This window comes from Peribacillus sp. P4_D6 (assembly GCF_056401795.1).
In genome coordinates this window covers 1-56,849 of record NZ_JBFUIQ010000018.1, presented here as the reverse complement: position 1 = coordinate 56,849, position 56,849 = coordinate 1, and the positions used below count along the sequence as shown (strand labels likewise).

Sequence of the window (56,849 nt, the reverse complement as noted above, 5' to 3'; positions counted from 1 at the left end):
TCGTTTCACTTTATATCTGTCCAGCCCTTTTCTTTAATCGGCCAGCTAGAGGCACGACAATTATTCCGGCTATTACGACCTGCATTACGTTTCCGGGGATGGAGCCGAATGGCTGGATCCAGTTACCGTAAAGGATAACTTCAGTAAAATAATAGCCCACGATTTTTATGATCAATGCAACGGCAACGGCCAAAGTGTATACAAGTTCTCTTTTGCCCGGTACCTTTTCGGATATAAGGCCGGCTAGAAAGCCCATTGCTCCGACGATGACGAATGTAAACGGTGCCCATGCTGCCCAACCAGAGAATAAATCGAAGAAGGCCATACCGAAGGCGCCTGCTATCGCCCCTGTTTTTTTGCCATATACCAAGGCTGCTATAAAAAGGGGAACGTTGCCCAAATGGACCAGGCCGCCGTTACCCATTATTGGGAGCTTGATGTTGATGAACATTGTCGCTACAAGGGTTAACGCAATGAATAGTGCATTGATGACCAAGGCTTTTGTTTTAGTTGTTTCAATCGGTGAGTATGTTGAATTCATATGAAGTCCTCTTTCTTTTTTTAAGTATTATCATACTCCTAAACAGAGACTTAATAAATATCGATTTTACAAATAATTCTGTATTCCACAAATAAACTCATGTGTAAACAAATGGGACCTAACATCCCCAACATCCGAAGCACTCTCCCCACGGCGTTAAGTCGCATTGTGACTGGAGGCCGGGAAGGATTTATATCATGACGCAGAAGGGTTCATGGAGCGTGATGTGGGTCATATTATATCCGATCATTAAAATGACTTAATGAAATTCAAATTCATTCTAACGGATTAAGAATCATTGCACTCTGTATATTAAATAAATTTGATTGGCAATATAATCCGAACTAAAATGAAGCCCCTTTCTTAACCACCATATTATAATGCCTACCAATGAGGCCGTTTTAATGTCAATATCAACATAATCAGCAGGTAAATCCTTCTTGGTATTCTTCCTTCTTATTTCTACTAATTGCTTTAATAATGAAAACAATTGTTCTTCAAACTGATTCGTTTTAAATAAAATAAGTAAATAATTTCGATGGATATATAAATAATCAAGCAATTGTGTTAGCTGTTGTTTTTCCGATAAGTCTTTTGCATGTATTAAAGCAAAAATTTTCTCAGATAGCTCATTTAGAATCTCATCGGTGATTTGCGTTAATAAATCTTGAATATCCTGATAATGCAGGTAAAATGTTGTCCGATTCAGCCCTGCTTTGGCTGCGATTTCCCGGACCGTTAAATTCGAAATAATGGGGTCCTCGCATAAGAGAGCAATGACAGCGTCTTTAAACATTTCCCTTGAGCGAATTGTACGAGGATCTTCTTTTTTAGGTATGGACATTTTAATCTCCTTTATAGATTTTCTATAACTTTCTCAACAGCATATATTTCTATGTCGATTAGTGAACATTTTCAAGAAAACTGTTCATGGTAAGTAACATATATTTTTGTTACCATCGATTTTATCGACACGGTGTTGAGAATGCAAGTCAAAAATGAAGGGGTTTACGATGGACATTACTGAAAGAAATAAAAAAGTTTTAGTAATTGTACTGATTGCCGGTTGTTTTTTATCAACATTAAATCAGACTTTATTAAATGTTGCATTGAGTGGATTAATGGAAGTATTTGATGTAACGGCTGCAACTGTACAATGGTTATCTACAGGGTTTATGCTAGTGAACGGTGTTTTAGTGCCAATCACTGCCTTTTTAATGCAACGGTTTACAACAAGGCAGCTTTTTATTAGCTCGATGTTCTTTTTGTTCATCGGTTCTGTACTTTGCGCATGTGCGGGGAATTTTGGCGTGCTGTTAACGGGCAGAATGATTCAAGCAATCGGTGCCGGGATTATTATACCTCTAATGATGACGGTTATTTTATATTTATACCCTAGCGAAAAGCGCGGAAGCATCATGGGGACAATCGGCTTTGCGATAATTTTTGCCCCGGCCATAGCCCCGACCTTATCTGGTTTTACCATGGAGTATGTTTCATGGAGATGGCTATTCATTGGGTTAATCCCATTCTTACTAATCGTCATCGTTCTAGCGTTCAAATATTTAATGAATGTTACAGAGACAACAAAAGCAAGATTGGATATCACAAGTGTCATTTTATCAACGATTGGTTTCGGCTGTATATTATTTGGATTTAGTAGCGCAGGAAGCAAGGGATGGGATGATCCCGTTGTCATCACTGCAATAGTCGTCGGAATGATCGTGTCGACTCTATTCTGTTTACGACAAATGAAATCGAGCGATCCACTATTAAATTTAACCGTATTCAAGTATAAAGTTTTCACGCTTACATCCTTCATCAATGTACTAATTACGATGATCATGTATGCGGATTTAATCCTTTTACCAATCTACTTGCAAAATGGACGAGGTTTTACAGCATTTGAAGCAGGTTTACTGCTATTACCCGGAGCTGTGATTAATGCCTTCTTATCCCCTGTCACAGGTAAAATGTTTGATAAATACGATGCTAAACCACTCTTTATTACAGGTTTGGTATTCATCATTGTTTCGATGTGGGGAGTCATAGATATAAGCGAATCAACGACGTATATCTATATCATGATTCGTACCATAATATTACGAATTGGTTTGAGCTTCATTACCATGCCATTAAATACAGCAGGGTTGAATGCTTTACCAAGAGAATTGGGTTCCCATGGTTCAGCTGTAAATAATACCATTCGCCAATTGTCAGGTGCCATCGGAACAGCAGTTGTCATCACGGTATATACAATGCAGGCAACATCACATGCCTCTGAGCTATCAATGGAAAATGAAAACATTACAGCTATACAACTAGAGGCATTAGCTTCCATCCTTGGCTCAAGTGATGCCTATGTTTTCATGCTAGCCTTATCTTTTGTGGCGTTAATAATAGCATGCTTCATGCCGAAAAAGGCCGCAAACAAAAAAAGTGAAGATGAATCTCAAAACTAAGATTGTTAACTGAAGTATTTAAAATAAAGCATATCCGGGAGATCACGGATATGCTTTATTAATATTTCCGGTCAAAAAAAAGACCCCCAACCAATATGGTTGAGAGCCTTTCGAAACGGTAATAGGATTAACGTTTTGAGAACTGAGGTGCACGACGTGCGCCTTTAAGACCGTATTTTTTACGTTCTTTCATACGTGGGTCACGAGTTAGTAAACCAGCAGTTTTAAGAGATGGACGGTATTCTGGATCAACTTGTAGCAATGCACGAGCGATACCGTGACGGATTGCTCCAGCTTGACCAGTATATCCACCACCGCTAACGTTTACTAGAATGTCGTAATTTCCAGTAGTTTCTGTTGCAACTAGTGGTTGGTTAACAACTTCACGTAATGCTGCAAAAGGAATATATTCATTGATGTCACGACCGTTAATAACGATGCGACCTTCGCCTGGTACTAAACGTACACGAGCTACTGAGCTCTTACGGCGACCAGTACCATAATATTGAACTTGTGCCAAGATAGTAACCTCCTTAGTAATTATCCGCGTAATTCGTATACTTCTGGTTGTTGAGCAGCGTGTGGGTGCTCAGCTCCAGCGTATACGTGTAATTTTTTGTAGATTTGACGACCAAGAGAATTCTTTGGAAGCATACCTTTGATAGCAAGTTCAAGCATTCTCTCAGGGTAGTTTGTACGCATTTCAAGAGCAGTTCTAGTTTTTAGACCGCCTGGATGCATAGTGTGACGGTAATAAATTTTGTCAGTCAATTTTTTACCAGTCAAGTGGATTTTTTCAACATTGATTAGAATTACATGATCACCAGTGTCAATGTTCGGTGTAAAAGTTGGTTTATGTTTACCACGTAAGATGGATGCTACTTCAGTAGAAAGGCGACCCAAAGTTTTGCCTTCAGCGTCAATCACATACCATTTACGTTCTACTTCATTAGCTTTCGCCATAAATGTCGTACGCATGGTTAACCTCCTAAAAAACTTTTTAATTTTTTATATTTATTTTCAATCACAATAAACTTCCGGGGCTTATCGTGGGATTAAAATACATACCATATTATATTAACTTCTCCCATATTCATTGTCAAGGGAATGTTACACTAGGATAAGTTGTCTATAAAACACTTTCTGCAACTCCATGAAAAGGTCAGTGTAGCGTCAAACCGCTCCATTACTAAGTTCATCTCGTTTTCCAGTTGTAAAAAAACTGGTATCACTTCGAAAATAATTTTATTTGTAAAATACTTTCCATAAATATAGGCCTTGGGCTGGTGCTGTTTTCCCTGCAAAGCTGCGGTCCTTCTTGTCCAAAATCCCGCTCATATCACGGGGTGACATCTTGCCGCTGCCGACTTCCAGGAGCGTCCCAACCAAGATACGCACCATATTATACAAAAAACCTTCGCCAACGAAGCGGAAAACCATGAAACCATCGCTCTCTTCAAAATCCATCTCTTGTATCGTTCGAACTTTATCGACCACTTCCGTTTTAGCCGAACAAAAACTTGTAAAGTCATGTGTCCCGATCAAGTAGGAGATTGCTTCCCTCATCGCCTCCCCATCTAATGGATAGGGATAATGATAAGCGTAATTTCGCTGGAACGGATCCCGCAGTTTCGAGCGGGCTATGATATAACGGTACTCTTTCCCGGTCGTATGGAACCTTGCATGAAAATCGTCAGGCACGATGTCGACTTCCAGAACGATGATATCGGTCGGAAGAAGGGCGCTGAACGCCTTTACCCAATTTTCCGTAGGGAATGTAAGGGGCGATTCAAAGTGAAGTACCTGCCCCTTTGCATGGACCCCTGAGTCTGTCCTGCCTGAAGCAGTCACTTTTATAATTGTGCCTTTATGCATTTGGGCCAAGACTGCCTCGAATTCACTTTGTATGGTGCGCTTCTCAGGCTGCACCTGATAACCAGCAAAATCCGTGCCGTCATAAGCGATCACACATTTATATTTTGGCATAGTTCTCTTCCTTATTATGAACGTAATAAAAATAACATGAACGTTAGAACACCGATTGAGACCATCAAAAGACTATCACTCGTCTTCCAGTTCAATTGGCGATATTTCGTGCGGCCTTCCCCGCCACGGTATCCTCTTGATTCCATGGCAGTTGCCAATTCCTCGGCCCGTTTGAACGAACTGACAAATAAAGGAACAAGCAGCGGTACAATCGATTTAACCCTGTCCTTTATCGGGCCAGATGAAAAGTCAACGCCCCTTGCAGTTTGGGCCTTCATGATTTTTTCCGTTTCCTCCATTAGCGTCGGGATGAATCGAAGGGCAATGGACATCATCAATGCCAGTTCATGTACAGGCATCTTCCACTTTTTCAAAGGTCCCAACAGCTCTTCCATCCCATCTGTAATGGATATCGGGGATGTCGTCAAAGTTAAAAGTGACGTAACAAGGATTAGTAAAGTAAATCTAATGGATATGAAAAAACCTTGAATCAAACCGCCTTCATAGATTTCAAACCAACCGTATTCAAAAAGCAGTTCCCCTTCCTTCGTAAACAATATATGGAGAAGGAATGTAAATACGATCAAGAAAAAGATTGGCTTCAACCCATTATAAAGATAGCGAAGCGGTATTTTGGAAAGACTGATCAAAAGGATGGTGAATACAGCAAGCAAACCGTAAGAAACGACATTATTCGCCAAAAAGACGACACAAACAAACAGGAACACGAGGAGCAGTTTAGCCCTTGGGTCCATCTTGTGCATCAATGAATTTGCAGGGACATAACGCCCGATAATCATTTTATCCAGCATCAGCGGTTCCCCCGTTTCATGGCTTTATCTATTTCTATCGCTAAATCACCGATATTAAGACATGGATGATCAAATCGAACACCAAGTTCCTTCTGGAGCTTTAACTGAAAGCGGACCGTATCAGGAACATCCAGGCCTAGCTCCATTAATTGTTCCGGCTCTGAGAAAATTTCCTGGGGGGTTCCTTTTTTGAACACCGTACCCTTATGCATGATGATGATGTCATCCGCGTACTTGGCTGCATCCTCCATGCTATGGGTCACCAGAATCGTTGAAATGCCCCTTGCTTTATGCAGATCATAAAACATATCCATGATTTCTTTGCGTCCTCGCGGATCCAGTCCCGCTGTGGGCTCATCAAGCACCAATACTTCCGGCTCCATGGCAAGTACCCCAGCGATGGCCACCCGTCGCATCTGCCCGCCGGATAAGTCGAATGGAGACTTTTCAAGAACTTCCTCATTCAATCCGACTTGCGCGATGGCTTTCCTGGCCAGTTTCTTTGCATCGATTTCAGAAACGCCAAAATTCATAGGACCGAAACATATATCCTTTTCAACCGTTTCATCAAATAACTGATGTTCCGGAAACTGAAAAACAATTCCGACCTTTTGTCTTATGGGCCGCAAAGCCTTTTCTTTTCTTCCTGCTTCAATCGTCCGATCCCCAATGAAAACCCGACCCTTCGTCGGTTTTAAAAGAGCATTCAAATGCTGCAGTAGCGTGGATTTCCCGGACCCTGTATGCCCGATGATTGCGGTATAGGTTCCCGGCTCCATTGAAATATTGACATCATGAAGGGCTAGATGTTCAAAAGGAGTATTCACCTGATAGCGGTATTCTACATCATCGAGTGTAATTCGCATAAATCCTTCACCAACTCTTCCTCTGTCAAATGCCCATCAACTACACGAACACCATTTTTTTGTAACTCCTTGGTTAGTTTCACTGAAAAGGGAATATCCAGACCAAGAGCAATCAATTCTTCCTCTAACTCAAAAATATCCTGAGGCGAACCTTCACGATATAACCGACCTTGGTTCATGACTATCATTCGATCAGCTTTCGCAGCTTCCTCAAGATCATGGGTGATTGATATGACAGTGATCTCGTTTTCCTGTTTTAATTCCCTAACTGTTTCAAGCACTTCTTCACGGCCTCTTGGGTCAAGCATGGAGGTTGCTTCATCTAAGATGATTATGTCTGGCTGCAAGGCTATTACACCTGCAATGGCCACTCTTTGCTTTTGACCGCCGGATAGATGGTGCGGCTCTTGATTAAGAAAGGCATTCATCTTAACCTTATTTAACGCACCATGAACACGCTCCACCATAACCTGCTGAGAAACACCGGCGTTTTCTAAACCAAAAGCCACATCATCCTGAACTGTAGTGCCTACAAATTGATTATCTGGGTTTTGAAAAACCATGCCAATTTTCTGGCGTACATCCCAAACGGATTCTTCTGTCAAAAGTTGATCATTAATCGTAATGGTACCTGAGTTAGCGAACTGAAGGCCATTCAATAACTTCGCTAATGTCGACTTGCCAGAACCATTATGTCCGACAATCGCTAGCCACTCCCCTTGATGAATATCAAAAGAAACATCATCCAAGGCGTTTCGAGACTGACCCTCATATTTAAAAACAATATTATTTAAAGAAACCAGCTTCTTCACCATGTGGCCCTCCTCATCCTCGACTGCACTCGCCTAAACTAAGCTCTGCTCACTCAATATAAATATAGTAGTTTTTCCTTCTGAAAATATAAAAAAACGCTGCACCCCTTCCACCGAAAGAATTTTCGGTAAATTAAGAGCAGCTAACAGCGGACCTGTTACGAAAAACAGGTTATCTTATAATCGCTTATCAAAAGCGGGAAGGGATGCTTGAGCTAGACGTGAAGGCTCCCCGTATGTACAGGTTCCGCCAGCCATCGTAACACTCAATGCGAATTTCTAAAGTACAGAATTTCTATTTAAAAAAAGAAAAAGGGCATAGAACAAGTGAGTATATTCATTTGTCCCGCCCTTTTTCATCGTTGTTATTAAACTAATTCAATAACCACGACTGGTGCACCGTCACCGCGGCGTGGACCAACTTTCATGATACGAGTGTATCCACCTTGACGTTCTTCATAACGTGGAGCCACGTCACTGAATAGTTTTTGAAGGGCATCTGTGCCATTCTCAGCGTCAGCGATTTCGTTACGGATGAAAGATGCAGCTTGACGGCGTGCATGCAAGTCACCACGTTTACCAAGAGTGATCATTTTATCTACTACAGAACGTAATTCTTTTGCACGTGCTTCAGTAGTTTCAATGCGCTCATGGATAATAAGATCCGTAGCTAAATCACGAAGTAATGCTTTACGTTGTGCGCTAGTGCGTCCTAACTTTCTGTAACCCATTAGAGATTCCCTCCTTTGTTGAAGTTCTATATTGTGTGTCAATAACAAGGCTCACAACATAATGGATTGATTCCGCCATGTTATCAGTCGTCTTTACGAAGACCTAAGCCTAATTCTTCTAGTTTCGCTTTCACTTCTTCAAGTGATTTACGACCTAGATTACGTACTTTCATCATATCTTCTTCCGTTTTATGAGCTAGCTCTTGAACGGTATTGATTCCAGCACGTTTCAAGCAGTTGTAAGAACGAACAGAAAGGTCTAATTCTTCGATCGTCATCTCAAGAACTTTTTCTTTTTGATCTTCTTCTTTTTCAACCATGATTTCAGCATTTTGAGCTTCATCGGTTAAACCAACAAAGATATTTAAATGCTCTGTTAAAATCTTAGCTCCAAGTGCTACCGCTTCTTGCGGACCAGTACTGCCATCAGTCCAAACATCAAACGTTAACTTGTCAAAGTTAGACAACTGTCCAACACGTGTATTTTCAACTTGGAAAGATACGCGTGAAACCGGAGTGTAAAGAGCATCGATTGGAATTACACCAATTGGCTGGTCTTCTCTCTTGTTTTGAACAGCAGGAGTGTAGCCGCGGCCGCGACGTGCAGATAAACGCATACGCATATGACCGTTTTTACCAATTGTAGCAATATATAAATCCGGATTAAGAATTTCTACATCACTATCATGAGTGATATCAGCAGCCGTGATGACTCCGTCACCCTGAACGTCAATTTCCAGCGTCTTCTCTTCATCAGAGTAAATCTTAAGAGCTAGTTTTTTCACATTAAGAATGATAGATGTTACATCTTCCACGACGCCTTCAATTGTTGAGAACTCATGTAGCACTCCATCAATTTGTATAGCTGTGACAGCAGCACCTGGGAGTGAGGATAAAAGAATACGACGTAAGGAGTTACCCAATGTAGTACCATACCCACGCTCTAGTGGCTCTACGACGAATTTACCGTACTTGGTATCGTCGTTGATTTCAACCGTTTCGATTTTTGGTTTTTCTATTTCGATCATCAATAAACCCTCCTTCAAAACGTCAAAACCCCGGCAAGTAAACGAAGTCACTTAAACCGAAATTCCCCATGTATACGTTCCCGCTGTGCGCAACAACTGAAAATTAATCCTCTGTAAGAACGCAAACTCAGTATTATATCCCATTATTGACAGGAATACAAAATCTATACAGAAAAATTAAACACGGCGACGTTTTGGTGGACGGCATCCGTTATGTGGAACTGGAGTTACATCTTTAATTGCAGTTACTTCTAGGCCAGCAGCTTGAAGTGCACGAATGGCAGCCTCACGTCCAGCACCAGGTCCTTTAACTGTAACTTCAAGAGTTTTCATACCATGTTCAATTGATGTTTTAGCAGCTGTTTCAGCAGCCATTTGTGCAGCAAATGGAGTGGATTTACGAGATCCACGGAATCCTAGAGCTCCAGCACTTGACCAAGAAATAGCATTACCATGAGAGTCAGTGATCGTAACGATAGTGTTATTGAATGTTGAACGAATATGTGCAATACCAGTTTCTATATTCTTTTTCACACGACGTTTACGTGTATTAGTTTTACGTGCCATGAAAAGTAACCTCCTTTACTAATTATTTTTTCTTGTTAGCTACAGTACGACGAGGTCCTTTACGCGTACGAGCATTGTTTTTTGTATTTTGACCGCGAACAGGAAGACCACGACGGTGACGTAAACCACGGTAAGAACCGATTTCCATTAAACGTTTGATGTTTAGGGAGATTTCACGACGAAGGTCGCCTTCTACTTTAAGCTTGTCAATGATATCACGAATTTTGTTCAATTCGTCTTCCGTTAAGTCACGAACGCGAGTTTCTTCAGAAACGCCTGCTTCTGCAAGAATCTTGATCGCTGTTTGTTTTCCAATACCATATATATATGTTAATGAGATAACAATACGTTTGTCACGGGGAATATCTACTCCAGCAATACGTGCCATGCTTGAGTGCACCTCCTTCTATTTAGCCTTGTTTTTGTTTATGTTTAGGGTTTTCGCAAATAACCATTACTTTACCTTTTCTGCGGATAACTTTACACTTTTCGCAGATTGGTTTGACTGATGGTCTGACTTTCATTGCTATCTAACCTCCTTATACAGATCGGAGCGTAACCGGATTATTTGAACCGGTATGTGATTCTGCCGCGAGTTAGATCATACGGGGAAAGCTCAACCGTAACTTTATCTCCAGGCAAAATGCGAATAAAGTGCATACGAATTTTACCGGATACATGAGCTAAAACAGTATGACCATTTTCTAATTCTACCTTAAACATTGCATTTGGCAAAGTCTCTTGTACTGTGCCTTCTACTTCAATTACATCATCTTTCGCCATTAAAGTGATTCTCCCTTCTCTATGCGTGAACCTATTAAAGGTGCACATCTTTCCGTCAACATTACTACAGTCCAATTATCCTCATAAGTCTTACAATTCTGCATCAAGTATTCACCATTTTGTAGAACCAGGCTTTAACTGAGGACCTTTATCAGTTGGACCGAAATGAGGATTTTATGGGTCCTCATGTAAGTCTTGACCGATTCCGTGACCGACATACTCTCGAAATAGAGAAGCAATTAGTCTCGACATAGGTTTGAATAGCATGGGAGATGTTTGAAAGGCGCACGCCTGACATAGCTTCTTTCAACCCTCTATATCACGACTCTTTAGGAATCCCAATAGAGTCACTGCATTTCTTCATCAATTTTGCCGACCGGATATGTCCATGAAGATCACTTAAAAAGTAATCGCCCAATTCAGGGAATACCAAGTACAAGAACCTGATTAATAAATGTGCGAATGCTCTCGCGAAATCCATTATACCCTTTGTATTATAGGAATGCACCAAGTTTAACTAGTAAGTTATAAAAATGGTATGAATTTCATAAATCAATACATATGATTAATTTTGTAAAGCACCAAGCAACACATCGATATCTTCAAATACCTTATTAATATCTTGCTGTCCGTTAATGTTGACCAAGTAACCTTTGTCTCCGTAGAAATCAAGAAGTGGCTTGGTTTGTTTCAAATTCACATCTAAGCGATTTTGAACCGTTTCAGCATTATCGTCGGCACGTTGATATAATTCTCCGCCGCAGCGGTCGCATACATCATCTTTAGCAGGGGGATTGAATACAAGATGGTATGTCGCACCACATGATTTGCAAATACGACGTCCTGTCAATCTTTCCATTAAGATGCTTTTATCAACATCGATATTAATGACAAAATTCATATTGCGATCTAAATCAGTTAGAATGCTTTCAAGTGCCTCTGCCTGTGCCACAGTACGTGGAAATCCATCAAGCAAAAATCCTCTTAGGCAGTCTTCCTTGCTTAAACGCTCACGTACGATGCCAATGGTAACTTCATCAGGTACCAATTCGCCTTTGTCCATGAATGATTTCGCCTTTAGACCTAGGTCTGTTCCATCTTTGATAGCTGTTCGGAACATATCTCCAGTAGAGATATGAGGGATATTATATTTTTCTACGATTTGTTCAGCTTGAGTGCCTTTACCAGCACCCGGCAGACCCATTAACACTAGATTCAATTTTCTTCCCCCTCAAACTCTATAATGGGTAAAGGGAACAAGCCGTTCCCAAAACTCATTACTTTATAAAGCCTTTATAGTGTCTCTTCACAAGTTGTGATTCCAGCTGCTTCATCGTATCAAGGGCAACCCCGACTACGATCAGCAAACTGGTACCACCAATCTGTGCAGATTGAGGTAGATCAGCAAGCTTAATGAAAAATACCGGTAAAACGGCAATGATGGCCAAGAATATCGAGCCTACAAACGTCAAACGGTATAAAACACGTGTTAAATATTCTTGTGTACTCTTACCTGGACGAATCCCCGGCACATAGCCACCTTGCTTTTTCAAATTCTCAGCCATTTGTTCAGGATTAACCTGAATGAAAGCATAAAAATACGCAAAAGCAATGATAAGAGCAACATATATGATCATACCAATTGGTTTGGTGTAATCAAGATTTGTTGATATCCAGCTAGTCACGCTGTTCTTTCCAAAGAAAGAAGCGATTGTAGTGGGAGTAATAATAAATGCCATTGCAAAGATTACCGGAATAACCCCCGCAGCATTTACTTTCAATGGTAAATGAGTAGACTGGCCACCCATTTGCGTACGACCTACCGCAGCACGTTTCGCATACTGAATAGGAATTTTACGTAATGCCTGCTGAATGAAGATAACAGCAACCACGATTGCTAATACTGCTAAAACTATGAGGATAATCGTTATGATTCGTAAGAATAATTGATCACCGGCATTTTCAAATTGCTGTGCGTAAATCTGATTTGCCGTATTTGGCAAACTAGCTACGATACCAGCAAAGATAATGATGGAAATCCCATTACCCACACCCTTAGCAGTGATCAGCTCCCCTAACCACAAAAGAAAAGCTGTTCCTGCCGTTAAGACAGTCGCAATAAGCAAGTATGTTGCAATTCCAGGATTTTCAATCAACTGTCCACCTGACATATTATTGAACCCATAGGACATTCCAACTGCTTGGATAAATCCTAGGATAATAGTGAAGTAACGAGTAAATTGCGCTAATTTACGGCGCCCTGCTTCCCCTTGTTTAGACCATTCAGTGAACTTAGGAACTACATCCATCTGTAGCAGCTGAACGATGATGGATGCCGTGATGTACGGCATGATACCCATCGCTAAAATGGAAAAGTTTTGCAGTGCCCCGCCGCCAAAGGTATTTAAAAGCCCGATGACGCTCAGCTGGTCCTGTTCAGCGAGAAAATCGGCATTCACATGCGGTACAGGTATAAATGTACCGATGCGATAGACGATTAACATTAGAAGGGTAAAAATAATCTTATTCCTTATTTCACCCACGCGCATAAAATTGGAGATCGTGCGAAACATTAGATCACCTCTGTATTACCGCCAGCAGCTTCGATAGCTTCTTTAGCAGTAGACGAGAATTTGTGAGCTTTAACAGTAAGCTTTTTCTCAATGCTTCCTTTGGCAAGAATCTTGATTCCTGCTTTTTCTTTACTTACAACGCCAGTCTCAAGTAGAAGAGCTGGTGTTACTTCAGTACCGTCTTCGAAAAGATTTAACGTATCAAGGTTCACGATAGCATAGTCTTTACGGTTGATGTTGGTAAATCCACGTTTAGGTAAACGTCTGAATAGAGGAGTTTGACCCCCTTCAAATCCAAGACGCACACCGCCGCCGGAGCGAGCGTTTTGTCCTTTGTGTCCTTTACCTGCTGTTTTACCGTTACCAGATCCAATACCGCGACCTTTACGTTTACGTTCTTTACGAGAACCTTCTGCAGCTTTTAACTCATGAAGTTTCATGTTGGCACCTCCTTGTTAAGTTAAAAATTATTTTATTGTTCTTTTACAGTAACAAGATGAGCAACTTTGGTAATCATACCGCGAATCGCAGGGTTATCTTCTTGAACAACCGTTTGATGCATTTTGCGTAAACCCAAAGTGTTAACTGTAACACGTTGATCTTCAGGACGACCAATCAAGCTGCGAGTGAGGGTGATTTCTAATTTATTAGCCATAATTCGATTTCCCTCCTTATCCTAACAGTTCTTGTACTGATTTTCCACGTAACTTAGCTACGTCTTCAGCACGTTTCAATTGCTTCAATCCTTCAATTGTTGCGCGAACCATATTAATAGGTGTATTAGTACCTAGTGATTTAGACAAGATATCGCTAACTCCGCCTAATTCAAGTACCGCACGAACAGGACCACCAGCAATTACTCCTGTACCTTCAGAAGCTGGTTTCAATAGAATGTGACCTGCGCCATAGCGACCGTTCACAAGGTGAGGAATAGTAGTACCAACCATTGGTACAGTAATTAGATTTTTCTTAGCATCCTCAATAGCTTTACGGATAGCATCCGGAACTTCTTGAGCTTTACCAGTACCAAATCCAACATGACCATTTTTATCACCAACAACAACTAGTGCAGTGAAACGGAAACGACGTCCGCCTTTAACAACTTTAGCTACACGATTTACTGTAACTACGCGTTCTTCAAGTTCTAATTTATTAGGATCAATGCTACGCATCTGTTATGTCCCTCCTTATCCATTAAAATTCTAAGCCGTTTTCACGAGCAGCGTCAGCCAATGCTTTAACACGACCATGGAAGAGGTAACCACCGCGGTCAAAAACCACAGCTTTGAAACCTTTTTCAACAGCACGTTTCGCAATAAGTTCGCCAACTTTTTGAGCTGCTTCAGCATTGCTACCTGCTTCGATACCGATCTCTTTATCAAGAGTTGAAGCACTTGCCAATGTTACGCCTTTTGCATCGTCAATTAATTGTGCGTAAATGTGTTTGTTTGAACGAAACACATTTAAACGAGGACGAGCTTCTGTTCCAGAAAGCTTAGCACGTACACGCGCATGTCTTTTCTGACGAGTAGCATTTTTATCAAGCTTCGTAATCATTTACGTCACTCCTTTCGTTTACTTATGCGGCATTACTTACCTGTTTTACCTTCTTTACGACGAACGAATTCGCCTTCGTAACGGATACCTTTACCTTTATACGGTTCAGGCGGGCGAACATCACGGATATTAGCTGCTAGAGCTCCTACACGTTCTTTGCTTGCACCTTTTACGATTACTTTTGTATTAGAAGGAACTTCGACTTCAACGCCAGCTTCTGGCTCTATTTCTACAGGGTGGGAATATCCTACGTTAAGGATAAGCTTGTTACCTTGCTTTTGTGCACGGTACCCAACCCCAATAAGTTCAAGTGATTTTACGAAACCTGTTGATACACCTTCAATCATGTTAGAGATAAGCGCGCGAGTAGTACCGTGTAAAGAACGGTGAGTCTTCTCGTCAGACGGGCGTGTTACAGTTAACACGTTCTCTTCAACAACGATTGAAAGGTCAGGACTGAATGATCTAGATAATTCACCTTTAGGTCCTTTAACAGTTACTTCACTTCCAGTAACAGTAACTGTTACGCCTGCAGGGATTTCAATAGGTTTTTTACCTATACGAGACATAATGTGCACCTCCATTCTTGTGAAAATGTATTACCAAACGTATGCTAAAACTTCTCCGCCAACTTGTTTAGAGCGAGCTTCTTTGTCTGTTAAAACTCCGTGAGAAGTAGAAACAATTGCGATACCTAAACCGTTAAGAACGCGTGGTACCTCTCCAGTTTTTGCATATACACGCAAACCAGGTTTGCTGATACGTTTTAGACCAGTGATAACACGTTCGTTGTTTGCACCGTATTTTAAGAAGATACGGATGATACCTTGTTTGTTGTCTTCGATTAATTCAAAGTCACGTACGAAGCCTTCACTTTTTAAGATCTCAGCAATTTCCTTTTTGATCTTTGAAGCAGGAACTTCCAGTTTTTCGTGACGAACCATATTCGCATTACGGATGCGAGTAAGCATATCTGCAATAGGATCTGTCATGACCATTATATTTTACCTCCTTCCCAAACTCGGGTTTTACCAGCTAGCTTTTTTAACGCCAGGAATTTGTCCTTTATATGCAAGTTCGCGGAAACAAATACGACAAAGTTTAAATTTACGTAATACAGAATGTGGACGTCCGCAACGTTCGCAACGTGTATATTCTTGTACTTTAAACTTCTGTTCGCGTTTTTGCTTTACGATCATAGACTTTTTAGCCACGATTTCGCCTCCCTTTATTTAGAGATTACTTTTGGAACGGCATTCCAACTTGAGTAAGTAGTTCACGAGCTTCTTCGTCAGTGTTGGCAGTCGTTACGATAACGATGTCCATACCACGAACTTTGCTCACTTTATCGTAATCAATCTCAGGGAAGATAAGTTGTTCTTTAACGCCTAATGTATAGTTCCCACGTCCGTCAAAGGATTTCTTTGAAACGCCGCGGAAATCACGTACACGCGGTAAAGATACAGATACTAGCTTATCAAGGAATTGATACATACGCTCACCACGTAATGTAACTTTCGCTCCGATAGGCATACCTTCACGCAAACGGAAGCCTGCGATTGATTTTTTTGCTTTTGTTATAACTGGTTTTTGACCAGTGATCAATGTAAGTTCTTCAACAGCTGTATCTAAAGCTTTCGAGTTAGAAACTGCGTCACCCACACCCATGTTAATAACGATTTTCTCAATGTTTGGTACTTGCATTACTGATTGATAGTTGAATTTACCCATCAATGACGGTGTAATTTCACTTTTGAATTTTTCTTTAAGGCGGCTCATTGCTTAGTGTACCTCCCTTCATTTATGACTTATTTATCTAAAGTTTCACCTGATATTTTAGCTACGCGTACTTTTTTACCATTTTCGATCTTATATCCAACACGAGTCGGTTTACCTGATTTAGGATCAAGTGGCATTACATTGGATACGTGAATAGCAGCTTCTTTACTGATAATTCCACCTTGTGGATTAAGTTGAGATGGCTTTGAATGCTTTTTCACGATGTTAATTCCTTCAACAAGTACACGATTTTGTTTCGGATATGCAGAAAGAATTGTTCCTTGTTTGCCTTTGTCCTTACCAGAGATGACTACGACTTTGTCACCTTTTTTAACATGCATTAGCTTGGCACCTCCTTGAAAGGCTTTATACAAATTTTACATATTATAGAACTTCTGGAGCAAGAGAAACGATCTTCATGAAACTATTGTCACGTAATTCACGAGCAACAGGTCCAAAAATACGTGTTCCACGTGGGCTCTTATCGTCACGGATAATTACACATGCGTTTTCATCGAAACGAATGTAAGAACCGTCAGGACGACGCATACCACGTTTTGTACGGACAACAACAGCCTTAACGACTTCACCTTTTTTAACAACGCCTCCTGGTGTTGCCTGTTTAACTGTACAAACGATGATATCACCGATGTTTGCAGTCTTACGGCCTGAACCACCTAGGACTTTAATTGTTAGCACTTCACGAGCACCTGAATTGTCAGCGACTTTTAAACGAGATTCTTGTTGAATCATGTACGGTACCTCCCTTCGGAATTAGCTTAATCCGAACTAGATTAAATGATTACTGCTTTTTCTACTACTTCTACAAGACGGAAGCGTTTTGTAGCTGAAAGTGGACGAGTTTCCATGATACGTACTACGTCGCCTGCTTTAGCTTCGTTTAGCTCGTCATGAGCTTTTAACTTTTTAGAATATTTCACGCGTTTACCGTATAAAGAATGCTTTTTATAGGTCTCTACAACAACTGTAACTGTTTTATCCATTTTGTCGGATACTACGCGTCCAGTGTAGATTTTGCGTTGGTTGCGTTCGCTCATTCTGCAAACCTCCATTCATTATCGATTAGTGACACCGATTTCTCTTTGACGAACAACTGTTTTCATACGAGCAATCGATTTGCGAACTTCACGGATGCGAGCTGTATTTTCAAGTTGTCCAGTAGCTAACTGGAAACGAAGATTAAATAGTTCTTCTTTAAGAGATTTTAGTTTTTGTTCAATTTCAGCAGTGGTTAGATCTTTGATTTCATTAGCTTTCATTTGTTTCACCACCAATTTCCTCTCTTTTTACAAACTTGCATTTGATTGGAAGTTTGTGTGCTGCAAGGCGCAATGCTTCTCTTGCCACCTCTTCAGATACACCAGAGATTTCAAACATAACTTTGCCCGGTTTAACAACTGCTACCCATCCTTCAGGAGCACCTTTACCGGAACCCATCCGTACTTCAAGCGGCTTAGCTGTGTAAGGTTTGCTTGGGAAGATTTTGATCCAAACTTTCCCTCCACGTTTCATATAACGAGTCATCGCAATACGAGCTGCTTCGATTTGACGGTTCGTGATCCAGGAAGCTTCTTGAGCTTGAAGTCCAAATTCTCCGAAGTGAACTTCAGTGCCGCCCTTAGCCATCCCTCTCATCTTACCGCGGTGTTCACGACGGTATTTTACGCGTTTTGGCAATAACATATTATTTTCCTCCTTCCTCAGATTTCTTCTTAGTAGGAAGAACTTCTCCACGGTAGATCCAAACTTTCACGCCTAGCTTACCGTAAGTAGTATCTGCTTCAGCATGAGCATAGTCTATGTCTGCACGAAGTGTGTGAAGTGGAACTGTTCCTTCGCTGTAATGTTCAGCACGAGCAATATCAGCACCGCCAAGACGACCAGAAACTTGAGTTTTGATTCCTTTTGCTCCAGAACGCATAGTACGTTGGATAGCTTGCTTTTGAGCACGACGGAATGAAACACGGTTTTCTAATTGACGAGCGATGTTTTCTGCAACCAATTTTGCGTCAAGATCTGCTCTTTTAATTTCGATGATATTGATATGAACTCTTTTGCCAGTCAACTGGTTCAAAGCTTTACGAAGTGCTTCGACCTCAGTACCGCCTTTACCGATAACCATTCCTGGTTTAGCAGTGTGGACAGATACATTGATACGGTTAGCTGCACGCTCGATTTCAACTTTTGAAACAGAAGCATCATTTAGACGTTTCGCGATATATTCACGAACTTTGATGTCTTCATGCAAAAGAACTGCGTAGTCTTTATCAGCGTACCATTTGGATTCCCAGTCACGGATTATCCCGATACGCATACCGATTGGATTTACCTTTTGACCCACAGATTACCCCTCCTTCTTTTCTGATACAACGATTGTAATATGACTAGTACGTTTGTTAATTGCACTCGCACGACCTTGAGCGCGAGGACGGAAACGTTTTAATGTTGGTCCTTCATTAACGTATGCTTCTGAAACGACTAGGTTATTAATATCCATTTCGTAGTTATGTTCTGCATTTGCGATAGCAGATTTCAGAATTTTTTCTACGACTGGAGAAGCAGATTTTGGTGTTAAGCGAAGAATCGCTACTGCTTCACCTACTTGTTTTCCTCGAATTAAATCTGCGACTAAACGCACTTTACGAGGAGCAATACGAACTGTTTTAGCGACAGCTTTAGCTTGCATGAGATGCCCTCCTCTCATTAACGTCTTGTTTTCTTGTCATCACTTGCGTGACCTTTATAAGTGCGTGTAGGCGCGAATTCGCCTAGTTTGTGACCTACCATATCTTCTGTTACATAAACCGGCACGTGCTTACGACCGTCATAAACGGCGATTGTGTGTCCGATGAATTGCGGGAAGATTGTTGAGCGACGAGACCAAGTTTTTACTACCTGTTTCTTGTCAGCTTCATTTAATTTTTCAACTTTTACCAATAAATGATCATCAACAAAAGGCCCTTTTTTTAAGCTACGACCCATGCGAGTACCTCCCTTCGTGACTGTTCTACGGTTCTATTTATGAACCGTAGCTCAATCCCGTTATTTTTTACGACGACGTACGATAAATTTATCGGATTTATTTTTCTTCTTACGAGTTTTGAATCCAAGAGTAGGTTTACCCCATGGAGACATTGGTGATTTACGTCCGATTGGCGCTTTACCTTCACCACCACCGTGTGGGTGATCATTCGGGTTCATTACAGATCCACGAACTGTTGGGCGTTTACCTAACCAACGGTTACGGCCAGCTTTACCAATGTTGATAAGTTCATGTTGTTCATTACCGACTTGACCGATTGAAGCACGGCAAGTAGCAAGAATCATACGAACCTCACCTGAGTTTAAACGTACAAGTACATAACGGCCTTCTTTACCAAGTACTTGAGCAGATGTACCTGCTGAACGGACTAATTGTCCACCTTTTCCTGGTTTAAGCTCGATGTTATGAATTACTGTACCAACTGGGATGTTAATTAGAGGTAGTGCGTTACCCACTTTGATGTCAGCTTCTGGACCTGACATAACTTCCAAACCTACTTCTAGGTTTTTCGGAGCTAGGATATAACGTTTTTCTCCATCAACGTAATTAATTAATGCAATGTTTGCAGAACGATTTGGATCGTACTCAATAGTAGCAACGCGTCCTGGTATACCATCTTTATTCCGTTTGAAATCGATGATACGGTATTGACGCTTGTGGCCGCCACCTTGATGACGAACTGTTAACTTACCTTGGTTATTACGGCCGCCTTTGCTGTGTAAAGGAGCAAGTAATGATTTTTCCGGTTTGTCTGTAGTGATCTCAGCAAAATCGGAAGTTGTCATATTACGTCGACCGTTAGAGGTAGGTTTATACTTCTTAATCGCCATTTGTATTTCCCTCCTTCTCTAATGAATTAAGCCTCGAATAGCTCGATTTCTTTGCTGTCAGCAGTTAATTTAACAATAGCTTTACGGCGCTTGTTAGTATAGCCTGCATGTTTGCCCATGCGTTTGAATTTACCTTTGTAGTTCATGATGTTTACTTTCTCAACTTTAACGCCGAAAATTTCTTGAACAGCATCTTTAACTTGAGTTTTATTAGCTCTAACATCAACTTCAAAAGTATATTTCTTTTCAGCCATTATGTCTGAAGAGCGTTCAGTGATTACGGGGCGCTTAATGATATCGCGTGCATCCATTATGCAAGCACCTCCTCTACTTTTTCGACAGCTGATTTAGTCAAGATCAATTTGTTGTGTGAAACAACATCAAGAACATTAAGACCATCAGCTTCAACTACAGTAACACCAGGGATGTTACGTGCAGAAAGAGCAACTTTCTCATCTAAACCGTCAGTAACCACTAACGTTTTAGTATCTACAGAAAGGTTTTTAAGTACCGCTACAAACTCTTTTGTTTTTGGAGCTTCGAAAGACAAGCTTTCAAGTACCAAAATGTTCTCTTCCAATGCCTTTGCAGACAATGCAGATTTAATAGCTAAACGACGTACCTTTTTAGGTAGCTTGTAAGCGTAAGATCTTGGAGTTGGTCCAAAAACAACGCCACCGCCACGCCATTGTGGAGAACGGATAGAACCTTGACGCGCACGTCCAGTTCCTTTTTGTTTCCAAGGTTTACGTCCACCGCCTGCAACTTCAGAACGGTTTTTAACTTTATGAGTTCCTTGACGTAAGGAAGCTCGTTGCATGATGATTGCTTCAAATAATACGTGATTATTAGGTTCGATACCAAAGATGGATTCATTTAGCTCGATGTCGCCAACTTGTGAACCTGTTTGGTTGAACAATGTAACTTTTGGCATTCTATTGCTCCTCCTTTCTCAGAAATTACTTTGCTTTAACAGCAGATTTAACTTTGATCAATGCTTTTCTAGCACCAGGTACATTACCTTTGATCAATAGTAGGTTACGTTCAACATCAACTTTAACGATAGCTAAGTTTTGAACAGTGATTTGATCTCCACCCATACGTCCTGGTAAAAGTTTACCTTTGAATACGCGGTTTGGAGCTACAGGACCCATTGAACCTGGGCGACGGTGGTAACGAGAACCATGAGACATAGGTCCGCGAGATTGTCCATGACGCTTGATAGAGCCTTGGAAACCTTTACCTTTTGAAATTCCTGATACATCTACTAAATCGCCTTCAGCGAAAATACTAACATTGACTTCTTGACCGATCTCATATTCAGTAAGATCCGTTCCGCGGAATTCGCGAATGAAGCGCTTAGGAGTAGTATTTGCTTTTTCAACATGGCCCTTTTCAGGTTTGTTAGAAAGCTTTTCACGTTTGTTTTCAAAACCAACTTGAACTGCTTCATAGCCATCAGTTTCAACAGTTTTCTTTTGAAGAACCACGTTATTAGCAGCTTCGATAACTGTTACCGGAATAAGTTCACCGTTTTCAGCAAAAACTTGAGTCATACCGATTTTTCTTCCTAAGATTCCTTTGGTCATAAGTCACACCTCCTAGAGTAATTGTTCATATTTATATGAATTATAATTTGATTTCAATGTCAACGCCTGATGGTAAATCTAAACGCATCAATGAGTCAACTGTTTGTGGAGTTGGGTTAACGATGTCGATTAGACGTTTATGCGTACGCATTTCGAATTGTTCACGAGAATCTTTGTATTTATGAACCGCACGTAGGATCGTGTATACCGATCTTTCAGTAGGTAATGGAATCGGACCAGATACAGCCGCACCAGAACGTTTTGCAGTTTCAACAATTTTCTCAGCAGATTGATCAAGGATTCTGTGATCATATGCTTTTAAACGGATACGAATTTTTTGTTTTGCCATAATTTTCCCTCCTTTTCGCCTATTTTAAAATAGACCTTCTCAATGGAAATTTCCCACACACTCGCCATGGCAAAGCGGCCGGGTGTGTCAGCAACCTTCCATATCATCGCAGTCAAAGACCAACATTGTCTATTATACATATAACACAAGTGAAATGCAAGTCAAACTTATATTTTTTCTTGTGCAACACACTTTTATTATTATACATACTATCACAAGTATTTACAAGTACATTCTATGAGGTCTTTCGTATCCATTTTCTTCATTTGTAATTATCAAGAAACCCATTAAATAAACTCCAGTTATTATAGAAGAAAGAATGAATATTCTTTACAAATAAAAAAGAAGCAGATGGCGTCCCATCTGCTTCTTCCGGAAGGCGTCCCTTCCAATATTGTTTTATCAATCAATTATTCTTGGATTGTAGCAACTACGCCAGCGCCTACAGTACGTCCACCCTCACGGATAGAGAATTTAGTACCTTCTTCGATAGCGATTGGAGCGATAAGTTCTACAGTCATTTCGATGTTATCTCCAGGCATAACCATTTCTACGCCTTCAGGAAGGTTACAAATACCAGTTACGTCAGTTGTACGGAAGTAGAACTGAGGACGGTAGTTTGTAAAGAATGGAGTGTGACGTCCACCTTCTTCTTTAGAAAGAACATAAACTTCAGCTTTGAACTTTGTGTGTGGAGTGATAGTGCTTGGTTTAGCAAGAACTTGTCCACGTTGGATATCTTCACGGGATACACCACGAAGAAGTGCACCGATGTTGTCACCAGCTTCAGCATAGTCAAGAAGTTTACGGAACATTTCAACACCAGTTACAGTTGTTGGTTTAGACTCTTCGTTGAAACCGATGATGTCAACAACGTCACCGACTTTAACTTGTCCACGCTCAACACGACCAGTTGCAACAGTTCCACGACCAGTGATTGAGAATACATCCTCAACTGGCATCATGAATGGCTTGTCAGTGTCACGAGTTGGTTCTGGGATGTACTCGTCAACAGCTGTCATTAATTCATGAATTTTTTCTTCCCAAGCAGCGTCTCCTTGAAGAGCTTTTAGGGCAGATCCTTTGATAACTGGAATGTCATCGCCAGGGAATTCGTATTCAGATAGTAGATCACGGATTTCCATTTCTACTAATTCAAGAAGTTCTTCGTCATCTACCATGTCGCATTTGTTCATGAATACTACTAGGTATGGTACACCTACTTGACGAGAAAGAAGGATGTGCTCACGAGTTTGTGGCATTGGGCCATCAGCAGCAGATACTACTAGGATTCCGCCGTCCATTTGTGCAGCACCTGTGATCATGTTTTTAACATAGTCAGCATGTCCTGGGCAGTCAACGTGTGCATAGTGACGAGTAGCTGTTTCGTACTCAACGTGTGCAGTAGAGATTGTGATACCACGTTCTCTTTCTTCTGGAGCACCATCGATTTGGTCATAAGCGCGAGCTTCAGCTCCACCAGATTTAGCAAGTACAGTTGTGATTGCAGCAGTTAGAGTTGTTTTACCATGGTCAACGTGACCAATTGTTCCAACGTTAACGTGCGGTTTTGAACGATCAAATTTAGCTTTTCCCATTAGGAATTCCTCCTTAAAATTATAAATAAAAAATTAAGTATATAGGGGCTGTGAAAGAAGACTAATTCTTCCATCACAGCTTACATAAGATAGTTATACTTTAATAAGAGATGAAAATCAATTATTCACCTTTATTTTTTTTGATGATTTCTTCAGAAATGCTCTTAGGTACTTCTTCATAATGATCGAAGTGCATAGAGAATGTTCCGCGTCCTTGAGTGTTAGAACGTAAAGATGTAGCATATCCGAACATTTCAGATAGTGGAACCATCGCTTTAACCATTTGCGTGTTACCGCGAGCTTCCATACCTTCTACACGACCACGACGAGATGTGATATCTCCCATGATGTCGCCTAGGTAATCTTCTGGAATAACTACTTCCACTTTCATGATTGGTTCAAGGATAACCGGCTTACATTTAGATGCAGCATTTTTAAGTGCCATAGATGCAGCAATTTTAAATGCCATTTCGTTGGAGTCAACGTCATGGTAAGAACCGTCGAATAATTTTGCTTTGATGTCGACTAGCGGGTAACCAGCAAGTACACCACGGTCAAGTGAATCAACTAATCCAGCTTGTACAGCAGGGATATATTCACGTGGTACTACACCACCGACGATAGCATTTTCAAATTCGAATCCTTTACCTTCTTCGTTTGGACCAAATTCGATCCATACGTGTCCGAATTGTCCACGACCACCTGATTGGCGAACGAATTTACCTTCAACTTTAGCTGAACCACGGAAAGTTTCACGGTATGCTACTTGAGGAGCACCAACGTTAGCTTCCACTTTAAATTCGCGACGCATACGGTCAACAAGGATGTCCAAGTGAAGTTCACCCATACCAGCGATGATTGTTTGACCAGTTTCTTGGTCAGTGTGCGCACGGAATGTTGGATCTTCATCTTGTAGCTTTTGTAAAGCTTGACCCATTTTGTCTTGGTCTGCTTTGGATTTCGGTTCAACTGACAGTGAGATAACTGGTTCTGGGAATACCATGGATTCAAGAATTACTTGGTTCTTGTCGTCACATAGAGTATCACCAGTTGTAGTATCTTTCAAACCAACAGCAGCAGCGATATCCCCTGCATATACAGTTGAGATTTCTTCACGGCTGTTTGCATGCATTTGAAGGATACGTCCAATACGTTCACGCTTACCTTTTGTTGAGTTGATTACATAAGATCCTGATTCTAATGTACCTGAGTACACGCGGAAGAATGTAAGTTTACCAACGTAAGGGTCAGTCATAACTTTAAACGCTAAAGCGGAGAACGGTTCAGAATCATCTGAATGGCGTTCCACTTCATCTTCTGTATCCGGTAGAGTACCTTTAATAGCCGGCACGTCTAATGGAGATGGAAGGAAGTCGATAACGTTATCAAGCATTAATTGAACACCTTTGTTTTTGAAAGCTGATCCACAGATAACTGGGAAGAATTCAACGTTAACAGTTGCTTTACGAATAGCTGCTTTTAATTCAGCAATGCTGATTTCTTCGCCGCCAAGGTATTTTTCCATTAAGTCTTCATTAACTTCTGCTACTGCTTCAATTAACTTTTCACGGTATTCTTCAGCTAATTCCCTATGTTCTTCAGGAATTTCACCAACAGTGATATCAGTTCCTAGATCATTGGCATAGAAATGAGCTTTCATTTCAATAAGGTCAATGATTGCAGAGAATTGATCTTCAGCACCGATTGGTAACTGAACCGGGTGAGCATTAGCTTGTAGACGATCGTGGATTGTTCCAACTGAATATAGGAAATCCGCACCGATTTTGTCCATTTTATTTACGAATACGACACGTGGTACACCATAAGTTGTAGCTTGGCGCCAAACTGTTTCAGTTTGAGGCTCAACACCTGATTGGGCATCAAGTACAGCTACAGCTCCATCAAGTACACGCAATGAACGTTCAACTTCAACTGTGAAGTCTACGTGTCCTGGCGTATCGATGATGTTTACACGGTGACCTTTCCACTGTGCAGTTGTTGCAGCGGATGTGATCGTGATTCCACGTTCTTGTTCCTGTTCCATCCAGTCCATTTGTGAAGCACCTTCGTGTGTTTCACCAATTTTATGAATTTTACCAGTATAGTATAGAACGCGTTCTGTTGTTGTCGTTTTACCAGCATCGATGTGAGCCATGATACCGATATTACGAGTATTTGCTAAGGAGAACTCTCTTGCCATTTGTCTTTCTCCTTCCTTTTATAAGGATTTTATAGTGATATATCTTACCAGCGATAATGAGCGAATGCTTTATTAGCTTCAGCCATTTTGTGTGTATCTTCACGTTTCTTAACTGCTGCTCCAGTATTGTTGGCAGCATCCATGATTTCATAAGCTAAACGCTCTTCCATCGTTTTTTCTCCACGAAGGCGAGAGTATTTCACTAACCAACGAAGTCCTAGAGTTGATTTGCGGTCTGGACGCACCTCAACTGGTACTTGGTAGTTAGCTCCACCTACACGGCGTGCTTTTACTTCTAATACAGGCATGATGTTTTTAAGTGCTTGATCAAAAACTTCGATTGATTCATTGCCAGTACGTTCTTTGATTAAATCAAATGCAGAGTAAAGAATTTTTTGTGATTTACCTCTTTGTCCATCAACCATTAATTTGTTGATTAAGCGAGTCACAAGTTTTGAATTATATATTGGATCTGGTAATACGTCTCTTTTCGTTACAGGTCCTTTACGAGGCATTATATTTCCTCCTTTCAAGAAAGTTCAATTTTGGTTTTAGTTTATTTTTTTGCTGCTTTCGGACGCTTAGTACCGTATTTAGAACGGCCTTGCATACGATTGTTAACTCCAGCTGTATCAAGAGCACCACGTACGATATGGTAACGTACCCCTGGTAAATCTTTTACACGTCCGCCACGGATAAGAACCACGCTGTGTTCTTGTAGGTTGTGACCGATACCTGGGATATAAGCTGTTACCTCGATACCGTTTGTTAGACGTACACGCGCATATTTACGTAACGCGGAGTTTGGTTTTTTCGGTGTCATAGTACCCACACGAGTGCAAACACCACGTTTTTGCGGAGATGATACGTTAGTTTGTGCTTTTTTAAAGCTGTTGTAGCCTTTGTTAAGTGCTGGAGATTTTGAATTAACCTCTTTAGACTCGCGTCCTTTACGCACTAATTGATTAATAGTAGGCATTACATTTTTCCTCCCTTCACGTTTTCATTTCTAGTACCACACATCCAGGTGGTTCATAAATGGGTAAAAACAAAGTCTTTGCAAATATTATTGCAAAAACATTTTTACTTTTTAATGGCAACAGTTGCTGCTCCGACATCAATACCACATGCTTTGCCAAGCATTCTCATCGAATCAACATATGTGATAGGAACATCCAATTCTTTGGCGGTCTCAACGACACGCCCAGTCAAGTATATATCTGCATCATCAGCGATGATAACTTCTTGAATTAAATTGTTTTTAAGAGCTCTAACTGCTTGCTTCGTCCCTATAATCACTGACTTTGCCTGTATTACTTTTTCATAAGACATGGTCCATATCCTCCAAAGTTACAGGGTAACATAGGAGCACCTTTGCTATAGTATCATTATAAGTCGGATACTGTCAACTTCTTTCAAAAAAATAATTCAAGCAAAAGGTTTTCCTTACATAATTCTATTAAGATTTTCAATTTGCCCAAACGGAAATTATCAAATTCTCATAGGCTTTTCAGCCGGCCATGAGTAATAAGAGAGACCAGCTCAATAAATTCTGATCCTTCATCTCCTCCAATAGGAAACGGGAGTGTGGTTTTCAGTTTAAATTATTGAGCTGGTCCTTTTTCCATTAATCCACTGTTACTGTATCGGCACTTTCGTCAACAACGACAGGGTTTGCTTTTCTGTATCTTAGCATTCCCGTTCCTGCAGGGACAAGTTTACCGATGATGACATTTTCTTTAAGCCCAAGCAATTCATCACGTTTTCCTTTTATTGCTGCATCAGTCAAGACCCTAGTTGTTTCTTGGAATGACGCGGCGGACAAGAAGGAATCCGTTTCAAGAGATGCTTTTGTGATACCTAGCAATACAGGACGGCCTGTAGCCGGTAATTTGTTGGTCAGCAATGCGTCAGTGTTTGCAGTAGTGAACTGGTTGACATCCAATAATGTTCCTGGAAGCACTTCAGTTTCACCTGCATCAAGCACACGGACTTTACGCATCATTTGTCTAACCATTACCTCGATGTGCTTATCACCGATTTCAACACCTTGCATCCGGTATACCTTTTGAACTTCATGAAGCAGGTATTCCTGAACAGTAAGCACGTCTGTAACCTTCAGCAATTCTTTCGGATCGATGGAACCCTCTGTCAACTCTTCACCACGACGGACAGGAGTATCAACAGTTACTCTTAAACGGGCAGTGTATGGCGCAGTATATGTGCGTGATTCAACTGCACCTTGAACAACGATTTCCTGTTGTTTATCCCGAATTTCATTAATCGAAACAATCGTTCCTTCGATTTCGGAAATGACAGCTTGACCTTTAGGATTTCTCGCTTCAAATATTTCTTGGATACGAGGAAGACCTTGAGTGATATCATCCCCAGCAACCCCACCTGTGTGGAATGTACGCATCGTTAACTGTGTACCAGGTTCTCCGATTGATTGAGCGGCAATAATACCGACTGCTTCGCCCACTTCAACTTCTTGACCTGTAGCCAAGTTGCGTCCATAACATTTTTTACATACACCATGGCTGGTGTTACATGTAAAGGCAGAACGGATCCATGCTGTTTCAATTCCAAGTGATTCAATATAGTTCGCAAGATCTTCAGTAATAAGATCATTTTCAGCCACGATTACATCATTTGTTTCTGGGTGTCTAATCGCTTTTCTTGCATAACGGCCAATTAGGCGCTCTTCAAGATGCTCAATTATTTCAGTACCTTCTCTCAAGGCTGAAATTTTCAAGCCGCGGTCGGTTCCACAATCGTCATCACGGATGATAACATCTTGGGCAACGTCAACAAGTCGACGAGTAAGGTAACCGGAATCGGCTGTTTTAAGTGCTGTATCGGCAAGACCTTTACGCGCACCATGTGTAGAGATGAAGTACTCCAACACGGTTAAACCTTCACGGAAACTTGATTTGATCGGTAATTCAATGATACGTCCAGCCGGGTTGGCCATCAAACCACGCATACCCGCAAGCTGCGTAAAGTTGGAAGCATTACCACGGGCACCGGAGTCACTCATCATGAAGATTGGGTTGCGTCGGTCCAGTGAGTCCATAAGTTTGGACTGAATGGTATCCTTGGCAGCACTCCAAATTGAAATGACGCGATCATAACGCTCATCCTCAGTAATAAGACCACGTCTGAATTGTTTCAAGACATTATCCACTTTGGTTTGAGCCTCAGTAATGATTCCTTGTTTTTCTTTTAAAACGACAATATCAGCCACACCAACGGTAATACCAGCTTTTGTCGAATATTTGAATCCAAGATCTTTCATCCGGTCAAGCATTTTGGATGTTTCGGTAATTTTAAAGCGTTTAAAGACTTCCGCAATGATATTTCCAAGAATTTTTTTCTTGAAAGGATCAATAGCAGGTTGAGCCTCAATCAATTCAGGGATATTAGCGCCTTTTTCCACAAAATATTTCTCTGGAGTTTTCGTTTCCAAATTATATCGTGTCGGTTCGTTAATATACGGGAATGATTTTGGTAAAATTTCATTGAAGATCAATTTTCCGACAGTGGTAATTAGAAGTTGGCCGTTTTGTTCTTCAGTGAATGTTTCATTATTTAGTGACGATGCATGTACGGCACAACGGGAATGCAAGTGTACATATCCGTTTTGGTATGCAAGTAATGCTTCACTTGTATCTTTAAAGATCATACCTTCACCGATAGCGCCTTCTCTTTCCAATGTTAAGTAATAGTTACCTAATACCATATCTTGAGAAGGTGTAACGACAGGTTTACCATCTTTAGGGTTCAAAATGTTCTGTGCTGCAAGCATAAGCATGCGTGCTTCGGCTTGGGCTTCAGAAGATAGAGGAACGTGGACCGCCATTTGGTCACCGTCAAAGTCAGCGTTGTAAGCTGTACATACGAGCGGATGCAACCGAATTGCGCGACCTTCAACCAACGTTGGTTCAAATGCTTGGATACCAAGTCTATGAAGTGTCGGTGCACGGTTCAATAGTACTGGGTGTTCTCTAATAACTTCTTCTAGTACATCCCATATTTCAGGAGATAAACGTTCAATTTTACGCTTAGCGGATTTGATGTTATGCGCTAAACCTCTTTGAACAAGCTCCTTCATAACGAATGGTTTGAATAATTCAATCGCCATTTCTTTCGGAAGACCACATTGGTACATCTTTAAGTTTGGTCCGACTACGATAACGGAACGGCCAGAATAATCAACACGTTTACCAAGAAGGTTTTGACGGAAACGGCCTTGTTTACCTTTTAACATGTGAGATAATGATTTTAACGGACGGTTACCAGGTCCAGTTACCGGACGGCCGCGACGGCCATTATCGATAAGAGCATCGACGGCTTCTTGCAGCATACGCTTCTCATTTTGAACGATAATGCTTGGTGCTCCAAGATCCAGTAATCTTTTCAATCGATTATTACGGTTGATAACACGGCGATATAAATCATTTAGATCAGATGTGGCAAAACGACCTCCATCAAGTTGAACCATAGGACGAAGTTCCGGTGGAATGACCGGAAGCACGTCAAGGATCATCCATGAAGGCTCATTTCCGGAGTTACGGAATGCTTCAAGCACTTCCAAGCGTTTGATTGCACGGGTTCTGCGTTGACCTTGAGCTGTTTTAAGCTCCTCTTTCAACGACTCTACTTCCTTTTCCGTATCAATATCTTGTAAAAGTTTTTTAATAGCTTCCGCACCCATGGCAGCTTGGAACTTCTTACCGTATTTTTCACGGTATGTACGATATTCTTTTTCAGAAAGAAGCTGTTTCTTTTCTAAAGTTGTATCGCCCGTTTCAGTTACTACGTAAGATGCAAAGTAAATAACTTCTTCCAAAGCCCGTGGAGACATATCAAGCACAAGTCCCATACGGCTAGGAATTCCTTTAAAATACCATATGTGTGAAACTGGAGCAGCAAGCTCAATATGACCCATACGCTCACGACGCACCTTAGCACGAGTGACTTCAACGCCACAACGGTCACAGACTACGCCTTTATAACGAACACGTTTATATTTTCCGCAATGACATTCCCAGTCCTTTTGAGGTCCAAAAATTCTCTCACAGAATAAACCGTCTTTTTCTGGCTTTAACGTACGATAGTTGATTGTTTCTGGTTTTTTAACTTCTCCATGGGACCAAGAACGAATCTTGTCTGGTGAAGCAAGACCAATTTTCATATACTCAAAATTATTAACGTCTAACAAGGGGCCTACCTCCCTTTTAATCTCCAGGTTTAACCCTTGATTGCCGTCAAATATCAGGCAACCTTACACCGGATGATGGTTGATTGAATCAATAAGGCTCTAACAAGGCAGCATGATCTTCAAACGAACATCTCGCTGCCAGTCAGAGCAGGTAATATATAACTAGATATGTTTATATATAATTTTATTCTTTGACAGGTGCCCCTACTTCGGAAGCAACCATATCTTTAGTTTCTGAATCAAGGCTTAATTTGTCTGCTTGGTTGGCTTCATCTTCATCTTCCAAATCACGCATTTCGATTTCACGATCTTCGGCATTAAGAATTTTAACATCCAATCCTAAACTTTGAAGCTCCTTAATCAATACTTTGAAGGACTCAGGAACGCCTGGTTCAGGGACATTTTCACCTTTGACGATCGCTTCGTACGTTTTAACACGACCCACGACATCATCTGATTTAACGGTTAGGATTTCTTGTAATGTATAAGCAGCACCATAAGCTTCAAGTGCCCATACTTCCATCTCACCGAAACGCTGTCCGCCAAATTGGGCTTTACCACCAAGTGGTTGCTGCGTAACAAGGGAGTAAGGTCCAGTTGAACGTGCATGAAGTTTATCATCGACCATATGTGCCAGTTTGATCATATACATGACACCAACTGATACACGGTTATCGAATGCTTCACCTGAACGGCCGTCATAAAGGACAGTTTTTGCATCACGGGACATCCCGGCTTCTTCAATCGTACCCCAAACATCTTCCTCAGTGGCACCATCGAATACAGGAGATGCTACATGAATGCCAAGTGCGCGTGCAGCCATACCTAAGTGAAGCTCCAACACCTGACCGATATTCATACGTGAAGGTACACCCAATGGGTTTAACATGATGTCGACTGGAGTTCCGTCTGGTAAATAAGGCATATCTTCTTCAGGAAGAATCCTGGAGATTACCCCTTTGTTACCATGTCGTCCAGCCATTTTATCGCCTTCATGGATTTTACGTTTTTGAACGATATATACGCGTGCGAGTTGGTTTACACCTGGAGGCAATTCATCGCCGTCTTCTCTGTTGAATACTTTAACATCAAGAACGATTCCGCCGCCGCCGTGAGGTACACGAAGTGATGTATCCCTTACTTCACGTGCTTTTTCACCGAAGATTGCATGTAATAGACGTTCCTCAGCAGTCAGTTCCGTTACACCTTTAGGGGTGACTTTACCAACGAGAAGGTCTCCGTCTTTCACTTCAGCACCCACACGGATTATTCCGCGCTCATCAAGGTTACGAAGCGCATCTTCCCCTACGTTAGGGATATCACGTGTGATTTCTTCAGGTCCTAATTTTGTATCGCGTGATTCAGATTCATATTCTTCAATATGAATGGAAGTGTACACATCATCTTTAACCAATCGTTCACTCATGATGATGGCATCTTCATAGTTATATCCATCCCATGTCATGAAGGCAACCAATACGTTACGTCCAAGTGCCAACTCACCTTTTTCCATTGAAGGACCATCAGCAAGAATTTCACCTTTTACAACGTTGTCGCCAACACTTACGATAGGGCGTTGATTATAGCACGTTCCTTGGTTGGAACGAATGAATTTTAATAGACGGTATTTATCAAGGTTTCCTTTTACTTGCTGTCCGTCAACCTCACTTACCCTACGTACCCATACTTCACGTGATTCAACGTGCTCTACGATACCAGGGTGTTTACAGATTACAGCAGCACCGGAGTCTTTCGCTGAAACATACTCCATACCCGTTCCTACTCGAGGGGCTTCCGGTTGCAGCAAAGGAACTGCTTGACGTTGCATGTTCGCTCCCATAAGGGCACGGTTGGAGTCATCATTTTCCAAGAAAGGAATACATGCTGTCGCAGCAGATACAACCTGTTTAGGAGATACATCCATGTAATCTACGCGGTCACGCGGAACAACGGTATTTTCACCGCGGAAACGTGCAACAACATCATTATCAAGGAATGAGCCGTCATCTGACAGTCGTACATTCGCTTGGGCAACTACATAATTATCTTCCTCATCAGCTGTTAAGTAGTCAATTTGGCTTGTGATTTTACCTGTCTCAGGGTCCACACGGCGGTATGGTGTTTCAATGAAGCCATATGGGTTAACCTTTGCAAAACTGGATAACGAGTTAATCAAACCAATATTCGGTCCCTCAGGTGTTTCAATCGGACACATGCGGCCATAGTGGGAATAATGAACGTCACGTACTTCAAAGCCAGCACGCTCACGTGTCAGACCACCAGGTCCCAATGCTGATAGACGACGTTTATGTGTCAATTCAGCCAATGGGTTCGTTTGATCCATGAATTGGGAAAGCTGTGAGCTTCCAAAGAACTCTTTAATGGATGCAATGACCGGGCGAATGTTGATTAGTTGCTGTGGAGTGATTGTATTCGTATCCTGAATGGACATTCTTTCACGCACAACACGCTCCATACGGGATAAACCAATTCTGAATTGGTTTTGCAGCAATTCACCAACGGAACGCAGACGACGGTTACCTAAATGGTCAATGTCATCCGTGATTCCCACACCATGCAATAAATTAAAGAAATAACTGATGGAAGAAATGATATCAGCCGGTGTAATGTTTTTGACCTGGTCGGTCACATAAGCATTACCGATGATATTGATCACTTTTTCGCCTTCAGCATCGTTTGGTGCAAACACTTTAATAGGTTGAAGAAGAGTTTCTTCCTCTACTACACCACCTGATGGATGGAATGTTTTGAATCCGATTCCACCTTCGATATGAGGCAGAATCCTATCAAGAGTCCGGCGATCAAGCATTGTACCTTTTTCAACAATGATTTCTCCCGTTTCAGGATCAATCAAAGTCTCTGCAATACGTTGTCCGAATAAACGGTTCTTAATATGCAGTTTTTTGTTTATTTTATAACGGCCTACATTAGCTAAATCATAACGTTTCGGATCAAAAAAGCGGGATACTAAAAGACTTTTCGCGTTTTCGACAGTAGGCGGTTCACCTGGGCGTAGACGCTCATAGATTTCTAGTAATGCTTTTTCCACACTCTCGGTGTTATCCTTTTCAAGAGTGTTGCGAAGGTATTCGTTGTCACCGATCAAATCGATGATTTCTTGATCTGTTCCGAATCCAAGGGCACGCATCAATACCGTGATCGGTAATTTCCTGGTGCGATCGATTCGAACATACACAACATCCTTGGCGTCTGTTTCGTATTCGAGCCATGCGCCACGGTTAGGAATAACGGTCGCAGAGAACCCAAGCTTACCGTTTTTATCCATTTTCCCATTGTAGTAAACACTCGGTGAGCGCACTAATTGGGATACAATTACCCGTTCAGCACCATTGATGACAAATGTACCTGTTTCAGTCATCAGCGGGAAGTCGCCCATAAATACATCTTGGTCTTTTACTTCCCCTGTTTCTTTGTTAACAAGGCGCACTTTCACACGAAGTGGTGCAGAATACGTAACATCGCGTTCTTTTGTTTCTTCCACAGAATACTTCGGCTCAGCTAAGCTGTAATCGATGAATTCTAACGATAAATTACCTGTAAAATCCTCAATAGGAGAAATATCCTGGAACATTTCCTTTAAACCTACATCTAGAAACCATTGATAAGAAGCTGTTTGAATTTCAATCAGATTCGGAAGGTCCAAAACCTCACTGATTCTTGCATAACTTCTACGTTGGCGGTGTCGTCCATACTGAACAAGTTGACCTGTCAACTGATTCACCCCTTAAATCAAGCGTTATAAGGATCCATTTGCCTCGGAAAAGGAATCATTTCCATAGACAAAAAGAAAATGGTTTTTATTTTAAAAACCACTATTTCTCATAAAACGAACTATTATTTATATATTTTTCCCATATTATCCATTGATTATACACCAATGGTATAAAAATTGCATAGTTACGGAATTATATATATGCATTTTATAATACTAACATAGCGAAAATTTAGAGTCAAACCTTTTTGGATAATAGTATATAGTAACCTTTTTTCTTAACAGGCACTTCAACATTTCCAAATAATTGCCCCATTTTATCCATTGCGGATGGAGCCCCTTGTTTTTTTTGAATGACAACCCATAATTCTCCACCAGCTACCAAACTGCGATAGCTTTCTTCTAAAATTTCGTGGACTACACTTTTACCTGCGCGAATGGGAGGGTTCGTAAGAATCGCCGCGAATTGATTGGAGGCAACTTTGTCAAAACGATCGCTTTCGTAAATCTTCACATTTGCGGCCCCATTAGAAGCAGCATTCTCTTTTGACAATTCAACTGCCCGGCTATTTATATCAATCATTTCTATCGTTCTATCGGGATAAGCTGCCGCAATCGATATTCCGATCGGTCCATACCCGCAACCAACATCGAGAATATCTCCTTCCACAGCTTCATTAAGGTTAAAACTCTCAACCAAAAGACGCGATCCGAAATCAACTTCCTTTTTCGAAAAAACACCATTATCACTTTTGAAGCGAAATGTACGTCCCTTTAATGTGAAATCCCAAAATTTCGGATTGCTTACGACATCCGGTTTATGTGAGTAGTAATGCTCTGTCAGAGTCATCTCCCCCTATCAGAAAGGAATATTGAAGATTTAATGAGAGAAGAGAGTTGAAGAATGGATGCTTGCACGCCGGAATGTTCCAGTAACGATATCCCCGTTACCAAACCATTAACGGCCAGTTCCCGTCATTTCTTTAAAATGAAGAAAAAAGCCCGCCAGTGATAGCGAGCTTTTTTTTATGCAAGATTACTTAACTTCAACGCCAGCTCCAACTTCTTCAAGTTTAGCTTTAACTTCTTCAGCTTCTTCTTTAGAAGCGCCTTCTTTGATTGCTTTTGGAGTGTTGTCAACAAGTTCTTTTGCTTCTTTAAGTCCAAGACCTGTTACTTCACGTACAGCTTTGATAACTTTGATTTTTTGATCTCCAGCAGATGTAAGGATTACATCAAACTCAGTTTGCTCTTCAGCAGCAGCGCCACCAGCAGCAGCTACAGCTACAGGTGCAGCAGCAGTTACGCCAAATTCTTCTTCGATTGCTTTTACAAGGTCGTTTAATTCTAAAACAGTCATGTTTTTAACTGCTTCTAAGATTTGATCTTTAGTCATTGTTATTTCCTCCTCGAAATGGTTGGTTTTTTTTGAATCATTAGGCTAAATAAGCGATTAGCTTACGCGCCTTGTTCTTCTTTTTGCTCTGCAACTGCTTTTGTAGCAAGAGCAAGTCCGCGCATAGGTGCTTGTAGCACGCTGAGTAGCATTGAAAGTAGGCCTTCGCGTGAAGGTAGTTCTGCAAGAGCTTTAATTTCTTCAGCAGTTGCAACATTTCCTTCGATAACTCCAGCTTTGATTTCTAACGCTTCATGTTTTTTCGCAAAATCGTTAAGGATTTTTGCTGGCGCAATAACATCTTCAGTTGAGAATGCAATTGCGTTTGGTCCTGTTAATGATTCGTTCAAAGCACTAAGTTCAGCACTTTCCGCAGCACGGCGAGTCATAGAGTTTTTGTAAACTTTAAACTCAACGCCAGCTTCACGAAGTTGCTTACGAAGTTCTGTTAATTCAGCAACAGTCAATCCACGGTAGTCAACAACTACTGTTGATTGGCTTGCAGTTAATTTATCAGTAATCTCAGCAACGATTTTTTGCTTTTGTTCAATAATTGCGTTCATCCTTACACCTCCTGTAGATTTGCTTGAAAACATTTATACCGTTTCAAAGAAAAAGCCTTCATCTCTATTGCAGACATGAAGGCAGTAATTTCAAAAGTCATAGTCAAGGACTATTATTATCGAATTACCTCGGCAGGGAATTAAGCTCGTAACGAGCACCTACTGTCTACGGTACAAATGATATTCATTTATTCACAACAAAACTTATTATAACAATAATAGTTTTGGAATGTCAATTATTTATTGAAAGTAGAAGGATCAACTTTCACGCCAGGGCCCATTGTAGTTGTTACAGAAACGTTTTTCATGTAAGTTCCTTTAGCAGCCGCAGGTTTAACTTTCATTAATGTATCATAGATAGTAGTGAAGTTTTCCACTAGTTTAGCATCCTCGAAAGATACTTTACCGATTGGAGCATGGATGTTTCCAGCTTTATCTACGCGGTATTCAACTTTACCAGCTTTGATTTCATTAACAGCTTTTGTTACGTCGAATGTTACTGTGCCAGTTTTAGGGTTAGGCATTAATCCTTTAGGTCCTAATACACGGCCAAGTTTACCAACTTCACCCATCATGTCTGGAGTCGCAACGATTACATCGAATTCGAACCATCCTTGTTGGATTTTGTTGATGTAGTCAGATTCGCCAACGTAGTCAGCACCAGCAGCTTCCGCTTCTTTTGCTTTTTCGCCTTTAGCGAATACTAATACGCGTTGAGTTTTACCAGTACCATTCGGCAGAACAACTGCTCCACGAATTTGTTGGTCAGCTTTCTTAGGGTCTACGCCTAAACGGAAAGCAACTTCAACAGTCGCATCGAATTTTGCGAAGTTTGCTTTTTTAGCAACTTCGATTGCTTCAGTTACAGCATAAGCCTTAGAAACTTCTACAAGCTTAGCTGCTTCAAGATACTTTTTACCTTTTTTCGCCATGATATAAATCCTCCTAAATTGTGGTTTTAACGGAATGACCTCCCACGAATAAAGGTTGCGAGTATCAATCGCAACCCCGTAGAAACAAATAGCAATTACATGGATTAGTCTTCGATGACAATACCCATGCTGCGAGCAGTACCTTCAACCATACGCATTGCAGCTTCAACGCTTGCAGCGTTTAGGTCAGGCATTTTAGTTTCAGCAATCTCGCGCACTTGATCACGCTTGACTGTAGCAACTTTATTACGGTTAGGTTCACCAGAACCAGACTCGATACCAGCTACTTTCTTAAGCAATACTGCAGCCGGTGGAGTTTTTGTAATGAATGTAAATGAACGGTCTTCAAATACCGTGATTTCAACAGGAATAATTAGACCAGCTTGATCTGCTGTACGAGCGTTGAACTCCTTACAGAATCCCATGATGTTTACACCAGCTTGACCTAATGCAGGACCGACTGGCGGTGCCGGATTCGCTTTACCAGCAGGAATTTGCAATTTAACCATTTTAATTACTTTTTTAGCCACGAGACACACCTCCTTATAAGTCCGTGATGTGGTAATAGGGTAATACCCTCCCACTCATCTTGAATTCTTTATATATTAATAAAGAATGCTTGTATCGTTGAGGCCTAAAAATTGAAACATACTGACCTTTGAAATTTTACCACTTTCAAAAGGTAATTTCAAGTTTTTTTCCGTTTATAATTTTTCCACTTGATTAAAATCAAGTTCTACCGGTGTATCACGGCCGAACATATTGACTAGGACCCTTACTTTCCCTTTGTCTTTATCAAGTTCTTCAATCGGTCCTGCAAAAGTTGCAAATGGTCCTTCTTTAACTTGAACCGTATCACCGATTTCAAAATCAACTTCGATTTTGCTTTCATCTACGCCCATACGTTTAAGAACGACTTCAATTTCCTCCGGAAGCAATGCAGTCGGTTTTGACCCAGCTCCAGATGAACCCACGAAACCTGTTACCCCAGGCGTATTACGGACAACATACCATGAATCATCCGTCATGATGATCTCAACCAACACATAACCTGGAAACACTTTCTTTTTGGTCACTTTCTTTTTGCCATCTTTCACTTCTGTTTCTTCTTCTTCTGGAACTACAACGCGAAAGATCTTGTCTTCCATCCCCATAGTTTCAACACGTTTTTCCAAGTTAGCTTTAACCTTGTTCTCATAACCTGAATAGGTGTGAACTACATACCAATTCTTTTCCATGTGTTAGGACTTTAACGTCCTTCCCTCCCTGCAATCAATCATTTTCTTTATTAATCTTTATCTTTGAACGTTTTAGCCAAAAAACCATACAGGCGTCATCCCGAACTTAACTAGAATATATTGTGATGATTCGTATTACAGCAGCACTCGTTTTTGAACTTCTTCACTTATTAAAAAAGACAAATTAAAAAACCCGTTTCCGGGCTTTTCTGCTGACACATATTATTCTATCACTATTATACCTTATTTTCGAATCTCTTATTCAATAACTAAGCGAATTAATTCGGAAATACCCAAATCGACCACTGTAAAGAATAAAGCCATAAATACTACAGTCGTTACCACCACGATTGTATATTTGGTAAGCTCCTTGCGTTTCGGCCAGCTTACCTTTTGCATTTCGCGAGCGACTCCGCTGAAAAATTCGGTAAAACGTTTCATGAATGTACCTCCAAGCATTAGAAGCTTCTGTCAATCTATTTATAAAACGGTTATTTCGTTTCTTTGTGAATCGAGTGTGAGTTGCACGTACTGCAAAATTTCTTGATTTCCAGCCGTTCGCCGCTTGTCGATTGTTTGCTCTCATAACTATAATTTCTTGAACCGCAATCGTTGCAGGCAAGAACTATTTTTTTTCGCATTAGATACACCTATCCTATCTACTATATCCATAAAACCTTATCACGACTGTTTTTTATTGTCAATATCAAAGCGGGTTTCACCCATTATGGACAACGTAAATCAAAACATCGGCTTGCATCTAAAAATCTTAGTGAATAAAAAACTTCCATGTGGAGAAGGGACAGATGAAATTAAGCGGAAAAAGCGGAGGGATTATAAACTGATTTCCCTTACTTCCAGATAGCGCTCGAGCTTTCTTTTCACCCGCTGAAGGGCGTTGTCGATTGACTTAACATGCCGGTTCAACTCTTCCGAAATTTCTTGGTAGGTTTGTCCATCCAGGTAAAGAGCTAACACTTTTCTCTCAAGATCACTCAGGAGCTCGGCCATCTTTAATTCGATATCGTCAAACTCTTCCTGGTTGATGATCAGTTCTTCCGGGTCCAAAACCTTCGTACCCGATATGATATCCATTAGAGTTCGGTCCGATTCCTCATCATAAATTGGCTTGTCCAGGGAAACATAGGAATTGAGCGGAATATGTTTTTGACGTGTTGCTGTTTTGATAGCTGTAATGATCTGCCTCGTAATGCATAGTTCTGCAAATGCTTTAAAAGAAGATAACTTATCCCCTTTAAAATCACGGACGGCTTTATATAAACCAATCATACCTTCTTGCACGATGTCTTCCTTATCGGCACCAATCAAGAAATAAGTCCTTGCCTTCGCTCTTACAAAATTACGATACTTTTGGATCAAATAATCAAGCGCTTCACTGTCTCCAGTGTGCACCAACCCTATCAATTCATCATCCTCAAACTGAAGATACTTTTCGTTCAGCTTCATTCCGAATTTGAGACCCACATTATATCCCCCTGACCTGACTCAGATAGAAATATTATACAGCAGGTAAATTTTACCCGTCAATGGTTCAAATTTTCCCCCGGCGCCATTTTTCGAAAATTTCTGCCACTTCTTCACTTAAAGGAATTTTAGCAACGGGTCTTATCGTTGTTGTTTTTCTTACATCTTTCTTGATTTCGCCTTGAATTTCTTCCATTTCAATTAGCAGTTCACGAGCGGATTTCCTTAGGGCCCCTTGGCCAAAGATCACCCACTGTTCCGTGAAGTCAGAGGTTGCCACTTGAATTTGCGTTTTGACATTATTCAGTTCGATGGCCATCTTTTCTATTCTTTCATCCGCAGTTTCATTTTCTTTTGTAAAAATTACGTCAACTTTGTGATTTTTGAATATGCGGGCAATTCCCTGAACATATTGAGCATCAAATACGACAATTACACGGTATCCGGTAAATGCTTGATATTCCGCCATCATTTCTATCAATCGGTCCCTTGCAGCAGCAAGATCCCGTTCTTTTAATTCTCTCAGTTCCGGCCAAGCTCCAATAATGTTATAACCGTCCACCAACAGAATATTCATTTCGTCATTGCCCTAGGGGATTTCTTTTTCTATAAACCTCATACATCAATAAACCGGCTGCTACCGATGCATTTAACGAAGTTACTTTTCCTGCCATTGGAAGACGGATGAGAAAATCACATTTCTCCTTCATTAACCGGGCCATGCCTTTTCCTTCGCTGCCGATAACAAGTCCGATAGGCATCTTTCCGTCCATGTTACGGTAATCATCGCTGCCTTTCGCATCGGTACCGACTATCCATACCCCTCGCTCTTTCAATTCTTCCACCGCTCTTGCCAGATTTGTTACGCGAGCTACAGGAATATATTCGATTGCACCCGTCGAGGCTTTAGCCACTGTTGCCGTCAAGCCCACCGCTCTTCTTTTTGGAATGATGATTCCATGTGCCCCGACTGCATCGGCCGTCCTCATGATCGAACCTAAATTATGCGGATCTTCAACCTCATCAAGGATCATGAAAAAAGGTGCTTCGTCCCGTTCAGCCGCTTTAGCGAATAAGTCATCCAGCTCCACATATTCATATGCAGCCACTTGTGCGATAACGCCTTGATGGATGCCTTCTACCATTTGGTCAATTTTTTTCTTCGGTACGATTTGCACGAGAACCTTCTTTTCCTTCGCGAGACCGATAAGTGGTTGCATCGAGCCTTTTTGCGAGCCCTCGGCTATCCAAATTTTATTAACTTCCCGTTCGGAGCGAAGTGCTTCCAATACGGGGTTTCTGCCAATGATATATTCTTCGCTCATGGGTTACTCCCCTTTTCTTCTTCAATGTATTCAATGGATTTTTTGATGAGTTCTTCCATTCTTTCTATTCGACCGGATAAATACAAAAATCCCATAAGAGCCTCGAAGGCTGTACTGTAGCGATACGTTTGCACATCTGTATTCTTCGGTACCGTACCGGATTTCGCATTTCGGCCGCGCCGAACGACAGCGGATTCCTCTTCCGATAGCCAATCTGACTCCAGAAAGAAGTGGATGATTTTATTTTGCGCTTTAGCAGCTACAAAAGATGTAGCTTTTTTGTGAAGTAGATTGGGCTTGACCGCCCCTTTTTGAATGAGGTGATGCCGTATATACGTTTCGTATACAGCATCACCTATATATGCTAAAGCAAGACTGTTCAGCATTTTTGCATCTACCTTACTATCGTAATGAAGCATTAATTACCCTCTTTTCCATCTTGTACCTTGAGGGGTATCCTCTAATATGATATTCATGTTTTTCAAGCGATCGCGAATTTCATCAGATAATCCAAAATTGCGGTCTTTCCGCGCTTGAATCCTTTGCTGTATCAACCCTTCAATTTCCTCATCCAAAAGCCCCTCTTCTTCAAGGGACAAACCGAGGACAGAAAATAAGGTGTTGAATTTATCAAGGAAAGCATCAATTACTTCCTTGTCTGTGTTTTTCTCCATCAAGTAATAATTTGCCTGTTTGGAAAGTTCAAAAAGCATGGATATTGCATTGGCTGTGTTGAAATCATCGTCCATTTCCTTAATGAATTGTTCATGTAAATCATTCAGCTTCTCCAACCAAACATCATTATTCTCAGTCAATCCGTCACTTACTTGAAGGCGATGCTTTAAATTTTGATATGATGTCCTTAAGCGTTCAAGGGACGCTTTTACATTTTCAAGCACTTCTTCACTATAATTGATCGGATGACGGTAATGTACTGATAACATGAAGAAGCGTAACACTTGTGGATCATGCTTCTGAATGATGTCATGCACAAGGACGAAATTGCCTAAGGACTTAGACATTTTTTCATTCTCAATATTTATATACCCATTATGCATCCAATAATTCGCAAAGGTTTTACCCGTCAATGCTTCGGATTGTGCAATTTCATTTTCATGATGCGGGAATGCCAGATCTTGACCTCCTGCATGAATATCGATGGTATCCCCCAAATACTTTTTGACCATTGCGGAGCATTCGATATGCCAGCCAGGACGCCCCTTACCCCATGGGCTCTCCCATGATATTTCATCATCCTTGGCCGCTTTCCAAAGGGCAAAATCAAGGGCATCTTGTTTTTTCTCCCCTATTTCAATACGTGCCCCCACTCGAAGCTCATCGATGGACTGATGTGAAAGCTTGCCATATCCCTCAAACTTACGAGTGCGGTAGTACACATCCCCTTCCGATTCATAAGCGAATCCTTTCTCGATTAGCGCCGAGATGAATTCAATGATTGCATCCATGTTCTCCATTACGGTCGGGTGAGCATCCGCTTTTTTGCAGCCCAATGCCGACACGTCTTCAAAATACGCCTTGATGAAACGCTCAGATATGGTCGGAACATCTTCCCCCAATTCTTTTGCCGCGCGAATCAGCTTATCATCCACATCCGTGAAGTTCGAAACGAATTGCACATCATATCCACGGTAATCCAAATACCTACGAACGGTATCGAATACGATTGCCGGTCTTGCATTGCCAATATGAATGTAATTATAGACAGTGGGTCCGCATACATACATCTTCACCTTTCCCTCTTCAATCGGGACGAAGGTTTCCTTTTTTCTTGTTGCTGTGTTATATATTTTAATCGCCATATTATAAACTCCTTTCTTCCTGCTTCTGTTCGGCCAACCTTGCTCTTAAGGCTCTGATTTCACTATCCAATTCCTTAAAGCGATCAGCGATTGGATCAGGAAGATCACAATGATTTAGGTCTTTATTGATTTTGATGCCATCTTGAATGACCACTTTACCTGGAATGCCCACCACTGTAGAATTAGGTGGCACTTCCTTTAGAACGACCGATCCCGCACCGATTTTCGAGTTTTCCCCAACAGTGATGGAACCCAGCACCTTTGCTCCTGTAGCTATCAAAACATTATCCTTTATCGTAGGATGACGTTTTCCCTTTTCTTTTCCGGTCCCCCCAAGAGTTACACCTTGAAAGACGGATACATTGTCGCCAATTTCACAAGTTTCGCCAATGACGATCCCCATTCCATGGTCAATGAAGAAACGACGGCCAATCGTAGCCCCTGGATGAATTTCGATTCCGGTAAAAAACCGGCTGATTTGAGATATGCTTCTCGCTAGGAAAAAGAATTTCCTCTTAAATAGTGCGTGAGCCATCCTATGACTCCAAATCGCATGTAAACCCGCGTACGTCAATATGACTTCCAAATAGCTGCGCGCAGCAGGATCTTGATCAAAAACCACTTCGATATCTTCTTTAAACATCTTTAACAAAATGATTCCCCCCTATGTTCCGTCCTTTTCCAACATCCCCTTTTGAAGCTTTTAAAGCATATAAAAAAGCGTCTCTGTCCAAATAGACAGAGACGCTTGAAGCGCGGTTCCACTCTGTTTGGAATGTACGAACCAGGTAAAGCTTTTTCCTGTTTCTTCATCCCCAACTTTAATCCCTGTAACGGAGGACATTCCGCCTGTGCCTACTATAGGTTAGTTCAGCAAAGGACTCAAGGGTGCATTTCAGAAAACGAGAGGCCTGAACCACTTTCAGCAGGTTATGGTTCTCTCTAAAAAGCTTCGTTTACTTACTTCTCCCCATCTACGCGTTCTTTTGTAAGATTATTAAATACTATATTACATTTTCGACAAATTGTTAATATAAAATACTCTGAATACGCTGTTTAATTTTTTCTTTGCCCAGTAATGAAATTGCCTTAGGCAAGTCAGGACCATGTGTTTGACCCGTGACGGCAGCCCTTATCGGCATGAATAATTTTTTCCCTTTATGCCCTGTGCTTTTTTGTACGGCTTTAATCGACTTCTTGATTTCATCCGCATTAAATTCTTCAAGCCCTTCGATCTCCTGAAGGAAAGCTTTCATGACTTCAGGTACCTGTTCTTCAGCCAGCACTTCCTTAGCTTCTTGCTCGAACTCGACCTCATCCTTGAAAAACAGTTCAGAAAGCTCGACTATTTCCGCTCCATAGCTCATCTGCTCTTGAAAAAGTGAAACAAGCCCATGTACCCACTCTTCTTCTTCGGCGGTCAGTGTCTCTGAAACCTTCCCGGCTTTAATTAAGTGAGGCAATGACAATTCCACTGCACGATTGACGTCCAATTGCTTCACATATTGGTTATTCATCCATGTAAGCTTTTGCTTATCGAAAAGTGCAGGTGATTTAGACAGACGGTCAGCATCGAAAAGATTAATGAATTCTTCCTTCGTGAAAATCTCTTCCTCCCCGACCGGAGACCATCCTAGTAATGTAATGAAATTGAATAAAGCTTCAGGTACATAGCCAAGCTCTTCATATTGCTCAATGAATTGGATGATCGACTCATCACGTTTACTCAGTTTCTTCCTGCTTTCGTTTACAATCAGCGTCATATGTCCGAATACCGGCGGTTCCCAGCCGAAAGCTTCATAAATCATCAATTGTTTTGGAGTATTGGAGATATGATCATCACCGCGAAGGACATGGGAAATCTTCATCAAGTGATCATCGACGGCCACTGCAAAGTTATACGTTGGAATGCCATCCTTTTTAACGATGACAAAATCACCGAAGCCATCCGTTTCAAATGAAACCTCATCCTTGACCATATCTTTGAAAGTAAGGACCTTCCCAGCTGGAACGGCAAAGCGAATGCTCGGTTTTCTTCCTTGTGCCACTAGTTCCGCTTGCTCTTCCTCAGTTAAATGCTTGCACTTCCCGGAATATTTTGGCGTTTCATTGCGTTCGACCTTTCCTTCACGCTCTGCTTCAAGCTCTTCTTCCGTACAATAGCATTTATATGCTAAACCCTTATCCAAAAGCTCTTGATACAATTCCTGATAAAGGTCGTTCCTTTCGGATTGACGGTATGGACCGTATTCACCGCCAACATCAACACCTTCATCCCAATCCATGCCAAGCCATTTCAAATATTTAAGCTGACTTTCCTCTCCGCCTTCAATATTTCTCTTTTGGTCGGTATCTTCAATACGGATGATGAATTTCCCGCCTTTATTTCGTGCGTATAAATAATTAAATAAAGCAGTCCGTGCATTACCAATATGTAAATGTCCAGTCGGACTCGGTGCATAGCGAACTCGAATATCGCTGCTCATGATATATATAGACCTCCCAGTCGTTCTATTCTATTGTTTATATTATCATTTAAATACATTGGGATAAAGGCATCCACTCTAAAAACAATTTAGTTTGATTTGACCAATAAAACAACAGCCTGTGCAGCGATTCCTTCGCCCCTGCCTGTAAATCCAAGTTTCTCCGTTGTGGTCGCCTTTACATTAATCCTGTCTATCGAGGAATCTAAAAGTTCTGCAATCCTGCCTCGCATTTCCTCGATATACGGTGCCATTTTCGGGCTTTGTGCAATGATTGTACAATCCGCATTGCCTAGGGAATATCCTTCTTTTTTTACGATCGCCCAAATATACTGCAGCAGTTTTGCCGAATCGGCATCTTTAAATTCAGGGTCGGTATCCGGAAAATGCTTACCGATATCCCCTGCACCAATTGCCCCCAAGCAGGCATCGGCAACAGTATGCAGAAGGACATCCGCATCCGAATGACCCAGCAGTCCTTTCTCATACGGAATCGTAATCCCGCCAATTATCAAAGGCCTGCCTTCCACAAGCTGATGAACGTCATATCCTTGTCCTATTCTAAACATATCATTCTCCCCAATCATCGTTTTCCATGTTGTTGTTTATGTAAAATCGCTTCTGCAAAATAAAGGTCTTCCTGAGTCGTAATCTTAATATTATCATAATTGCCCTCAATAATAACTACCTGTTCATTGATCCGCTCTAGTAAACTTGCATCGTCCGTCCCTAAAAATTCTTCAGCTTCTGCCTGTTCATACGCCCTTTTTAATATGGATACACGAAAAGCTTGTGGAGTTTGCACCGCCCACAAGCTTGATCGTTCCACTGTTTCCAATACCTTTTTGTTTGCCGCTTTTTTAATCGTATCCTTAACGGGCACTGCAATTACGGCACCTCCATGAAGGGAGGCAGCAGTAGTCAATTCACTGATTTGCCCTAGGTTAATAAAAGGGCGGGCACCGTCATGGACCAGGACGATGTCTTCTTCTGCATGATGCAGTCCATTATAAACGCTTTGTTGCCGCTCCTTGCCACCCATGACCAGTTTCTTGACCTTTTTAAGACCATACACTGCTATCAATTGATTGAAATAATCCGTTTCTGCCGGGTTTATTGAAAGGATAATCCCCCGACAGTCAGGATCTTCTTCGAAGACACGCAGTGTATAAACAATGATCGGGATACCCGATAGTTCAATAAAAAGTTTATTCTTGCCCGCTTTCATTCTTTTGCCTTGTCCAGCTGCAGGTATCACTACTTCATAAAACATAACGGTTTCTCCTACTCTTCTTTATAATGCTTTTTCTAATAGTTTCGGTTTAGCGAATATCATCCGGCCTGCAGAGGTTTGCAATACACTTGTGACAAGTACATCGATCCGTTTCCCGATATGGTCACGGCCACCCTCGACAACGATCATGGTTCCATCGTCCAAATAAGCGATGCCCTGGTTCTGCTCTTTCCCGTCCTTTATGACCTGAACGTTCATCTCTTCCCCAGGAAGTACAACTGGTTTTACGGCATTGGCCAGGTCATTGATATTAAGTACCGCCACATTTTGAAACTCGCATACTTTGTTTAAATTGAAATCATTGGTAACGACCATTCCGCCCGATATTTTGGCAAGCTTCACCAGTTTACTGTCCACTTCCTGAATGTCTTCAAAATCCCCCTCGTACATCTCCACTTTAATCGGCAGGTCTTTTTGAATCCGATTCAAGATATCCAAACCGCGCCTTCCACGATTCCTTTTCAATGCATCAGATGAATCGGCAATGTGCTGCAATTCGTTTAATACGAATTGAGGAATGACGATGGTACCCTCCAGAAAGCCCGTCTGACAAATATCCGCAATTCTGCCATCAATGATGACGCTTGTATCGAGAATCTTCAGGCGCTTGCTATACCCCTCTTCATCCTCTTCGCTTGCTTCACCATCCGTGTTCTTTTTCTTATTGCTTTTCGTGAATAAACTCAATAGCTCATCACGTTTTTTAAAGCCCACCTGAAAACCAAGATATCCAAATAAAAGCGTAAGGATGATAGGAACCACCTTGATGGCACTGAATGCGGATCCAACCAAGAACGCTGCCAGCAATCCAACTAAAAGACCTACGCTGCCAAAGATTATATCCGTAATCGGTATCTTTACAAGCTGTTCCTCCAGCCATTTCATAAAATAGATCACGTGATCTACTGCCCAAAAAGTTATAAGATAAAAGATAATGGCACCCAACAGTACACTTACATAAGGATTGTTTAATAAAGCAATATCGTCTGCATGTAAAACAGTTAATAATTCCGGAATAAGCAACATACCAAGTGTTCCGCCGACTATTAAGAAGCATGCTTGTATAATGCGTTTTAACATCCCTTTCACCTCCTTCTACTCATTATTGACCAATAAAATAAAATGAAACCTTGAAAATTCGTTTTCACTATATACATTAAATTCACTTAAGGAATAGTGGATTTACAAATATGAATTCTTCTCTTTTTCGTAATATTAGCCTAGCACCCCGAGTTTTGAGTGTCAAAAATAAACACCAATCAATTTCAAGCCCGTTCAGGAGTTTTTTTAAAAGCCGGCTGCACCTTACATCCTTCTATTTGTGACCAGCTGATTTTTCAAAATTCGGAGTCCTTCTTTAATTTTATTTGCCCGGACTTCACCTATACCCTCCACATCGTCAAGGTTTTCAACCGTAGCTTTATTGACTTCACTAAAGCTTCCGAACTGTTTCACTAAATTTTCGATGATCAAACCCGGCAAGCGTGGGATTTTATGAAGAATACGGTAACCACGGGGATGTACTGACTCATCAAGATGAATGTATCCATGATAGCCCAGCACCTTAAGAAGAATGCTTTCATCCAGTTTTTCCTGCATGGCCAACTCTTGAAGCCTAAAAATGATTTCCTCGGGATTTTCATCATTACTGGAGGTATAATCCTTGATGAGCCATTTCCCTTCCGTTTCAATATCTGCCAGGATTTCATTCATTTGCAAACGGATCAGCCTTCCTTCCGTACCAAGTTCATTAAGGTACGTTAGCAGCTCCGCCTTGATCCTGAGCACCATCACATAACGGTGAAATACCTGCAAAAGATCGGCATAGGTCACGATTTCCTCAAACTCGAGCGCTCCTAAAACCGATATGCTCTGCTGCAGGACCACCTTGTATTTTTCCAAGGTCTGGATGGCTAAATTAGCCTTGGCAAGTATGACTCCTATATCTTTAAGGGCATACCGGAAATTGCCCTGATATAAAGTGATGACATTCCGGCGTTGTGAGATTGCGATGACCAACGACTTGGTCTCCCTTGCCACCCGTTCAGCTGTCCTATGCCTCATTCCCGTTTCAGTGGAAGGTGTACTGTTATCAGGCACTAATTGGGCGTTTGCGAAAATGATCTTATCGGCGGTTTCATTTAAAATGATGGCCCCGTCCATCTTCGCCAACTCATATAATGTGCTGGGGGTACAGCTGCAGTTGATTTCGAAGCCGCCATCCACGATCGTTCGCACCTTCTCATTATATCCGGCCACTATCAAACCGCCCGTGTTTGCCCTCAGGACATTTTCAATACCCTCCCGAAGCGGGGTACCCGGTGCTACGATTTGCAGAATTTCCAATTTTGTTTTCTCATACCCTTTTTTATCTGTCATGCTTAACCCCCTAACGATTGTTTAAGAGCCTCAGAAACCGATGAAACACCAATGATCTTAATACCTTTCGGCGCGGTCCACCCTCCTATATTATTAGCCGGTATGATAACCCGCTCAAACCCTAATTTCGCGGCTTCCTGCACCCTTTGTTCAATTCGTGACACCCTTCTCACTTCACCAGTCAGCCCCACTTCACCAATGATGCAATCGGCAGGGTTTGTTGGTTTATCACGGAAGCTTGATGCAATGCTTATTGCGACAGCGAGGTCAATTGCCGGTTCATCCAGCTTGACACCGCCAGCAACCTTTAAATACGCATCTTGGTTTTGGAGCAGCAAGCCCACTCTCTTTTCCAGGACAGCCATTAAAAGCGAAACTCGATTGTGGTCAATTCCCGTGGCCATCCGCCTCGGATTGCCAAAACTCGTAGGAGAAATCAATGCTTGAATTTCAACAAGCACCGGCCTTGTGCCCTCCATGGATGCGACGACTGTGGACCCCGAAGCTCCTTGCGACCGTTCTTCAAGGAAAATTTCCGATGGATTCGCCACCTCTTCCAATCCATGTTCTTTCATTTCAAAAATACCCATCTCATTAGTCGAACCAAAGCGATTTTTAACCGCACGTATAATTCGATATGTATGGTGTCTTTCCCCTTCAAAATATAATACGGTGTCAACCATGTGCTCAAGCAGCCGTGGTCCCGCAATGGCCCCTTCTTTTGTAACGTGACCGACGATAAAAATCGCAATCCCGTTCGTTTTAGCAATGCGCATGAGTGAGGCTGTGCATTCCCTCACTTGTGAAACGCTTCCCGGGGCAGATGTAACCTCAGAATGGTAAACCGTTTGAATCGAGTCAATTATGACCAAATCCGGTTTAACGTCTGTAATTGCCTGTTGGATATAGTCCATATCGGTTTCAGAATAAACGAATAGATTTTCCGACATGGTCCCAAGCCGGTCCGCTCTCAATTTGGTTTGCTTGACTGATTCTTCACCTGATATATAAAGCACTTTTTTCTGTTTATGCGCCAATTGGGATGATACCTGTAGAAGCAGGGTGGACTTACCGATACCCGGGTCCCCTCCGATCAATACAAGTGATCCCTGTACGATCCCGCCCCCAAGAGCACGATTCAATTCCATTAGATCCGTCTTAATGCGTGGTTCTTTTTCTGACTGAATGGTCGTTATGGGTGCTGCCTTCTCCCGTTCCCCGGAAACTCTAACCTCTGAATGGGTAAAAGCGCCTTTTCTTGCAGGTTTAACGATTTCGGTTTCCTCGACCATTTTGTTCCATTCACCGCAGCCTGGGCATTTCCCCATCCATTTCGCGGACTCATACCCACAAGATTGACACATAAATTTTGTTTTCTTTTTTACAGCCATAAATTACTCCTCTTCCTTTGGAAAAAATATCTATATTAAGGATATTATATCTCTGTTTTATTTAAACCTTCTTAAGGCTAAGTTTTTTTAAAAAAATATTCACTTTGCTTGTCCCGTTTATACTCATATCTACCTATAGATAAAAAACAGAGGTACACTGCAAAAGAATCTGCGTGTACCTCGAAGTTTAGGATCAGGTTATTCACTTACATTAACAGGCTCGCCTTGTCGGATTGCAAACTCATTATTCACGACATCCATTACGACCGTTTGCCCTTTTTTCACGTTGCCTTTAAGCAACTCTTCGGATAGATAATCCTCTACATGCTTCTGAAGCGCCCTGCGGATTGGCCTTGCCCCATATTCCGGATCAAAACCTTCCGTGGCAATTTTTTCTCTAGCCGCATCTGTCAGCTCCAAGTATATCTCCTGTTCTTTCAAACGGGTAGTAAGCTGATTTGACATTAATGTAACGATTTGTTTCAAATGATCCTTCTCTAATGAGTGGAACACGATAGTTTCATCAATACGATTCAGGAATTCCGGACGGAATGCACGTTTTAGTTCTTCCATCACTTTCCCTTTCATATTTTTATAGTCCTGCCCAGTATCCTGGATGTTAAAGCCGACATACTTATCAGTTTTCAAGGCAGACGCCCCTACATTCGATGTCATGATCAGAATGGTATTCCTGAAATCGACAGTACGCCCCTTGGAATCTGTCAGTCTTCCGTCTTCCAACACTTGAAGAAGAATATTGAAGACATCCGGATGCGCCTTTTCTATTTCATCAAGCAGAACGACGGAGTATGGTTTCCTCCGCACTTTTTCCGTTAACTGACCGCCTTCTTCGTACCCAACATATCCTGGAGGTGATCCAACAAGACGTGAAGTCGAGTGTTTCTCCATATATTCGGACATATCGATGCGGATCATGGCATCTTCATCACCAAAAATGGATTCAGCCAAAGCACGGGCTAGCTCGGTTTTACCGACCCCTGTAGGTCCCAGGAAGATGAATGAACCAATTGGCCGCTTAGGGTCTTTCAAACCTGCCCTTGCACGTCGTACTGCTTTAGAAACCGCAATGACGGCCTCTTCCTGCCCAATTACACGATCATGGAGGATTGACTCCATATTAAGCAGTTTGTCTGACTCCGTTTGCGCCAATTTAGTGACCGGCACTCCCGTCCAGCTGGATACGACGTGTGCAATGTCATCCACAGTCACTTCACTGTTTTCCTGCCCTTGTTTTTCTTTCCAAGTTTTTTTCGTTTCTTCCAATTGTTCTCTTAAGCGTTGTTCTGTATCGCGAAGCGAAGCAGCTTTTTCAAATTCCTGACTCTGAACGGAAGCATCCTTTTCCTTGCGAACATCATCTAGTTTCACTTCAAGTTCCTTTAGGTTAGGTGGCGTTGTGTATGAGCGCAGCCTAACTTTGGAACCAGCTTCATCAATCAAGTCAATCGCTTTATCAGGTAAAAAGCGATCGGAAATATAACGGTCTGATAATTTGACTGCAGCATCAATCGCTTCGTCAGTGATCGATACGCGGTGATGTGCCTCATAACGGTCACGAAGACCTTTGAGAATTTGGATGGATTCCTCAATTGTCGGCTCATCGACTTGGATTGGCTGGAAGCGACGTTCAAGGGCAGCATCCTTTTCAATATACTTACGGTACTCATCCAAAGTTGTAGCACCGATACATTGTAATTCACCACGGGCCAATGATGGTTTAAGGATATTGGAGGCATCGATGGCACCTTCTGCACCACCTGCACCAATCAATGTATGCAATTCATCGATGAATAGGATGATATTACCCGCCTGACGTATTTCATCCATGACTTTCTTCAACCGGTCCTCAAATTCACCCCGGTATTTAGTGCCAGCCACAACAGTACCCATATCAAGTGTCATGACGCGTTTATCACGTAAAATCTCAGGTACCTCGTTATTGATAATCTGTTGGGCAAGCCCTTCAGCAATGGCAGTTTTACCAACGCCAGGTTCACCGATCAATACTGGGTTATTTTTTGTACGACGGCTTAATACCTCAATGACACGCTGTATTTCCTTACTTCTTCCGATAACCGGATCCAAGCTTCCTTCCCTTGCAATCGCCGTTAAATCACGGGCAAGGCCATCTAGTGTCGGCGTGCTTGCATTTGCAGCGGCTGAACCTTGATGACCACCTGATTCATTGCTGCCCAAAAGTTGTAATACTTGTTGTCGGGCTTTATTTAAACTTACTCCCAGATTATTCAATACGCGGGCAGCGACACCTTCCCCTTCTCGTATAAGACCTAGAAGGACATGCTCTGTCCCAACATATGAGTGACCTAATTTTCTTGCTTCATCCATGGAAAGCTCAATGACCTTCTTGGCTCTTGGGGTATAATGTATCGTTTGAGCCGTATCCTGTCCACGGCCAATTAAATTTTCCACTTCTTTCTGAATCTTCTCCGGACCCAATCCAAGAGCATATAACGCTTTGGCTGCAATACCATCACCCTCTCGGACCAGGCCCAGTAAAATATGTTCCGTGCCAATATTATTATGACCTAAACGGATTGCTTCTTCTTGGGCTAATGCTAATACTTTCTGGGCTCTTTCAGTAAAACGACCAAACATCATAGGGAATTCCTCCTTAAGAATTTTCGTTTTGAATAAAATTGCTGGCAATTCTCTAAGTAATGGCAGAAGCTTATTCTTGCTCCATATCTATTACATGAAATTTAATTCTCCCTAAAGGGGTCAATAACCTCTATGAGGAGGAAGATTCCGTGAAATTCAAGCGTTCCCGGATGAGTGCTGCTCTACGGATATCCCTTTCATGGGGTATTAAAGGGCCGCCTGCATACTTTTGTAAAAATCCCGACTGCATCAAAATCATCAATTCATTTAGAATGCTTTTGGAAATACTCTTTATATACCCAAGATCTATCCCTAATCTAACATCGGAGATACATGTAGCTGCTTCCTTTGTCTCGATTATTCGAGCATTGGACAAAACCCCATATGAACGGAAAATTCTATCTTCTAATTGTATGTGGGAAGTCCTCGCTAATGCATCCCTCGCTGACCGTTCCTGGGCTATGATTTGTTGCACTACACTCGTTAGATCTTCAACGATATCCCTTTCCGATTTTCCAAGAGTGATTTGATTGGAAATTTGAAAAATATTCCCCAACGCTTGACTGCCCTCTCCATAAATCCCTCGAACCACCAACCCCAATTGGTTGATAGCCGGTATGATATTATTCATCTGCTGTGTAAGGACCAGACCCGGCAGATGCATCATGACTGAAGCCCTTAACCCTGTTCCCACATTAGTCGGACAACTAGTCAGGTATCCTCTTTCTTCATCATATGCATAGTCTATGGATTCTTCAATCCAATCGTCAAGAACATTTGCAATCTTTAAGGTTTCCTTTAGCTGCAACCCCGACATTAAACATTGAATACGGAGATGGTCCTCTTCGTTTATCATGATACTTATTTCTTCATTTTCCGAAAGGAGACATGCGCTTTTCGCTGAATCTTCAACTAAATGAGGACTGATTAAATGTTTTTCAACCAGAACGCGCTTTTCCAGTGGCTGCAATTGGTCAATCTCTAATAGCTCCAATTTCCCAATCTCTGGGGTTACTTCCTCTTCGATTCTTTTTTTAATCAATTCAATGATTTTATTAGCTTCTTCATTCGAAAAGGAGGTTGGGAAGGTAAAGTCTTTGAAATTCCTGGCCAGCCGAATCCGCGAACTCAATACAATATCGATTTCCGGACCTTCGGCACTCATCCAGGAACTCAAGGCGTTTTCTACAAACTTTTCCAAGCTCATAATTCCTCGCCTCCCTCTTGTGCTTCATACCTTTTTTCAAGGGAACGAACCTTATCTCTTACTTCTGCCGCCTTCTCAAACTCCTCTTGATCAATGTGGACCTTTAAAACTTCTTTCAAATCCAAAATTTGCTTTCGAAGATATATGGCGCCGCCAATCCTTTTTGGAATTTTTCCTATGTGTGCTGTATTGCCGCTATGAACCCTCTTTAAAATGGGATTTAACTGTTCATTGAACGTTTTATAACATTCGGCACAGCCAAACTTGCCAATATGGACAAATTCTTTATAAGATCGATGACAATTCGGGCAGCGCCTCTCTTCCGTTTTCGGAAATGCATTTGCCTTTGTCTGTTGAATATTCGACTCCATATTCAACAATCCTGCTAATAAATTATTTATTGAAAAACCAGGTCCACCTGCCTCCATGAACATTTCACCTTTTTCCTGAGCACATTTCTCACAAATCATGACTTCAGTCTTTTTTCCATTGATGATTTTGGTGAAGTGCAGGGTAGCAGGCCTTTGATGACATTCTTGGCAAATCAACGTTCATCACCTCTGCCAGTTTCATTTATATTTTAAAGTAGTAAGCATCGCTGTTAAAATTCTTGCCCTAAGCTCATCGCGGTCAGGCAGGTCGATATAAATCACCGATCTATCTATGACGCTCATCATAATCTTTGCTTCTCTTTCATTAATGACGTCTTCATTCATCAGCCGTGAAATTACTCCTTCAGCCATCGATTGAGTTACCCTGGAACCAATAAGCGATAATAAGTGGTTGATAAGTTGCACGGAATCCTGTGATTCCACTTTCATGATGCGTATATAACCGCCGCCTCCACGCTTACTCTCTACAACATAACCTCTCTCGATGGTAAACCTGGTATTTATTACGTAATTGATTTGAGAAGGAACACACTGAAATTTATCCGCTATTTCACTTCTTTTTATCTCCAAGATATCTTTTTGACTTATTTCAAGTACTTGCTTCAAATAAGTTTCGATAACATCAGATATGTTTCTCACTCAGCCTCCTCCATTCTGACTTTGACTATATTTGACTATTATTATACAAGGAATAATGCATTTTGCAACTTAAACGCATTTTCTTTCTGTAATATCCATTTTCTCCAAATTATATGTAGTTACATACCCCATTGAACATTAAAGTTGAAATATCTTATATAAATACCCTATATAAATGGATGTAAAACCTGAAATTTTTCTTCTCCTTAAGAATTCTGCCCCATTTCCCCAGCTCATCCATTCCTCCTCATGATATGGCAACCAATTCAAATAAGGCCAGCCCGTACTGTCCCTGAAAACGGAAATTTTTTTTAATTACAAACAAAAAAAGACCAGCCGGATGGCTGATCTTTATAAATGGCTTGGCGGCGTCCTACTCTCACAGGGGGAAACCCCCAACTACCATCGGCGCTGAAGAGCTTAACTGCCGTGTTCGGAATGGGAACGGGTGTGACCTCTTCGCTATCGCCACCAAACATAAAAGGAACGTTGTTCCTTCAAAACTAGATAATAAGAAGGTATTTCATTTTTTAAAAAGCGTTGGTTAAGTCCTCGAT

General features: G+C 41.4%; 69 protein-coding genes, 1 rRNA gene, 1 pseudogene and 2 other annotated features. Of the genes and pseudogenes, 1 reads left to right on the top strand and 70 read right to left on the bottom strand.

Features of this window, described 5'->3' with window-relative positions:
• Positions 1-10 precede the first annotated feature (10 nt).
• Complete coding sequence (locus AC1DVB_RS08855; protein WP_057276483.1) at positions 11-541, bottom strand: ECF transporter S component; 531 nt, start codon at positions 539-541, stop codon at positions 11-13.
• Positions 542-836: 295 nt separating this feature from the next.
• On the bottom strand, positions 837-1,385 hold the full coding sequence (locus AC1DVB_RS08850) for a TetR/AcrR family transcriptional regulator (RefSeq protein ID WP_454862441.1): 549 nt from the start codon (positions 1,383-1,385) through the stop codon (positions 837-839).
• Between the two features lie 169 nt (positions 1,386-1,554).
• On the opposite strand from AC1DVB_RS08850, the gene AC1DVB_RS08845 reads away from it, so the two are divergent.
• Positions 1,555-3,003 (top strand): DHA2 family efflux MFS transporter permease subunit, encoded by a 1,449-nt coding sequence (locus AC1DVB_RS08845; protein ID WP_454862442.1) that lies wholly within the window; start codon positions 1,555-1,557, stop codon positions 3,001-3,003.
• 127 nt (positions 3,004-3,130) lie between these two features.
• Here the strand turns inward: AC1DVB_RS08845 and rpsI are convergent, their stop codons facing one another.
• From rpsI to rrf, 68 genes and pseudogenes are all read right to left on the bottom strand, one after another.
• On the bottom strand, positions 3,131-3,523 hold the full coding sequence (gene rpsI, locus AC1DVB_RS08840; RefSeq protein WP_057915234.1) for a 30S ribosomal protein S9: 393 nt from the start codon (positions 3,521-3,523) through the stop codon (positions 3,131-3,133).
• 20 nt (positions 3,524-3,543) lie between these two features.
• Positions 3,544-3,981: a 50S ribosomal protein L13 gene (gene rplM, locus AC1DVB_RS08835; RefSeq protein WP_034304960.1), complete on the bottom strand. Its 438-nt coding sequence runs from the start codon at positions 3,979-3,981 to the stop codon at positions 3,544-3,546.
• A 267-nt stretch (positions 3,982-4,248) separates the two neighbouring features.
• Complete coding sequence (gene truA, locus AC1DVB_RS08830; protein WP_057276480.1) at positions 4,249-4,989, bottom strand: tRNA pseudouridine(38-40) synthase TruA; 741 nt, start codon at positions 4,987-4,989, stop codon at positions 4,249-4,251.
• A gap of 14 nt (positions 4,990-5,003) precedes the next feature.
• On the bottom strand, positions 5,004-5,801 hold the full coding sequence (locus AC1DVB_RS08825; protein WP_057276479.1) for an energy-coupling factor transporter transmembrane component T family protein: 798 nt from the start codon (positions 5,799-5,801) through the stop codon (positions 5,004-5,006).
• Positions 5,801-6,667 (bottom strand): energy-coupling factor ABC transporter ATP-binding protein, encoded by an 867-nt coding sequence (locus AC1DVB_RS08820; RefSeq protein ID WP_053537046.1) that lies wholly within the window; start codon positions 6,665-6,667, stop codon positions 5,801-5,803. The genes AC1DVB_RS08825 and AC1DVB_RS08820 overlap by 1 nt, the downstream gene beginning before the upstream one ends.
• Complete coding sequence (locus tag AC1DVB_RS08815; RefSeq protein ID WP_034304970.1) at positions 6,643-7,482, bottom strand: energy-coupling factor ABC transporter ATP-binding protein; 840 nt, start codon at positions 7,480-7,482, stop codon at positions 6,643-6,645. Before AC1DVB_RS08815 ends, AC1DVB_RS08820 begins: the two co-directional genes overlap by 25 nt.
• A gap of 365 nt (positions 7,483-7,847) precedes the next feature.
• Entirely contained in the window at positions 7,848-8,210 is a 363-nt protein-coding gene (gene rplQ / locus AC1DVB_RS08810; RefSeq protein WP_034304973.1) for a 50S ribosomal protein L17, read from the bottom strand.
• An 83-nt stretch (positions 8,211-8,293) separates the two neighbouring features.
• Positions 8,294-9,238 (bottom strand): DNA-directed RNA polymerase subunit alpha, encoded by a 945-nt coding sequence (locus tag AC1DVB_RS08805; protein WP_034304976.1) that lies wholly within the window; start codon positions 9,236-9,238, stop codon positions 8,294-8,296.
• Between the two features lie 177 nt (positions 9,239-9,415).
• Positions 9,416-9,805 (bottom strand): 30S ribosomal protein S11, encoded by a 390-nt coding sequence (rpsK, locus tag AC1DVB_RS08800; protein ID WP_028390438.1) that lies wholly within the window; start codon positions 9,803-9,805, stop codon positions 9,416-9,418.
• Between the two features lie 22 nt (positions 9,806-9,827).
• Positions 9,828-10,193, bottom strand: coding sequence for a 30S ribosomal protein S13 (rpsM, locus tag AC1DVB_RS08795; protein WP_034304978.1), 366 nt, complete (start codon positions 10,191-10,193; stop codon positions 9,828-9,830).
• 22 nt (positions 10,194-10,215) lie between these two features.
• Positions 10,216-10,329, bottom strand: coding sequence for a 50S ribosomal protein L36 (gene rpmJ, locus AC1DVB_RS08790; RefSeq protein WP_003156543.1), 114 nt, complete (start codon positions 10,327-10,329; stop codon positions 10,216-10,218).
• A gap of 40 nt (positions 10,330-10,369) precedes the next feature.
• Positions 10,370-10,588 carry a translation initiation factor IF-1 gene (infA, locus tag AC1DVB_RS08785; RefSeq protein ID WP_028390440.1) on the bottom strand — a complete coding sequence of 73 codons (219 nt, stop codon included), beginning with the start codon at positions 10,586-10,588 and terminating at the stop codon, positions 10,370-10,372.
• 42 nt (positions 10,589-10,630) lie between these two features.
• A pseudogene (locus AC1DVB_RS08780) lies at positions 10,631-11,082 on the bottom strand (M24 family metallopeptidase); the annotation flags it as partial.
• 71 nt (positions 11,083-11,153) lie between these two features.
• Positions 11,154-11,807, bottom strand: a complete 654-nt coding sequence (locus AC1DVB_RS08775) for an adenylate kinase (protein WP_048677894.1) — start codon at positions 11,805-11,807, stop codon at positions 11,154-11,156.
• Between the two features lie 58 nt (positions 11,808-11,865).
• Complete coding sequence (gene secY, locus AC1DVB_RS08770) at positions 11,866-13,161, bottom strand: preprotein translocase subunit SecY (protein ID WP_057276478.1); 1,296 nt, start codon at positions 13,159-13,161, stop codon at positions 11,866-11,868.
• Entirely contained in the window at positions 13,161-13,601 is a 441-nt protein-coding gene (rplO, locus tag AC1DVB_RS08765; RefSeq protein ID WP_034304982.1) for a 50S ribosomal protein L15, read from the bottom strand. The genes secY and rplO overlap by 1 nt, the downstream gene beginning before the upstream one ends.
• Before the next feature lie 32 nt (positions 13,602-13,633).
• On the bottom strand, positions 13,634-13,816 hold the full coding sequence (gene rpmD, locus AC1DVB_RS08760) for a 50S ribosomal protein L30 (protein WP_034304984.1): 183 nt from the start codon (positions 13,814-13,816) through the stop codon (positions 13,634-13,636).
• A gap of 16 nt (positions 13,817-13,832) precedes the next feature.
• Positions 13,833-14,333, bottom strand: coding sequence for a 30S ribosomal protein S5 (rpsE, locus tag AC1DVB_RS08755; protein ID WP_034304987.1), 501 nt, complete (start codon positions 14,331-14,333; stop codon positions 13,833-13,835).
• Between the two features lie 22 nt (positions 14,334-14,355).
• Positions 14,356-14,718, bottom strand: a complete 363-nt coding sequence (gene rplR, locus AC1DVB_RS08750) for a 50S ribosomal protein L18 (protein WP_034304989.1) — start codon at positions 14,716-14,718, stop codon at positions 14,356-14,358.
• Positions 14,719-14,750: 32 nt separating this feature from the next.
• Positions 14,751-15,287: a 50S ribosomal protein L6 gene (rplF, locus tag AC1DVB_RS08745; protein WP_048677892.1), complete on the bottom strand. Its 537-nt coding sequence runs from the start codon at positions 15,285-15,287 to the stop codon at positions 14,751-14,753.
• A gap of 30 nt (positions 15,288-15,317) precedes the next feature.
• Positions 15,318-15,716: a 30S ribosomal protein S8 gene (gene rpsH, locus AC1DVB_RS08740; RefSeq protein ID WP_034304995.1), complete on the bottom strand. Its 399-nt coding sequence runs from the start codon at positions 15,714-15,716 to the stop codon at positions 15,318-15,320.
• A 30-nt stretch (positions 15,717-15,746) separates the two neighbouring features.
• The gene (locus AC1DVB_RS08735; RefSeq protein WP_034304998.1) at positions 15,747-15,932 is read right to left on the bottom strand and encodes a type Z 30S ribosomal protein S14; all 186 of its coding nucleotides are present in this window, start codon (positions 15,930-15,932) and stop codon (positions 15,747-15,749) included.
• A 25-nt stretch (positions 15,933-15,957) separates the two neighbouring features.
• Positions 15,958-16,497 (bottom strand): 50S ribosomal protein L5, encoded by a 540-nt coding sequence (rplE, locus tag AC1DVB_RS08730; protein ID WP_048677889.1) that lies wholly within the window; start codon positions 16,495-16,497, stop codon positions 15,958-15,960.
• 29 nt (positions 16,498-16,526) lie between these two features.
• Positions 16,527-16,838 (bottom strand): 50S ribosomal protein L24, encoded by a 312-nt coding sequence (rplX, locus tag AC1DVB_RS08725; protein WP_057276477.1) that lies wholly within the window; start codon positions 16,836-16,838, stop codon positions 16,527-16,529.
• Positions 16,839-16,881: 43 nt separating this feature from the next.
• On the bottom strand, positions 16,882-17,250 hold the full coding sequence (rplN, locus tag AC1DVB_RS08720; protein ID WP_034305005.1) for a 50S ribosomal protein L14: 369 nt from the start codon (positions 17,248-17,250) through the stop codon (positions 16,882-16,884).
• Positions 17,251-17,291: 41 nt separating this feature from the next.
• Entirely contained in the window at positions 17,292-17,555 is a 264-nt protein-coding gene (gene rpsQ / locus AC1DVB_RS08715) for a 30S ribosomal protein S17 (RefSeq protein WP_034305007.1), read from the bottom strand.
• A gap of 18 nt (positions 17,556-17,573) precedes the next feature.
• Positions 17,574-17,777, bottom strand: a complete 204-nt coding sequence (gene rpmC, locus AC1DVB_RS08710; RefSeq protein WP_034305010.1) for a 50S ribosomal protein L29 — start codon at positions 17,775-17,777, stop codon at positions 17,574-17,576.
• On the bottom strand, positions 17,767-18,201 hold the full coding sequence (rplP, locus tag AC1DVB_RS08705; RefSeq protein ID WP_034305012.1) for a 50S ribosomal protein L16: 435 nt from the start codon (positions 18,199-18,201) through the stop codon (positions 17,767-17,769). The genes rpmC and rplP overlap by 11 nt, the downstream gene beginning before the upstream one ends.
• Before the next feature lies 1 nt (position 18,202).
• Positions 18,203-18,859, bottom strand: coding sequence for a 30S ribosomal protein S3 (gene rpsC, locus AC1DVB_RS08700; protein ID WP_034305014.1), 657 nt, complete (start codon positions 18,857-18,859; stop codon positions 18,203-18,205).
• 3 nt (positions 18,860-18,862) lie between these two features.
• A complete protein-coding gene (rplV, locus tag AC1DVB_RS08695; RefSeq protein ID WP_034305017.1) occupies positions 18,863-19,204 on the bottom strand; it encodes a 50S ribosomal protein L22 in 342 nt (113 codons plus the stop codon).
• Between the two features lie 17 nt (positions 19,205-19,221).
• A complete protein-coding gene (gene rpsS, locus AC1DVB_RS08690; protein ID WP_034305018.1) occupies positions 19,222-19,500 on the bottom strand; it encodes a 30S ribosomal protein S19 in 279 nt (92 codons plus the stop codon).
• Positions 19,501-19,560: 60 nt separating this feature from the next.
• The gene (gene rplB / locus AC1DVB_RS08685) at positions 19,561-20,391 is read right to left on the bottom strand and encodes a 50S ribosomal protein L2 (protein ID WP_034305021.1); all 831 of its coding nucleotides are present in this window, start codon (positions 20,389-20,391) and stop codon (positions 19,561-19,563) included.
• Positions 20,392-20,417: 26 nt separating this feature from the next.
• Positions 20,418-20,702 (bottom strand): 50S ribosomal protein L23, encoded by a 285-nt coding sequence (rplW, locus tag AC1DVB_RS08680; protein WP_034305023.1) that lies wholly within the window; start codon positions 20,700-20,702, stop codon positions 20,418-20,420.
• A complete protein-coding gene (gene rplD, locus AC1DVB_RS08675; RefSeq protein ID WP_034305025.1) occupies positions 20,702-21,325 on the bottom strand; it encodes a 50S ribosomal protein L4 in 624 nt (207 codons plus the stop codon). Before rplD ends, rplW begins: the two co-directional genes overlap by 1 nt.
• Before the next feature lie 25 nt (positions 21,326-21,350).
• A complete protein-coding gene (gene rplC / locus AC1DVB_RS08670) occupies positions 21,351-21,980 on the bottom strand; it encodes a 50S ribosomal protein L3 (protein ID WP_048677885.1) in 630 nt (209 codons plus the stop codon).
• Between the two features lie 40 nt (positions 21,981-22,020).
• Positions 22,021-22,329, bottom strand: coding sequence for a 30S ribosomal protein S10 (gene rpsJ, locus AC1DVB_RS08665; protein WP_019244375.1), 309 nt, complete (start codon positions 22,327-22,329; stop codon positions 22,021-22,023).
• Between the two features lie 410 nt (positions 22,330-22,739).
• A complete protein-coding gene (gene tuf / locus AC1DVB_RS08660) occupies positions 22,740-23,927 on the bottom strand; it encodes an elongation factor Tu (RefSeq protein WP_048677883.1) in 1,188 nt (395 codons plus the stop codon).
• Between the two features lie 121 nt (positions 23,928-24,048).
• Positions 24,049-26,127 carry an elongation factor G gene (gene fusA, locus AC1DVB_RS08655; RefSeq protein WP_057276476.1) on the bottom strand — a complete coding sequence of 693 codons (2,079 nt, stop codon included), beginning with the start codon at positions 26,125-26,127 and terminating at the stop codon, positions 24,049-24,051.
• A 44-nt stretch (positions 26,128-26,171) separates the two neighbouring features.
• Entirely contained in the window at positions 26,172-26,642 is a 471-nt protein-coding gene (rpsG, locus tag AC1DVB_RS08650; protein ID WP_034305035.1) for a 30S ribosomal protein S7, read from the bottom strand.
• A 41-nt stretch (positions 26,643-26,683) separates the two neighbouring features.
• The gene (gene rpsL, locus AC1DVB_RS08645; RefSeq protein WP_034305038.1) at positions 26,684-27,106 is read right to left on the bottom strand and encodes a 30S ribosomal protein S12; all 423 of its coding nucleotides are present in this window, start codon (positions 27,104-27,106) and stop codon (positions 26,684-26,686) included.
• A gap of 104 nt (positions 27,107-27,210) precedes the next feature.
• A complete protein-coding gene (locus AC1DVB_RS08640; RefSeq protein ID WP_034305040.1) occupies positions 27,211-27,459 on the bottom strand; it encodes a 50S ribosomal protein L7ae-like protein in 249 nt (82 codons plus the stop codon).
• Positions 27,460-27,754: 295 nt separating this feature from the next.
• Positions 27,755-31,351 (bottom strand): DNA-directed RNA polymerase subunit beta', encoded by a 3,597-nt coding sequence (rpoC, locus tag AC1DVB_RS08635; RefSeq protein WP_057276475.1) that lies wholly within the window; start codon positions 31,349-31,351, stop codon positions 27,755-27,757.
• Between the two features lie 184 nt (positions 31,352-31,535).
• A complete protein-coding gene (gene rpoB / locus AC1DVB_RS08630) occupies positions 31,536-35,105 on the bottom strand; it encodes a DNA-directed RNA polymerase subunit beta (RefSeq protein ID WP_048677874.1) in 3,570 nt (1,189 codons plus the stop codon).
• A gap of 238 nt (positions 35,106-35,343) precedes the next feature.
• Complete coding sequence (locus AC1DVB_RS08625; protein ID WP_477588970.1) at positions 35,344-35,949, bottom strand: class I SAM-dependent methyltransferase; 606 nt, start codon at positions 35,947-35,949, stop codon at positions 35,344-35,346.
• 192 nt (positions 35,950-36,141) lie between these two features.
• Positions 36,142-36,501, bottom strand: coding sequence for a 50S ribosomal protein L7/L12 (gene rplL / locus AC1DVB_RS08620; protein WP_053349071.1), 360 nt, complete (start codon positions 36,499-36,501; stop codon positions 36,142-36,144).
• Positions 36,502-36,563: 62 nt separating this feature from the next.
• On the bottom strand, positions 36,564-37,064 hold the full coding sequence (gene rplJ / locus AC1DVB_RS08615; protein WP_034305052.1) for a 50S ribosomal protein L10: 501 nt from the start codon (positions 37,062-37,064) through the stop codon (positions 36,564-36,566).
• A 39-nt stretch (positions 37,065-37,103) separates the two neighbouring features.
• Positions 37,104-37,254: a sequence feature (ribosomal protein L10 leader region), on the bottom strand.
• A 46-nt stretch (positions 37,255-37,300) separates the two neighbouring features.
• Positions 37,301-37,996, bottom strand: a complete 696-nt coding sequence (gene rplA / locus AC1DVB_RS08610; protein WP_057276474.1) for a 50S ribosomal protein L1 — start codon at positions 37,994-37,996, stop codon at positions 37,301-37,303.
• A 104-nt stretch (positions 37,997-38,100) separates the two neighbouring features.
• Positions 38,101-38,526: a 50S ribosomal protein L11 gene (rplK, locus tag AC1DVB_RS08605; protein WP_034305057.1), complete on the bottom strand. Its 426-nt coding sequence runs from the start codon at positions 38,524-38,526 to the stop codon at positions 38,101-38,103.
• Between the two features lie 174 nt (positions 38,527-38,700).
• A complete protein-coding gene (gene nusG, locus AC1DVB_RS08600) occupies positions 38,701-39,234 on the bottom strand; it encodes a transcription termination/antitermination protein NusG (RefSeq protein ID WP_048677866.1) in 534 nt (177 codons plus the stop codon).
• Between the two features lie 258 nt (positions 39,235-39,492).
• The gene (gene secE, locus AC1DVB_RS08595; protein ID WP_034305062.1) at positions 39,493-39,675 is read right to left on the bottom strand and encodes a preprotein translocase subunit SecE; all 183 of its coding nucleotides are present in this window, start codon (positions 39,673-39,675) and stop codon (positions 39,493-39,495) included.
• Between the two features lie 50 nt (positions 39,676-39,725).
• A complete protein-coding gene (rpmG, locus tag AC1DVB_RS08590; RefSeq protein ID WP_072273931.1) occupies positions 39,726-39,875 on the bottom strand; it encodes a 50S ribosomal protein L33 in 150 nt (49 codons plus the stop codon).
• Positions 39,876-40,068: 193 nt separating this feature from the next.
• Entirely contained in the window at positions 40,069-40,701 is a 633-nt protein-coding gene (gene sigH / locus AC1DVB_RS08585; protein WP_094246690.1) for an RNA polymerase sporulation sigma factor SigH, read from the bottom strand.
• 85 nt (positions 40,702-40,786) lie between these two features.
• Entirely contained in the window at positions 40,787-41,296 is a 510-nt protein-coding gene (locus AC1DVB_RS08580; RefSeq protein ID WP_034305067.1) for an NYN domain-containing protein, read from the bottom strand.
• Positions 41,297-41,300: 4 nt separating this feature from the next.
• Positions 41,301-42,044 (bottom strand): 23S rRNA (guanosine(2251)-2'-O)-methyltransferase RlmB, encoded by a 744-nt coding sequence (gene rlmB, locus AC1DVB_RS08575; RefSeq protein WP_034305069.1) that lies wholly within the window; start codon positions 42,042-42,044, stop codon positions 41,301-41,303.
• Positions 42,041-42,463 (bottom strand): Mini-ribonuclease 3, encoded by a 423-nt coding sequence (locus tag AC1DVB_RS08570; RefSeq protein ID WP_034305071.1) that lies wholly within the window; start codon positions 42,461-42,463, stop codon positions 42,041-42,043. The genes rlmB and AC1DVB_RS08570 overlap by 4 nt, the downstream gene beginning before the upstream one ends.
• A 3-nt stretch (positions 42,464-42,466) precedes the next feature.
• Complete coding sequence (cysS, locus tag AC1DVB_RS08565) at positions 42,467-43,864, bottom strand: cysteine--tRNA ligase (protein ID WP_057276472.1); 1,398 nt, start codon at positions 43,862-43,864, stop codon at positions 42,467-42,469.
• A 1-nt stretch (position 43,865) separates the two neighbouring features.
• The gene (cysE, locus tag AC1DVB_RS08560; protein ID WP_034305073.1) at positions 43,866-44,516 is read right to left on the bottom strand and encodes a serine O-acetyltransferase; all 651 of its coding nucleotides are present in this window, start codon (positions 44,514-44,516) and stop codon (positions 43,866-43,868) included.
• An 85-nt stretch (positions 44,517-44,601) separates the two neighbouring features.
• Positions 44,602-44,850 (bottom strand) — a binding site (T-box leader).
• A gap of 42 nt (positions 44,851-44,892) precedes the next feature.
• A complete protein-coding gene (gene gltX, locus AC1DVB_RS08555) occupies positions 44,893-46,350 on the bottom strand; it encodes a glutamate--tRNA ligase (protein ID WP_477588958.1) in 1,458 nt (485 codons plus the stop codon).
• An 89-nt stretch (positions 46,351-46,439) separates the two neighbouring features.
• Positions 46,440-46,919: a 2-C-methyl-D-erythritol 2,4-cyclodiphosphate synthase gene (gene ispF / locus AC1DVB_RS08550; protein WP_057276469.1), complete on the bottom strand. Its 480-nt coding sequence runs from the start codon at positions 46,917-46,919 to the stop codon at positions 46,440-46,442.
• A gap of 14 nt (positions 46,920-46,933) precedes the next feature.
• Complete coding sequence (gene ispD / locus AC1DVB_RS08545) at positions 46,934-47,623, bottom strand: 2-C-methyl-D-erythritol 4-phosphate cytidylyltransferase (protein WP_230134327.1); 690 nt, start codon at positions 47,621-47,623, stop codon at positions 46,934-46,936.
• Between the two features lie 21 nt (positions 47,624-47,644).
• The gene (locus AC1DVB_RS08540; RefSeq protein ID WP_096340940.1) at positions 47,645-48,724 is read right to left on the bottom strand and encodes a PIN/TRAM domain-containing protein; all 1,080 of its coding nucleotides are present in this window, start codon (positions 48,722-48,724) and stop codon (positions 47,645-47,647) included.
• A 225-nt stretch (positions 48,725-48,949) separates the two neighbouring features.
• Positions 48,950-50,023 carry a DNA integrity scanning diadenylate cyclase DisA gene (gene disA / locus AC1DVB_RS08535; RefSeq protein ID WP_034305085.1) on the bottom strand — a complete coding sequence of 358 codons (1,074 nt, stop codon included), beginning with the start codon at positions 50,021-50,023 and terminating at the stop codon, positions 48,950-48,952.
• A 2-nt stretch (positions 50,024-50,025) separates the two neighbouring features.
• Complete coding sequence (gene radA, locus AC1DVB_RS08530; RefSeq protein ID WP_053537036.1) at positions 50,026-51,414, bottom strand: DNA repair protein RadA; 1,389 nt, start codon at positions 51,412-51,414, stop codon at positions 50,026-50,028.
• A 198-nt stretch (positions 51,415-51,612) separates the two neighbouring features.
• The gene (gene clpC, locus AC1DVB_RS08525; RefSeq protein ID WP_034305090.1) at positions 51,613-54,054 is read right to left on the bottom strand and encodes an ATP-dependent protease ATP-binding subunit ClpC; all 2,442 of its coding nucleotides are present in this window, start codon (positions 54,052-54,054) and stop codon (positions 51,613-51,615) included.
• Between the two features lie 130 nt (positions 54,055-54,184).
• A complete protein-coding gene (locus AC1DVB_RS08520; protein ID WP_477588955.1) occupies positions 54,185-55,261 on the bottom strand; it encodes a protein arginine kinase in 1,077 nt (358 codons plus the stop codon).
• The gene (locus AC1DVB_RS08515) at positions 55,258-55,809 is read right to left on the bottom strand and encodes a UvrB/UvrC motif-containing protein (RefSeq protein WP_230136138.1); all 552 of its coding nucleotides are present in this window, start codon (positions 55,807-55,809) and stop codon (positions 55,258-55,260) included. Before AC1DVB_RS08515 ends, AC1DVB_RS08520 begins: the two co-directional genes overlap by 4 nt.
• A 21-nt stretch (positions 55,810-55,830) precedes the next feature.
• Positions 55,831-56,292 (bottom strand): CtsR family transcriptional regulator, encoded by a 462-nt coding sequence (locus tag AC1DVB_RS08510; RefSeq protein ID WP_034305095.1) that lies wholly within the window; start codon positions 56,290-56,292, stop codon positions 55,831-55,833.
• A gap of 360 nt (positions 56,293-56,652) precedes the next feature.
• Positions 56,653-56,768: ribosomal RNA gene (gene rrf / locus AC1DVB_RS08505) — 5S ribosomal RNA — on the bottom strand.
• Between the last annotated feature and the right edge of the window lie 81 nt (positions 56,769-56,849).

Bases quoted from the DNA above. Each gene is read 5' to 3' on its own strand.
- AC1DVB_RS08855 (WP_057276483.1), bottom strand. From the start codon at position 541: ATGAATTCAACATACTCACCGATTGAAACAACTAAAACAAAAGCCTTG.
- AC1DVB_RS08850 (WP_454862441.1), bottom strand. From the start codon at position 1,385: ATGTCCATACCTAAAAAAGAAGATCCTCGTACAATTCGCTCAAGGGAA.
- AC1DVB_RS08845 (WP_454862442.1), top strand. From the start codon at position 1,555: ATGGACATTACTGAAAGAAATAAAAAAGTTTTAGTAATTGTACTGATT.
- rplM (WP_034304960.1), bottom strand. From the start codon at position 3,981: ATGCGTACGACATTTATGGCGAAAGCTAATGAAGTAGAACGTAAATGG.
- truA (WP_057276480.1), bottom strand. From the start codon at position 4,989: ATGCCAAAATATAAATGTGTGATCGCTTATGACGGCACGGATTTTGCT.
- AC1DVB_RS08825 (WP_057276479.1), bottom strand. From the start codon at position 5,801: ATGCTGGATAAAATGATTATCGGGCGTTATGTCCCTGCAAATTCATTG.
- AC1DVB_RS08820 (WP_053537046.1), bottom strand. From the start codon at position 6,667: ATGCGAATTACACTCGATGATGTAGAATACCGCTATCAGGTGAATACT.
- AC1DVB_RS08815 (WP_034304970.1), bottom strand. From the start codon at position 7,482: ATGGTGAAGAAGCTGGTTTCTTTAAATAATATTGTTTTTAAATATGAG.
- rplQ (WP_034304973.1), bottom strand. From the start codon at position 8,210: ATGGGTTACAGAAAGTTAGGACGCACTAGCGCACAACGTAAAGCATTA.
- AC1DVB_RS08805 (WP_034304976.1), bottom strand. From the start codon at position 9,238: ATGATCGAAATAGAAAAACCAAAAATCGAAACGGTTGAAATCAACGAC.
- rpsK (WP_028390438.1), bottom strand. From the start codon at position 9,805: ATGGCACGTAAAACTAATACACGTAAACGTCGTGTGAAAAAGAATATA.
- rpsM (WP_034304978.1), bottom strand. From the start codon at position 10,193: ATGGCACGTATTGCTGGAGTAGATATTCCCCGTGACAAACGTATTGTT.
- rpmJ (WP_003156543.1), bottom strand. From the start codon at position 10,329: ATGAAAGTCAGACCATCAGTCAAACCAATCTGCGAAAAGTGTAAAGTT.
- infA (WP_028390440.1), bottom strand. From the start codon at position 10,588: ATGGCGAAAGATGATGTAATTGAAGTAGAAGGCACAGTACAAGAGACT.
- secY (WP_057276478.1), bottom strand. From the start codon at position 13,161: ATGTTTCGCACGATCTCCAATTTTATGCGCGTGGGTGAAATAAGGAAT.
- rplO (WP_034304982.1), bottom strand. From the start codon at position 13,601: ATGAAACTTCATGAGTTAAAAGCTGCAGAAGGTTCTCGTAAAGAACGT.
- rpmD (WP_034304984.1), bottom strand. From the start codon at position 13,816: ATGGCTAATAAATTAGAAATCACCCTCACTCGCAGCTTGATTGGTCGT.
- rpsE (WP_034304987.1), bottom strand. From the start codon at position 14,333: ATGCGTAGCATTGATCCTAATAAATTAGAACTTGAAGAACGCGTAGTT.
- rplR (WP_034304989.1), bottom strand. From the start codon at position 14,718: ATGATTACGAAGCTTGATAAAAATGCTACTCGTCAGAAAAGACATGCG.
- rplF (WP_048677892.1), bottom strand. From the start codon at position 15,287: ATGTCTCGTATAGGTAAAAAACCTATTGAAATCCCTGCAGGCGTAACA.
- rpsH (WP_034304995.1), bottom strand. From the start codon at position 15,716: ATGGTCATGACAGATCCTATTGCAGATATGCTTACTCGCATCCGTAAT.
- rplE (WP_048677889.1), bottom strand. From the start codon at position 16,497: ATGAGCCGCCTTAAAGAAAAATTCAAAAGTGAAATTACACCGTCATTG.
- rplX (WP_057276477.1), bottom strand. From the start codon at position 16,838: ATGCATGTTAAAAAAGGTGACAAAGTCGTAGTCATCTCTGGTAAGGAC.
- rplN (WP_034305005.1), bottom strand. From the start codon at position 17,250: ATGATTCAACAAGAATCTCGTTTAAAAGTCGCTGACAATTCAGGTGCT.
- rpsQ (WP_034305007.1), bottom strand. From the start codon at position 17,555: ATGAGCGAACGCAACCAACGCAAAATCTACACTGGACGCGTAGTATCC.
- rpmC (WP_034305010.1), bottom strand. From the start codon at position 17,777: ATGAAAGCTAATGAAATCAAAGATCTAACCACTGCTGAAATTGAACAA.
- rplP (WP_034305012.1), bottom strand. From the start codon at position 18,201: ATGTTATTGCCAAAACGCGTAAAATACCGTCGTGAACACCGCGGTAAG.
- rplV (WP_034305017.1), bottom strand. From the start codon at position 19,204: ATGCAAGCTAAAGCTGTCGCTAAAACAGTTCGTATTGCTCCTCGTAAA.
- rpsS (WP_034305018.1), bottom strand. From the start codon at position 19,500: ATGGGTCGTAGCTTAAAAAAAGGGCCTTTTGTTGATGATCATTTATTG.
- rplB (WP_034305021.1), bottom strand. From the start codon at position 20,391: ATGGCGATTAAGAAGTATAAACCTACCTCTAACGGTCGACGTAATATG.
- rplW (WP_034305023.1), bottom strand. From the start codon at position 20,702: ATGGATGCACGCGATATCATTAAGCGCCCCGTAATCACTGAACGCTCT.
- rplD (WP_034305025.1), bottom strand. From the start codon at position 21,325: ATGCCAAAAGTTACATTGTTCAACCAAACAGGTTCACAAGTTGGCGAC.
- rplC (WP_048677885.1), bottom strand. From the start codon at position 21,980: ATGACCAAAGGAATCTTAGGAAGAAAAATCGGTATGACTCAAGTTTTT.
- rpsJ (WP_019244375.1), bottom strand. From the start codon at position 22,329: ATGGCAAAACAAAAAATTCGTATCCGTTTAAAAGCATATGATCACAGA.
- tuf (WP_048677883.1), bottom strand. From the start codon at position 23,927: ATGGGAAAAGCTAAATTTGATCGTTCAAAACCGCACGTTAACGTTGGA.
- fusA (WP_057276476.1), bottom strand. From the start codon at position 26,127: ATGGCAAGAGAGTTCTCCTTAGCAAATACTCGTAATATCGGTATCATG.
- rpsG (WP_034305035.1), bottom strand. From the start codon at position 26,642: ATGCCTCGTAAAGGACCTGTAACGAAAAGAGACGTATTACCAGATCCA.
- rpsL (WP_034305038.1), bottom strand. From the start codon at position 27,106: ATGCCTACTATTAATCAATTAGTGCGTAAAGGACGCGAGTCTAAAGAG.
- AC1DVB_RS08640 (WP_034305040.1), bottom strand. From the start codon at position 27,459: ATGTCTTATGAAAAAGTAATACAGGCAAAGTCAGTGATTATAGGGACG.
- rplL (WP_053349071.1), bottom strand. From the start codon at position 36,501: ATGACTAAAGATCAAATCTTAGAAGCAGTTAAAAACATGACTGTTTTA.
- rplJ (WP_034305052.1), bottom strand. From the start codon at position 37,064: ATGAACGCAATTATTGAACAAAAGCAAAAAATCGTTGCTGAGATTACT.
- rplA (WP_057276474.1), bottom strand. From the start codon at position 37,996: ATGGCGAAAAAAGGTAAAAAGTATCTTGAAGCAGCTAAGCTTGTAGAA.
- nusG (WP_048677866.1), bottom strand. From the start codon at position 39,234: ATGGAAAAGAATTGGTATGTAGTTCACACCTATTCAGGTTATGAGAAC.
- secE (WP_034305062.1), bottom strand. From the start codon at position 39,675: ATGAAACGTTTTACCGAATTTTTCAGCGGAGTCGCTCGCGAAATGCAA.
- rpmG (WP_072273931.1), bottom strand. From the start codon at position 39,875: ATGCGAAAAAAAATAGTTCTTGCCTGCAACGATTGCGGTTCAAGAAAT.
- sigH (WP_094246690.1), bottom strand. From the start codon at position 40,701: ATGAAGCTGAACGAAAAGTATCTTCAGTTTGAGGATGATGAATTGATA.
- AC1DVB_RS08580 (WP_034305067.1), bottom strand. From the start codon at position 41,296: ATGAATATTCTGTTGGTGGACGGTTATAACATTATTGGAGCTTGGCCG.
- rlmB (WP_034305069.1), bottom strand. From the start codon at position 42,044: ATGAGCGAAGAATATATCATTGGCAGAAACCCCGTATTGGAAGCACTT.
- AC1DVB_RS08570 (WP_034305071.1), bottom strand. From the start codon at position 42,463: ATGCTTCATTACGATAGTAAGGTAGATGCAAAAATGCTGAACAGTCTT.
- cysS (WP_057276472.1), bottom strand. From the start codon at position 43,864: ATGGCGATTAAAATATATAACACAGCAACAAGAAAAAAGGAAACCTTC.
- gltX (WP_477588958.1), bottom strand. From the start codon at position 46,350: ATGAGCAGCGATATTCGAGTTCGCTATGCACCGAGTCCGACTGGACAT.
- ispF (WP_057276469.1), bottom strand. From the start codon at position 46,919: ATGTTTAGAATAGGACAAGGATATGACGTTCATCAGCTTGTGGAAGGC.
- ispD (WP_230134327.1), bottom strand. From the start codon at position 47,623: ATGTTTTATGAAGTAGTGATACCTGCAGCTGGACAAGGCAAAAGAATG.
- AC1DVB_RS08540 (WP_096340940.1), bottom strand. From the start codon at position 48,724: ATGTTAAAACGCATTATACAAGCATGCTTCTTAATAGTCGGCGGAACA.
- disA (WP_034305085.1), bottom strand. From the start codon at position 50,023: ATGACAGATAAAAAAGGGTATGAGAAAACAAAATTGGAAATTCTGCAA.
- radA (WP_053537036.1), bottom strand. From the start codon at position 51,414: ATGGCTGTAAAAAAGAAAACAAAATTTATGTGTCAATCTTGTGGGTAT.
- clpC (WP_034305090.1), bottom strand. From the start codon at position 54,054: ATGATGTTTGGTCGTTTTACTGAAAGAGCCCAGAAAGTATTAGCATTA.
- AC1DVB_RS08520 (WP_477588955.1), bottom strand. From the start codon at position 55,261: ATGAGCTTGGAAAAGTTTGTAGAAAACGCCTTGAGTTCCTGGATGAGT.